This window comes from Streptomyces sp. 796.1, assembly GCF_047525675.1.
Taxonomy (GTDB): domain Bacteria; phylum Actinomycetota; class Actinomycetes; order Streptomycetales; family Streptomycetaceae; genus Streptomyces.
Map to the genome: position 1 here is coordinate 16,614 of NZ_JBLIWA010000049.1, position 50,184 is coordinate 66,797.

Here is a 50,184-nt window from a genome sequence, read left to right on the forward strand (position 1 = left end):
CCCCCCCCCCCCCCCCCCCCCCCCCCCCCCCCCCCCCCCCCCGCGGCCGTGTTGCGGGCGGTGCCCCGGTGCGGGGTGTGGGGGCTGAGTGGGGCGTGGGGTCGGCCGCCCGTTCGCCGGGCGGGGGCGTCGGGTGTTGCCTGACCGGGGCGGTGCGTCACGGCGGGCCCGGGTGGCCGGGGGTGGGGCCGAGGTCGATGGCGGCGCAGCGCCAGCGGTGGTCCTCGCCGCGTTCGAGCCGGAAGGCCAGGGCGCGCAGCCGGTCGCCGGCGGCGATGCGGGCGAACGCCTCGATGATCCACGGCTCGGGCCGGAACTCGTCGCAGTGCCGTACGACCGGGGCCAGGGCCCGCGCGCCCGGCCGTGGCCCGGCGGCCGGCGGGCCCGCGAGGCGAGCGGCGCCGCGTGCGGCGCGTACGTCTGTGGGGTGGGTCGCCCGCAGGTCCGCCGGGTGAGCCTCCCCTACGCCGCCCGCCGCGTGCGGCAGACGCGCCCCGGTCATCGGTGAGGGTGCCGTGCGGGCGGTCGGATCGTGGGGTGGCAGGGCGTCCGTCCGGTCGGGGTGGGGTTGGGGCAGGCCCGGTACGCGGCCGGGGGCGTACGCCCGGTGGGCCCGGGGTGGCGCGGGGGCCGTCGCGGTGGCCCCCGCGACGGGGCACCAGGCCGGGTGCGGGGCTAACGCGGCCAACTGGTCGTAGGCGATGCCCTGGGTGTGGCCGAGCATCCAGTGCACCGGTCGCTGGCCGCTGAGGGTGAGCAGCAGCCGGTGGGCGAACCAGTAGCGCGGTAGCCGCTCGCGCGCCCGCTGTCGCGCTGCGGGGTCCGGGCCGCCGGGCCGCCGCTGGTCGTGCCGCCGTGGCGGACCGCTGGCCTGGCGCGGCACGCGGCGCGTGGCCGGCCCCGAGCCGGTTCCGCCCCGGCTGCGCGGGGGCGACTCGTTGCCGTTGCTGCTGGGGCTTGGGCCGGCACTGGTGGCTGCGTCCGCACGCGTGCCCGTACCCGCGCCGCTGGTCGTACCCGTGCTGCTGGTCGTGCCCGTACCCGCGCTGGTGGGTGGAGCCGTACGCGTGCCCGCGCCGGCGGCTGTGCCCGTGCCCGCACTCGTTCCCGCCCCCGGACCCGCGGCTGCGCCCGTCCCCCCACCCGTACCCGTGCCGGCGTCGGTGCGCTGGCCGCTCGTGCGGGGGCGTGGGACGCGGAACTCGGCGGGTGGGGCGGCGTAAGTCGCCGGTGGGGTGGGCGGTGTGCTCGCCCCTGAGTCGGTGAGAGTTGGCGGGTGGGGGAGGGACCGGTGGCCGCGGGTCGCGAAGGGCCTGCCCCGTGGGGGCAGGGTGTCGGTGGTTGCTCTCTGGGTCAGGCCGTTCGTCCGTCGGTGCATCCGCGACTCGCCCCCTTCTCCGGGCCCGGCGTCCATACCGGGCGGTAGCTTCCGTCAGATGACTTCTACCGGCGGGTTCGTGGCGCGGGCAACGGCGAATCTCAGGTGTGGACGTCGCCGTGCGTGACCACCTATTCGGGTGACGGAGCCGGTCCCAGCAGGGTCGTCGCGGGGGCTGGGGCCGTGCGGTGGGCGGGGCCAGGGGCGGTGCCGAGCCCCTACCCCGAAGGGGGACCGGCGCGCTTATGCTTGCCGACAGCACGGCCTCACAAGTCTTGATGAAAGCGGCGAACATGCGCGTGTACGTCCCCCTCACCCTCCCCGGCCTTGCCGAGGCCCACCAGGCGGGCGAGCTGGGCCCGGCCCCGCTGGACGCGTACGCGGTGACGCCGGCGCTGCGCGAGTGGTACGTGTCGGACGACATCGAGGAACTGGAGTACGCGGCGCTCAACCGGGCCGCCGCGGCCTCGCTGCGCCGGATCGCCGGCGACCCGACCGCACCGCGCCGCCGGGTGGTCGTCGCCGTCGACGTACCGGACGGACAGGCGGTGGCCGATCCGGACCGCGGGCTCGACCAGTCGGCCCTCGGCGAGGTGCGGATCTCCGCGACGGTGCCGCTGAGCAAGGCCGCCGCGGTGCACGTGGACTCGGCGGAGGCGGAGCCGGACGTGACCGCCGCCGCTGCCGCCCTCGGCGCCGCCGACCAGGGCGACGACGACGCCCGCTTCACGGTGGACGGGGCCGAGGACCACGAGCTGCTGTGGTACGCGACGCAGGAGATTCCCAACCTGATCGGCTGACGCTGGCCCGCTGGCCCGCTGGCCCGCTGGCCCGCTGGCCCGCTGGCCCGCTGGCCCGCTGACGCAGACGCCGGCGCGCTCGCCTGCCGCCCCGCCGAGCGACTGCTGTGAAGCCTGCCGGCCGCCCGGTCTGCCGTGGGTGGGTCCGGCCGCCGCGCCGCGCGACCTTGCGGCCCACCGTCGGGCGCGCAGCCCCCTCGCGGTGGGCGCCGGGCCGGGGGGAGTGTCAGAGGGGCCGGGTACCGTCGTGGGCATGGGGAAGCACGAGACGCACATCATCTGGGACTGGAACGGCACCCTCTACCACGACATCGACGCCGTGATCGCGGCCACCAACGCCGCGTTCGCCGAGATCGGCCTCGAACCCATCACCCTCGACCGGTATCGCGAGCTGTACTGCGTGCCGGTCCCGCGCTTCTACGAACGCCTGATGGGCCGGCTGCCGACGCAGGACGAGTGGCTCCAGATGGACGTGGTCTTCCGGCGGCGGTACGAGGAGCAGCAGGCCGGCTGCGAGCTCGCGGACGGCGCCGCGGCGCTGCTCGAAGGCTGGCAGACGGCGGGCCGCACCCAGTCGCTGCTCTCGCTCTACGGGCACGAGGAGCTGTTGCCGCTGGTCAGCCGCTTCGGCATAGCCTCGCGGTTCGTCCGGGTCCAGGGGCGCGTCGGCCCGTCGGGCGGCGGCAAGGCGGAGCACATGGTGCGCCATCTCGCGGAGCTGCACGAGGTGGACGCGGCCCGCACCGTGGTGATAGGCGACGCCGTGGACGACGCGTTGGCCGCCCAGCACGTGGGGGCCAGGGCCGTGCTCTACTCCGGTGGTTCCCACAGTCGCGCCAGCCTCGCGGAGGCGGGCGTGCCCATAGCCGACACGCTGGCCGAAGCGGTCGAGCTGGCCGAGGCGCTGACGGCCTGACCCGACGGGCGGCAGCCTGCCGCCCGGCCCCCACCCGCGCGGGCCCGAGCCCCCACCGCGCGGGCCCGAGCCCCCACCGCGCGGGCCCGAGCCCTCACCCCAGAGGCGCCTTGGCCCGGAGGACGGTGAGGAACTCCCGCATCCAGGCCGAGTGGTCCGGCCAGGCGCGGGCGGAGACCAGCGGGCCGTCCACGACGACCTCGGCGTCCTGGAAGGTGGCGCCGGCCGACTGCATGTCGAGTTCGAGCGCGGGATAGGAGGTGACGCGGCGACCACTGAGACTGTCGGTGGCGGCGGTCAGCAGCGGGCCGTGGCAGATCTGGGCCACCGGCTTGTCGGCGTCGAAGAACGCCTTGACCACCTTGCGCAGCTCGCCGTCGTTGCGCAGGTACTCCGGGGCCCGCCCGCCGGGCACCACCAGGGCCGCGTACTCTCCTGGGTCGACCTCGGCGAAGGCCAGGTCGGCCGGCCAGGTGTAGCCGGGCTTCTCGGTGTACGTGTCGTAGCCGTCCTCGAAGTCGTGGACGACGAAGCGGAGCTTCTTGCGGCTCGGCGCCGCGATGTGGACCTCGTACCCCTCCTCGCGCAGCCGCTGGTAGGGGTAGAGCACCTCCAGGGACTCGGCCGCGTCGCCCGTCACGATGAGGATCTTCGCCGTCATCCGCCTACCTCCGTGGTGTGCCGGCGGGCCGGGTGGGGCTGGCCCGTACGGCGCTGACTCCTCCGGCGCTGGCTCCGAACTGTCCGGGTTTGTTCACCGTGCACCGCCGGGCCGGGTTTGCCAAGCCCTTCGACCCCGTTCGGCGACTTCCTGCCGTGTGCGTTGCGCTTTGGTCCGTTTCGCTCAAAGTTCCGGACCCAGATTTGTATATATCGGGCCGCTGACGTCGGCCCAGGGGGGAGCGATAGCCTTACGGCGTGATCAGCGCGATATCCCACGAGGGCAGAGTGGCCCTCGCCGCCGGCTGTTGCCGGGCGGGAGTACAGCGCCCGGCGCACCATAGTGCCCGGGGCGTCGCGAGATCTCTTTCACAGGGTTGTTGGCCACATTTGGTCAGGAGTGGCCCAGCCCGAGCTCATTCCCGCATAACGTCGACAGCGACCGGCGATCCCGCGTCACGACGTCATGCCACCGCACATCGATGTCACGCAACGGCGCGCGACAGGAGCAGAGGAAATGCAGACCAAGCTGGACGAAGCCAAGGCCGAGCTGCTCGAACGAGCGGCCCGGGTCGCTGAGCAGAACCCCGCCCACAACCAGCAGCCGGAGCGGGGGCTCGATTCCGAGACCCTTCGCGCCTACCTCCAGCGCTACTACCTGCACACCGCCTTCGAGGACCTGAGCGGGCGGGACCCGGTCGACCTCTTCGGCGCCGCGCTCTCGCACTACCGGCTGGCGCAGGTCAGGCCGCAGGGCACCGCGAACCTGCGCGTCCACACGCCCACGGTCGAGGAGAACGGCTGGACCTGCACCCACTCGGTGGTGGAGGTCGTCACCGACGACATGCCCTTCCTGGTGGACTCGGTCACCAACGAGCTCTCCCGGCAGGGCCGCGGCATCCACGTCGTGATCCACCCGCAGGTCGTGGTGCGCCGCGACGTGACCGGCAAGCTGCTCGAAGTCCTCGGCTCGCAGCGGGACCCGGAGGGCATCACCCTCGCCACCGGCCCCGACGTGGTCGGCGGGACCGCCGCCGGGGTGGCCGCGGCCACCGCCGTACTGCCGGCGGGCGACCTGCCGCACGACGCCGTGACGGAGTCCTGGATCCACGTCGAGTTCGACCGCGAGACCGACCGCGGCGACCTCAAGCAGATCACCGCCGACCTGCGACGGGTCCTGTCCGACGTGCGCGAGGCCGTCGAGGACTGGACCAAGATGCGCGAGTCCGCGCTGCGCATCGCCGATGAGCTGCCCACCGAGCCGACCGCCAGTGACCTGCGGGAACAGGAGGTCGAGGAGGCCCAGGAGCTGCTGCGCTGGCTGGCCGCCGACCACTTCACCTTCCTCGGTTACCGCGAGTACGAGCTGACCGCGGCGCCCGGCGAGGGCGGCGTGGAAGAGGACGTCCTGACCGCCGTGCCCGGCACCGGCCTCGGCATCCTGCGCTCCGACCCGGCGCACGCCGCCGACGGCAACCACGCGGCGCCCGGCGACGGCCGCCCCGGCTCGCCCTCCTTCAACCGACTGCCGGCCGACGCCCGCGCCAAGGCCCGCGAGCACAAGCTGCTCATCCTGACCAAGGCCAACAGCCGGGCGACCGTGCACCGGCCGTCCTACCTCGACTACGTCGGCGTCAAGAAGTTCGACGCGGACGGCAACGTGGTGGGCGAGCGCCGGTTCCTCGGCCTGTTCTCGTCGGCCGCGTACACCGAGTCGGTGCGCCGGGTGCCCGTCATCCGCCGCAAGGTCGCCGAGGTGCTGTCCACCGCGGGCTTCACGCCGCAGAGCCACGACGGCCGCGACCTGCTCCAGATCCTGGAGACCTACCCGCGCGACGAGCTCTTCCAGACCCCGGTCGACCAGCTCCGTTCCATCACCACCTCGGTCCTCTACCTCCAGGAGCGGCGCCGGCTGCGGCTGTTCCTGCGGCAGGACGAGTACGGCCGCTACTACTCGGCCCTCGTCTACCTGCCCCGCGACCGCTACACCACCGGCGTCCGGCTGCGGCTGATCGACATCCTCAAGGAGGAGTTGAACGGCACCAGCGTCGACTTCACCGCCTGGAACACCGAATCGGTGCTCTCCCGGCTGCACTTCGTGATCCGCGTCGCGCCCGGGGCGACCCTGGCCGACCTGACCGACGCCGACGCCGACCGCATCGAGGCCCGCCTGGTGGAGGCCGCCCGCTCGTGGGCCGACGGCTTCGCCGAGGCGCTGAGCGCCGAGGTCGGCGAGGAGCACGCCGCCGAGCTGCTGCGCCGGTACGGGAACGCCTTCCCCGAGGGGTACAAGGCCGACCACACGCCGCGCTCCGCCGTCTCCGACCTCCAGCACCTGGAGCGGCTGACCGCCGCCGGCGGCCAGCGCGAGTTCGCGCTCAGCCTGTACGAGCCGGTCGGTGCGGGCCCCGGCGAGCGCCGCTTCAAGATCTACCGCAGCGGCGGCCAGGTCTCCCTGTCGGCCGTCCTCCCCGTGCTCCAGCGGCTCGGCGTGGAGGTCGTGGACGAGCGCCCGTACGAGCTGCGCTGCTCGGACCGGTCCACCGCCTGGATCTACGACTTCGGCCTGCGGCTCCCCGACCGGGTGGAGAGCGACGACGCGCGCGAGCGCTTCCAGAACGCGTTCGCCGCGGTGTGGACCGGCCGGGCCGAGAACGACAACTTCAACGAGCTGGTGCTCAGCGCCGGGCTCGACTGGCGGCAGGCGATGGTGCTCCGCGCGTACGCCAAGTACCTGCGACAGGCCGGCTCCACCTTCAGCCAGACGTACATGGAGGACACCCTCCGCAACAACGTGCACACCACCCGGCTGCTGGTGAACCTCTTCGAGGCGCGGATGGCGCCCGAGCGGCAGCGGGCCGGCAACGAGCTCACCGATGCGCTGCTCGAAGAGCTGGACGCCGCCCTCGACCAGGTCGCGAGCCTGGACGAGGACCGCATCCTGCGCTCCTTCCTCACCGTCATCAAGGCCACGCTGCGCACCAACCACTTCCAGCGCACCGGCGGCACCACCGGCCCCGACGGCCAGCACGACGGCGCGGGCCAGCCGCACGACTACCTGTCCATCAAGCTCGACCCGCAGGCCATCCCCGACCTGCCGGCGCCCCGCCCGGCGTACGAGATCTGGGTGTACTCGCCGCGCGTGGAGGGCGTCCACCTGCGGTTCGGCAAGGTCGCCCGCGGTGGGCTGCGCTGGTCCGACCGGCGCGAGGACTTCCGTACGGAGATCCTCGGCCTGGTCAAGGCGCAGATGGTGAAGAACACCGTCATCGTGCCGGTGGGCGCCAAGGGCGGCTTCGTCGGCAAGCGGCTGCCCGACCCGTCGGTCGACCGGGACGCCTGGCTGGCCGAGGGCATCGCCTGCTACAAGATCTTCATCTCCGGGCTGCTGGACATCACCGACAACCTGGTCGGCGGGCAGGTCGTGCACCCCGAGGGCGTCGTCCGGCACGACGAGGACGACACGTACCTGGTGGTCGCGGCCGACAAGGGCACCGCCACCTTCTCCGACATCGCCAACGAGGTCGCCGTCGACTACGGCTTCTGGCTCGGCGACGCCTTCGCCTCCGGCGGCTCGGCCGGCTACGACCACAAGGGCATGGGCATCACCGCCCGCGGCGCCTGGGAGTCGGTCAAGCGGCACTTCCGCGAGCTCGGCCACGACACCCAGACCGAGGACTTCACGGTCGTGGGCGTCGGCGACATGAGCGGCGACGTGTTCGGCAACGGCATGCTGCTCAGCGAGCACATCCGGCTGGTGGCCGCCTTCGACCACCGGCACATCTTCCTCGACCCGAACCCGGACGCGGCCGTCTCCTACGCCGAGCGCCGCCGGCTGTTCGAGCTGCCGCGCTCCTCGTGGGGCGACTACGACACCAAGCTGCTGTCCACCGGCGGCGGCGTGCACCCGCGCAGCGCCAAGTCCATTCCGGTCAACGCGCAGGTCAGGGCGGCCCTCGGGATTCCCGCCGGAGTCACCAAGCTGACCCCGGCCGAGCTGATGAAGGCCATCCTCCAGGCCCCGGTCGACCTGCTGTGGAACGGCGGCATCGGCACGTACGTCAAGTCCTCGCTCGAATCGCACGCGGACGTCGGCGACAAGGCCAACGACGCGATCCGGGTGGACGGCCAGGAGCTGCGGGTCAAGGTCGTCGGCGAGGGCGGCAACCTGGGCCTGACCCAGCTCGGCCGGATCGAGTTCGCCAGCGTCGGCGGGCCGCGGGACGCCGAGGGCCGGGCCACCGGCGGCCGGATCAACACCGACGCGATCGACAACAGCGCCGGCGTGGACACCTCGGACCACGAGGTCAACATCAAGATCCTGCTCAACTCGGTGGTCGCCGACGGCGACATGACCGTCAAGCAGCGCAACAAGCTGCTCGCCGAGATGACCGACGAGGTCGGCGCGCTGGTGCTGCGGAACAACTACGCGCAGAACACCGCGCTGGCCAACGCCGTCGCCCAGGCGCCCAGCCTGCTCCACGCCCACCAGCGCTTCATGCGCCGCCTCGGCCGCGAGGGCCGGCTCGACCGGCAGTTGGAGTTCCTGCCCAGCGACCGGCAGATCCGCGAGCGGCTGGCCGCCTCGCGCGGCCTGACCCAGCCCGAGCTGGCCGTGATCCTCGCGTACATCAAGATCACGGTGGCCGAGGAGTTGGTGGCCACCAAGCTGCCGGACGACCCGTACCTCCAGCGGCTGCTGCACGCCTACTTCCCGCAGGCGCTGCGGGAGCAGTTCGGCGAGCAGATCGACGCGCACGCGCTGCGCCGCGAGATCATCACGACCGTGCTGGTCAACGACACCGTCAACACCGGCGGTTCGACCTTCCTGCACCGGATGCGGGAGGAGACCGGCGCCTCCACCGAGGAGATCGTGCGCGCGCAGACCGCGGGCCGGGAGATCTTCGGCCTGGCCGGGGTGTGGGACGAGGTCGAGTCGCTGGACAACGTGGTCGCCGCCGACGTGCAGACCCGCATCCGGCTGCACTCGCGGCGCCTGGTCGAGCGCGGTACGCGCTGGCTGCTCAACAACCGCCCGCAGCCGCTTGAGCTCGCCGAGACGATCGACTTCTTCAGCGAGCGGGTGGCGACCGTGTGGGCCGCCCTGCCGAAGCTGCTGCGCGGCGCCGACCTGGACTGGTACCAGGGCATCAACGAGGGGCTGAGCCAGGCGGGCGTGCCGGAGGAGTTGGCCTCGCGGGTGGCGAGCTTCTCGTCCGCCTTCCCGACGCTGGACATCGTCGCCGTCGCGGACCGCACCGGCAAGGACCCGCTGGCCGTTGCCGAGGTCTACTACGACATCGCCGACCGGCTGCGGATCACCCAGCTCATGGACCGCATCATCGAGCTGCCGCGCGCCGACCGCTGGCAGTCCATGGCCCGCGCCTCCATCCGCGAGGACCTGTACGCGGCGCACGCCGCGCTCACCTCCGACATCCTCTCGGTGGGCAACGGCGACGCCACGCCCGAGCAGCGGTTCAAGGCGTGGGAGGAGAAGAACGCGGCCCTGCTCGCCCGGGCCCGCGGCACGCTGGAGGAGATCCAGGGCTCGGACGACTTCGACCTGGCGAACCTGTCGGTGGCCATGCGCACGATGCGGACGCTGCTGCGCTCGCACGGCTGAGCAGACTGGCCGCGGCCCGTCCGGGGCTGGCGGGCTGGCCCGTACGACGGCTGGCGCGCTGGCCCGTACGACGGGGCTGGTGCGCCGGCCAGGTCGCGGCGGATGCCGGTGGCCGGCCGGGAAGTGGTACGACGCCGAGGGGCGGTACGGAGCGATCCGTACCGCCCCTCGGGGCGTTGCGGGCCGGGCGCGCGCCGGCGGGACGGCGCGCGCCGTCTCCGGGGTCGGCCTACGAATCGGTCCAGTCGGCCGTCAGCGACAGCAGGTCGAGCCGTTCGATGCGGGCCGGGTCGGCGAGGATGTCGATGCGGTGCACCTTGCCGTCGCGGACGGTGAAGCTCAGCAGCGACTGCGGGGCGTCGTCGACGATCGAGATGACTCCCGCCGCGCCGTTGACCAGGACCGGCACCGGGGTCGACGCCGCGTACCTGGCGAAGGCCAGGGCCTGCTGGCTGACGGCGTCGGCGCCGTGCAGTTCGAGGATGCCGCCGGCCGCTGCCGCCGCGCCGCCCGCCGCCCCGGTGATGCCGCTGACGCCGGCGCCGAGGTCCACGTGCAGCACGATGTCCGGGGCCAGCACCGACACCAGCGCGTCGAAGTCGCCGCTGCGCGAGGCCGCGAGGAACGCGTCCACGACGGCACGCTGCCGCGGCAGGTCGGGATCGGGGTCGGGCTCGGTGCCGCGCACCCGGCGGCGGGCCCGGCTCGCGAGTTGGCGGGCCGCCGCCGGGGTGCGCTCCACCAGCGGCGCGATCTCGTCGAAGGGCACCCCGAACATGTCGTGCAGGACGAACGCGAGCCGTTCGGCCGGGGTCAGCGTGTCCAGCACGACCAGCAGCGCCAGCCCCACCGCATCGGCGAGCAGCGCCTCGTGCTCGGGGTCGACGCCGTCGGCGACGTCCACCACCGGGTCCGGGATGCGCCCCTCCAGCGGCTGTTCGCGGCGGGAGCTGCGGGCCCGCAAGAGATCGAGGCAGACCCGGGCCACCACCGTGGTCAGCCAGCCCCCGAGGTTGACGACCCCGTCCGCGCCGTTGCGCTGGAGCCGCAGCCAGGTCTCCTGCACGGCGTCGTCGGCCTCGCTGAGCGAGCCCAGCATCCGGTAGGCGACGGCCCGCAGCCGCGGCCGGTCCGCCTCGAAGCGCTGCGCCAGCCGTTCACGTTCGTCCATCGATCCACTTCTCCCGTCCACGTCCTCACCACCATGACGAGGCGGGACACGGAAGTGTGACAGCGGGGGTGGATGTGGCGCGGGGCGCCGGTGCCGTACGCGGCTGCGTGTGGCGGTGGGGCCCGTACGGCTCCACCCGCCGACGGGCTCGTACGCCGCTACGCCTGCCGGTGGACCTGGGTGAGGAACGCCTCGACGTGGCCGACCAGCCGGTCGATCTGTTCGTCCAGGGTGAGCGTCTCCTCGAAGCGCTGGGCGAGTTCCAGCTTCTTCTTGCCCCGTACGTACAGCGAACAGGCCAGGTCGGCGCAGATGTACGCGCCCACCGTGTTCCCCTGGCGACCGGCCGCGCCGGCCTTGCGGGCGGCCAGCAAGGTGACCCCGGAACCGGGGTGCGAGGTCAGGCACAGGGAGCAAATGTTGGTCTTGGTCAGGCTCTTGCGCGGCCCCTGCGGGACCCGCAGGGTGACGCCGGTGAGCCGGCCCTCGTACGGCATGACGAGATAGCTCCGGTCGGGCGCGCCCGGGTCGCGCCAGCCGAGGAAGTCCAGGTCCTCCCAGGGCCGCTCGGCCAGGTCCCGGGGCAGGTTGAGCCGGCTGGCCTCGCCCTTGGAACAGTTGACGAAGGACGCGCGAATCTCTTTTTCACCGACCGCAAGCATGGTCCGAAGCTAACAATCGGGGGGTGGTGCTGTCGCACGAATTTCGGCGGGACGCAGGCGGGGTGCGGGCGGGATGCGGGCGGGTGGCGCCCCGCCCGCACCCGCTGCTCCTCCTACTTCAGGGCTCCTGCCATCACGCCCGAGACGAACTGGCGCTGGAAGGCGAAGAAGACCGCCAGCGGGACGATCATCGAGAGGAAGGCGCCGGGGCCCAGGACGTCGATGTTGTTGCTGAACTGGCGGGCCTGCTGTTGCAGGGCCACCGTGATCGGCGGGTTGCCGCTGTCCGCGAAGATCAGCGAGACCAGCATGTCGTTCCACACCCACAGGAACTGGAAGACGGCGAGCGAGGCGACGGCCGGGCCGGCCAGCGGCAGCACCACGCGGAAGAAGAGCCGCAGCTCGCCGGCGCCGTCCAGGCGGGCCGCCTCCAGGAGTTCGCGCGGGATCTCCGCGAAGAAGTTGTGCAGCAGGAAGACCGCGAACGGCAGCCCGAAGGCGGTGTGGAAGAGGACCACGCCGGTGGTGGTCTGGAAGATGCCGAGTTCGCCGAAGAGCTTGGAGACCGGGATCAGCGCCACCTGCACCGGCACCACCAGCAGTCCCACCACCACCAGGAACCACCAGTCGCGCCCGGGGAACTCCATGCACGCGAACGCATAGCCGGCCAGCGCGCCCACCAGCACCACGAGCAGCGTCGAGGGCACCGTGATCAGGGCCGTGGTGTACAGCGAGTCGGTGACCACCTCGTTGTGCAGCAGCCGGTCGTAGCCGTCCAGGGTGAGCTGCGAGGGGTGCACGAAGACCTGCCACCAGCCGGTGAGGTCCGCCTCGGCCGGGTCGCGCAGCGAGGACAGCAGCAGTCCCGCGGTCGGCGTCAGCCAGAACAGCGCGACCAGCACCAGGAAGATCCGCATCCCGGTGCCCCCGGCCCGGGCCGCGATCCGGGTGGCGAGCGACTGTTTGGCCCGTACGACGGTTCCCGTACTGGTCATCGACGGCGCTCCCTTCGAATGCGGCGGACATTGGCGTACATCAGCGGCAGCACCAGGGCGAGCAGGAAGATGGCGATGGCGCTGCCGACGCCCTGGTTGACGTCGGTGCCGAAGGAGGACTTGTAGAGCTGGAGCGCCAGCACGTTCGCCTCGTCCTGGCTGGCGCCGGGGGCGATGATGTAGACGAGGTCGAAGATCTTCAGCACGTTGATCATCAGCGTGACCAGGACGACCCCGAGCACCGGCGCCAGCATCGGGACCGTCACGCGGCGGAAGACCTGCCATTCGTTGGCGCCGTCCACCCGCGCCGCCTCCAGCAACTCGCGCGGCAGTCCCGCGAGCCCGGCCGCGATGAGCACCATCGCGAACCCGGCCCACATCCACACGTACGAGCCGATGATGGCCGGCGTGACCAGCGTCGGGCCGAGCCAGTCCACGCCGTTGTACGGGGCCTGGAAGTTGCTGCCGGGCAGCCGCAGGGTGGCGCCGTCGGCCCGGTCGGACAGGGTGAACGTGCCGTCGCCGCGGGTGGTGGCGGTGGCGACCACCGCGCCGTCCTTGACCGCCTCCACCTCGATCCCGGCGAGCCCTTCCTCGCCGCGGTCGATGGCGTTCGCCGTGCCCTTGCCGCCGCGGGTGAAGTCGCGCCACACGACGCCGGTGACCTGGCCGTTCGCCGGCTTGGGCGCCTTGGCGTGCTGCGCCCCGTCGAGCTGGTCGCGCGGGATGCCGACCAGCGGGACCAGCACCGGGCTGCCGGCGCGCAGCGTCCGCGGGTCGGTGATGGTGCCGTCCGCGGCCTCGGTCAGCGGCGACTGCCGGCCGGGGTTGGCCCGCTCGAACGGCGCCGGGTCGGTGAACGTGTCGTGCACGCTCACCCACACCGCGTTGGCCACGCCACGGTCCGGGTCCTGCTCGTACACCAGCCGGAAGATGATGCCGGCCGCCAGCATCGAGATCGCCATCGGCATGAAGACCAGCAGCTTGAAGGCGGTGCCCCAGCGGATGCGCTCGGTCAGTACGGCGAAGATCAGCCCGAGCGCGGTGGCCACCAGCGGCGCCACCACGATCCAGATGACGTTGTTGGTGACCGCGCGCTGTATGGCGTCGTCGGTGAACATCTCCCGGAAGTTGTCCAGGCCGACGAAGTCGCTGTCCGTGGCGTCGTAGAGGCTGCGGCGCAGCGAGTACGCGATGGGGTAGACCAGCAGCGCGCCGAGCAGCACGAGGGCGGGCAGCAGGAAGAGCGCCGCCAGCCACGGGTTGCTGCCGCGCACGCTGCGCCGTTTCGAGCGCCGGGCGGCGGGCGGGGTGGCGCCGGCCGCGGGCGTACGGGGCGCGGGCGCGGGGGCGCCGGGCTTGGGCTCCCCCGGCGCGGGCTCCGCGGGCGTGGCCGCGTCGGGTGCGGGGTCGTCCGTCGGTCGCGCGGTGTGCGCGGGGGAGGACGGGGTGGGGCGGCGTGGGCCCGGCTGGGCCGCGCCGCCCGCTGGCGGGGTCGACATGGTGTGGGTCCCTCGGCCGGATCAGTCCGAGAACGCCTTGGCGGCGTCCTTCTCCAACTGGCGTTGCGTGCCCGAGACGTTCCTCGGGTTCTTGAGGAAGTCCTGGAGCGCCTTCCACTCGCCCTGCGCGGGCTTGCCGCCGAACGAGGCGGGCGCCTGGTCGGACATGTCGAAGCGGAAGTCGTTCCCCGCGTCGACCAGCGCCTTGGCGATGCCGCGCAGTTCGGGGTTGGGGTAGCTGGCCAGGTCGAGCCTGGTGTTCGCGGAGATCAGCCCGCCCTCGCGGGCCCAGACGGCGGCGGCGTCCGGGGAGGCCAGGAAGGTGAGCAGGGCCTGGGACGCCTTGGTGTCCTTGAGCGCCACGGCCACGTCGCCACCGGTCACCACCGGCGCCTTGGGGCCGACCGCGGGGAACGGGAAGACCTTGGCGTCCTTCCCCAACTCCGCACCGGCGTCGGCGACGTTCGCGGCGACGAAGTCCGCCTCGAAGACCATTGCGGCCCGCGGGTCACCTGCGCTGAACGTCTTGCTGACCGACTGCGGGAACTCCGTCCGCAGCGCGCCCTCCCTGCCGTCCGTCAACAGGTCTTCGTCCCCGAAGAGTTCGGCCAGTGTGGTCAGCGCCCGGGTCACCGAGGGGTCGGTCCACTTGATGGCGTGCGTGGAGAGCTTGTCGTACATCTCGGGACCGGCCTGCGAGAGGTAGACGTTCTCGAACCAGTCGGTGAGCGTCCAGCCGTCCGCGCCGCCGATCGACACCGGCTGCACGCCCGAGTCCGACACCAGCCTGGCCTGCTCGATCAGCTCCCGCCAGGTCTTCGGCTCGGTGGCCCCCGCGTAGTCGAAGGCCCGGGTGTTGTACCAGATCAGCGACTTGTTGCTGACCTTGTAGTAGACCCCGTACGGCGTTCCCTCGTACGAGCCGAGCTGCTGCCAGCCGGGCGAGAAGTTCTTGGCCAGCTCGGCCCGCGCGGTCTCGCCCAGCGGCTTGATCCACTTCTTGGCCGCGAACTCCCTGAGCACGCCGACCTGTTGCAGCATGGCGATGTCCGGTGGCTGTTTGCCGGCGACCTTCGAGCCGACGAAGGCGGACATGTCGTCGCCGCTGGGCACGAAGGCGACCTCGGCGCCGGTACGTCGCTCGAACTCGGCCAGCACCTTGCTGAAGTTCTCCTGCTCCGTACCCGTCCACACGGCTGTGACCTGAAGCTTCTGCCCGTCGAGACGGGGCAGTTGAACGGTCTGCGGCACGGGCGCGACGCTCGCGCCGCCCTCGTCCTCGCTCCCGCAGCCAGCGGCCGTCAGCACCAGGGCCGCGGCACTGGCGAGGGCCAGCGCGGCGCGGTGGCGGGGGCGGCGGGGGCCGGTGGGGCGGGGGGTGGGCTTGCCGGGTGTGGTGGTTTCGTTGGTTGCGGTTGCGGTTGCGGTTGCGGTTGCGGGCGTGGACGGGGCCGTGGTTGCCGCTACGGTGCCCGTCTGGGCCGCGGCCGTGGCCGTCGCTCCGGCCGCGGGGCCGGTTGCGCCCTCCGCTCGGGCCCTCGTGGTCCCTGCCGTCCCGCGGGTGCTCGCCCCGTCAACCGGTCGCGTGCCGACTGCCCGACGCCGGCGGCGCCCTAACGCCTGGCGTGGTCCCTGCATCTCGCCGCCTCTCCCCGTGTCGGGACGCCGCGCCCCTGCGGACGGCCGCGCCGTACGCGGGCGCTCCCGGTCGTACGCCCGTGCCCCGTGACGACAGTCCTACGCCCGGTCACGGTGGGCCGCAATACGTGCATCGCCGTCGAACGGCCGATCGTGATGGGCCCGTGATCTTCGACGCCCGGCCTGCCCGTTAAGCCCAGATCCCCTGCTGACCAGCGGAGTTGACGTGCCTCACGGCGCTTGAGGGGCGCTGGTGACTCACTGGTACGCAGGCTACGGAGGGGCTTGCCGGGGTGCCCGGGGGCGGTCACGGGCCTGTGTCGCCGGGCGGCCGTGAGCACCGTGCGCGTGCCGCCCCCCCCGCTCCGGTTGACCGGCACGGCTCGTTGCACCGGGCACCGGGCACCGGGGTCGGACGGGGGCTTCCGTACGAGGCGTGCGGCTGGGTACTCCGCAGCGCGGCGCACGTCCTGCGGGGTGGCTCGCCCCGCGTTTCTTCCCACGGGGCGGCCGGTCTCGCGCGGTGCGGCGCGCTCCCTGCCGCACGGCTCGCCCCCTACGTGGCGCGGCGCGCTCCCCGCCGCCCAACCCGCCCCCGCCGTGCGCCAACCCACCATCGCGCGATGGTCGGAGACCGGCGGCCGAGGCGGGGCGTACGGCGCGTGGGTCGGGGCCAGGCACGGGGGCCGGGGCCCGGGCGCGGGCCGTGCGGCGGGTTATATGAGCGGTGGTGCGGGGGCCGCGCCCGTGGACTGGGCCGCGCGCTGGAGCGCGCTGGCCAGCAGGGCCAGGTCGGTCGGGCCGTTGCCGAGCTCGCGCAGCGGCCTGCGGGTGGGCGGGTCGCCCATCCGCTCCCAGTCCAGTGGGACCACCGTGGGCCTGGCCGTCGCCGTACGCGGGATGCGGCCGGTGATCCGGCCCGCCTGGAACGGCGTCACCCCGCCGTCGTCGGGCCGCTTCAACCGGCCCCGGCCGGGCGTCGGCAGCCCCTCCACGGCGCTGCGCACGCTGCCCGACGGCTGTTCGAGCAGGACCCGCAGGCCGGCCCGCTCGACGGCGACCGTGTCCGCCGTACGGTCCGGGCGGCCCGACGCCGCGATCAGATGCACGCCCAGGCGCGCGCCGTCGCGGGCCACCGACTCCAGCGCGCGCACCACCGAACCGGCCGACGGCCGGGCCGTACTGCCGAGCGCCGGGGCCACCAGTGCGTCGAAGTCGTCGACGAGCACCACGAGCCGGGGCATCGCGCCCGCCTCGTACGCGTCCGGGGTCTCCCGCGCCGGCAGCGCGCCACCGGCCGCGCCGGCCTCGCCGCGGGGGGCGCTCAGCGGGCCTGCGCCCGGGGCGCGGAGCTTGAGCGTGCCGCTGGTCGGGCTCTCCAGGGTGCCGTCGGGGGCCACGCCGCCCGACCAGCGCCCTGCGCCGCCCTGGCCGGAGCGGTCCGCGCCGTCGAAGCCGCCCCGCGCCGGGTCCGCGGCGTCGGCGGGCCTGCGCGGCGAGACGACCTGGGGCGCGCCGGCTCGGCCGGCGTGCCAGGAGACGAAGTCGCCGCGGCCCAGCACCTCGGCCCGCCGCTTGAGCTCGGAGCTGAGCGCCTGCGCGAACTCCCGCATCCGCACCGGGTCGGACGCCGCCAGGTACGTCGAGACGTGCGGCAACTCCGTACACGGCCGCAGTCCCTCGCCGCGCTCCGTGCCGCCGCCGTCCACCAGCACCAGCGACATCCGGTCCGGGCGCTCGGCGGCGGCGAGCGAGGCGGCGATGGACCGCAACAGCTCGGTCTTGCCGGTGCCCTGGGCGCCGTCGATCAGCAGGTGCGGGCCGTCGGACGCGAGGTCGATGGCGAGCGGGCCGCGCGGGCCGGCACCGAGGACCGCGAGCGCCCGGCCGCCGAGCGCCCCCTCGTCCGCCGCGGCGGCCCACCGGGCCATCAGCGAAGCGGGGGTCGCCCGGGCCAGGCCCAGTTCGTCCAACAGGCGGGTGCTCTCCGGCAGCGGGGCGGTGGTCCTGGCCGGGCCCGCGCCGTCGGTCGCGGAGTCCACCGGCCGCAGCGGCGCCAGCGCCCGGGCGAACCGCTCGGCCCAGGCCAGCGACACCGCGTCCACCGTGGCCGTACTGACCACGCCGGTGCTGCCGCTGCCGCTGCCGCTGCCGGAGCCCGAGCCGGTTGCCGAGCCGTCGGCCGTGCGGCCCTGGCCCGACGCGCTGCCCGCGGGCGCGGCGGGCGCACCTGGCGCCGTCTGCGCGGCGCCGTGACCGGGCGGCATCCCGCCGTGCAGCGGTGGCTGGGGCGCACCACCTGCGGTCGGGCGGCCCGGTGCATCGGCGGCGCCGGCCTGCACACCGCCCTGACCTGCGGCGCCCTGCGCGGGTAGGCCGTGTGCCGCGAACCACTCGCCGCCCGGGACGCCGGGCTGGGGCGGCAGCGGCGGCGCCGGTTGGGCGTGCGTGCGCCCGGGGTCGCCGTCCCAGCCGCGGTGCAACACCTTGAGTTCGGTGGCGACGTCACCGCTGAGCAGGGCGACCACCCCGCACTCGGCGATCAGCGAGGAGGCCGAGCGAGCCGCCTCGTAACTCGCCGACAGCGGGGCGTCCGCCACCGCGGGCGGGGCCTCCGCGAGGCACACCAGATGGACGCCGGCGGCCGGCCCGCAGGCCGCCAGCCTGGCCATCCGCTCGCGCACTGAGCGCTGGCCTGGCTCGCCGTCCACGATCACCACCGTGTACGGCCCGGTGTGCTGCTTGGCGGCGGCGGCCACGGCCGCCGGCGTGGCGGTGATCCAACCGGGGCCGAGCGGCCCGTCGTCCAGCCGACGCATCAACTCGCCCACCCGGGCCGTGGCCTGGTCCCGGTCGAAGGCCAACAGCAGCCGGCAGTCCTGCCCGTGCGCCGGGCGCACCTGGGGCAGCCAGCCGAGCCAGGACCACTCGGCGGCCCGCTCGGCTGCCGGCCGCTGCCGGTCGGCGCTGATCAGCACGATCTCCAGGGCCGCCGGCGGGTGCGCGGCGGCCAGTTGCGCGATCACCGACCTGGCGAGCCCGGCGAGCCGGCCGCGCGGTCCGGCCAGCCCGAGCGCCCCTGCCTCCCGCAGGCCCACGGCGACCGGTGCGAAGACGGTGGGGGTGCCGGCGGCCGGCCGTGTCGGATGCCCCGGGCCGGGCGCCGCGCCCCCGGCCGGCTGGCCGGGCGGTGGTCCGTCGGGCGCGCCCGCGGCGGCGAGCGCGGTCACCGGCTGGTCGGCCGTGCCGAGCCGGACGACGAGCGCGTCGGGGTGGCACGGCGTGCGGTCCCACAGCCGGACGTCCGGGCCGAGCGCGCTCAGCAGCACGGCGGCCGGGTCGGGCCAACGCCGGTCCAGCGCGTCGGCCGCCCGCACCGCGTCCCGGGCCAGTTCGACCAGGTCGACCGGGTCGGTGCCCCACTCCTCGGCGTCTTCCGGGCGCGCGGGGACCCGGCTGCCGCCCGCGAGGCGGCGCGCCCAGGCGCCCAGGCCCGTACGCCGCCGCTCGGTGCGCGGGGCGTGCAGGTCGCCCGGGTGGGTCGGTACGTCATGTGCGGCAGGTGGCTCCTGCGGGCCGCCGGACCAGCGGCCGAACTCCGGGTCGCCGATGCGGCGGTTGCCGAGCCGGGTGAGGTCGCCGGCGCCGCCCGCGCCGCCCAGATGGCCCGCGCCGCCGGAGCTGCCCAGGCTGCCGGGCCTGCCCGTGGGCGCCGGGCCGGGCTGGCCGGCGGCGCCCGTCGCGTACCCGGTCGGGCCGGTGGCGTCGCGGTGACCGCCGTAGATCGGGTCCGGCCCGCCGTGGTCGGCCGCGCCACCGGCGGCCGTGTCGGGGCCCGTCCCGCGCGGGGCTGCCGGATGCCCGCCCGCGCGCGGTGCCCCGCCCTGCCCGGGGGCCGGGTGCTGTCCCGGTGCCGCTTCGGCGTCCCATCTCGGCGGGTGCCCGGGCGCCGGCACGCCGCGCCGTCTGCCCTGCGTGGTGGGGGCGCCGTCGGCCGACCAGGCGTCGGCCGCCCCGTCGCCGTGGCCGCCGCCCGCCGGGTGCTGCGGATGCGATGAGTGCGGGTGCGGTGCGGGCTGCGGGTGCTGCGCACCGCCGTCCGCTGTCCGCTGCCCGGCGCGGGCCAACGGGCCGGCGGCTCCGGCGGGACCACCGGCCGCCCCGGCCGGTCCCCGCCCGCCCGGCGCCACCCGCAGGTGGCCCTCGCCGTCCGGGTGGGTGGCCAGCGGCGCCGGGCCTGGCGCCCCGCCGCCGAGGTCGCCACCGGTGGGCGGCACCACGGACGCGCCGAGCACGCGCCCGCTCGGCGCACCCGAAGCGTCAGAAGCCTCAGCCGCGCCGTACGCACCGGGCCCGCCCGAACCACCAGGACCGTCCCCCGCGGGCCCGCCCGGCGCGAGCCCGCGCACCGGGGCGTGCAGGCGCAACGCGGATTCCCCGATGCGCAGCAGCGCGCCGGGCAGAAGTGGCACGGGGACCGCGGTGACCGGAGCGCCGTCGAGCTCCGTGCCGTTCGTCGAGCCCAGGTCGACCACGCTCACCTGGCCGTCGTCGGAGACCGTGACCGCGCAGTGCGCCCGCGAGACGTCCGGGTCGTCCAGCGGCACGTCGGCGTTGCCCGAGCGGCCGATCCTGGCCTGCCCACCGTGCAGCAGGTGCACGCCGCCGGCGTCCGGCCCGGCGACCACGTGCAGCCGCGCGGGTGCGTCCGAGCACAGGGCGGGATAGGGGTGCGGCTGCTCATCGGGGGCCGCCGGCGCCTGGAGGGCCACCACCGCGCCGTCCACCAGCGGCGGTTCGCCGAGCGCACAGCGCCGCGCGTCCAGCCGCTCGGCGCCCGCGTACACCACCACCGGGCCGTTGCCGAGGTCGGCCCCGACCGCCGCGACCGCGGTGGCCAGGCCGCTGGTCACCGCCGCCAGGGCGGTGCCGACGGGCGCCGTCACGAGGACGTCGCAGGCGGGTGCCTGATGGCCGGGAGGGCCGCTGCGCGGCCCGAGGACGGTCAGCCGGATCTGCATCGCCGCCAGCGGTCCCTTCTGCCCCGGATGCCCGGTGGAAGGGCTGTTCCCCCCACCGCCCCCAGGCGCGTCGGCACGTACAGGACACACATCACGGGCCCCCTCCACCCGTACCCCATGTGCTGCGTGCATCCTCGCATCCGGGACTGACAACGTGCCTGGCGAGTGCCATTACGTGATCTTGAACGGCCGCCGAGTTGGCTCAAACTGCCTGCGTACGAGCGCCCCGGCGGCCCGCGACCGCCACGCCGTCCGGGCTCCGGCGACGGCCCGGACCACCTGCCGCGGCCCGCGGGGCCAGCCGGGCCGCCGCCCTGCGGCCTGCACGTGCGGCTGGCCGGAACACATCGGTCGCGGCCCGTCGCCGCCCCGTCCGAAGCGCCACGGACGCCCCGTTCCCTCCCGATCCCTCCCCTCGCAGCCGTCCGCCCCGAACCCGTCCTCATCGCGCCCCGGCCCGGCGTCGCCCCGCCCTTCGAGCGGCCAGAGCCCGGCCCCGTACCGGCTCCGGACGGTTCCGAACCGACCTCGTACGACCCCGGACCGGTGCCCCCGGCGGCACGGAGGCGCCCCGGAGCCGTCCCGCGCCCCGGAGCCCCATCGCCGCCCGCCGTCCCCCACCCCGTCCCGCCATGGCAACCATCCGGCCACTTCACACGTCTTTCCCTGGGCCCCGTGCCTCTTCCTGCCGCCCGCGGCTCGGCCGTGGCGGGGGCGGCGGCATTAGAGTGGGCCAGCGGTTCGCGCGCCCGGGGCCAGTGGCCTGGGTGCAGGCCGTGGAACGGGCCTCGTGCGGGCCGGAGCTTGGACGAGATCACGATCAGGTTTGACCACGATCAGGGAGCGCATGACGTGCGGCCGGTAGGCAGTAAGTACCTGCTAGAGGAGCCGCTCGGGCGCGGAGCCACGGGCACCGTCTGGCGGGCCCGCCAGCGCGAGGCGGCGGGCGCCGAGGCCGCTGTGGCCGGGCAGCCGGGGGAGACCGTTGCGATCAAGGTCCTCAAGGAGGAGCTGGCGCACGACCCCGAGATCGTCATGCGCTTCCTGCGCGAGCGCTCGGTCCTGCTGCGGCTCACCCACCCCAACATCGTCCGCACCCGCGACCTGGTCGTCGAAGGCGATCTGCTGGCGCTGGTGATGGACCTGGTCGACGGGCCCGACCTGCACGGCTACCTGCGCAGCAACGGCCCCTTCACGCCGGTGGCCGCCGCCCTGCTCACCGCGCAGATCGCCGACGCGCTCGCGGCCAGCCACGCCGACGGCGTCGTCCACCGCGACCTCAAGCCCGCCAACGTCCTGGTCGCCACCGCCCAGGACGGCGAGATGCACCCGATGCTCACCGACTTCGGCATCGCGCGCCTGGCCGACTCGCCGGGCCTCACCCGCACCCACGAGTTCGTCGGCACCCCCGCCTACGTCGCCCCCGAATCCGCCGAGGGCCGGCCGCAGACCTCCGCCGTGGACATCTACGGCGCGGGCATCCTGCTGTACGAACTGGTCACCGGGCGCCCCCCGTTCGCCGGCAACACCGCCCTTGAGGTGCTGCACCGGCACCTGAGCGAGGAGCCGCGCCGGCCCACCACGGTGCCCGAGCCGCTGTGGATCTGCATAGAGCGCTGCCTGCGCAAGCGGCCCGAGGAGCGGCCGAGCGCGGAGAACCTGGCCCGGGCGCTGCGTACGGTCGCCGCCGGCGTCGGCGTGCACGCCACCGTCGAGCAGACCGAGGCGGCGCTCGGCGTCGCCGCCCTGCTCGCCCCCGACCCGAGCCCGGCGCCGGTGCCCGGCGGCGAGGCGGACCCCACCCAGGTGCTGCCCGCGGGCTCGGCCGGCTTCGACCCGGCCGCGGCCACCAGCGTGCTCCCCGCGACCGGCGCCCCCGGCGCCGACCCGACCCAGGTGCTGCCCGCGGGCTCGGGCCCGGCGGGCGCCGACGGGGCCACCCGCGCGATGCCGCCCGTCCCCCCGGGCCAGCAGCAGGGCCAGCAGCCGGACGGGGACCACCCGTGGCAGAACCAGATGCGCGCGGCCCGCGACCGCAACGACCAGACCCAGGTGCAGTACCTGGACCCGAGCCAGGACCCGCTGCGCCGCCGCCCGCAGCGCCGCCCCGGCCCTCAGCAGCCGCCGCACCAGCAGCAGCAACAGCAGTACGGGCAGCAGCCCTATCCGCCCCAGCAACAGCAGCGCGGCCCGGCCCCCGCCCCGTACCCGCCGCAACAGCCGCAGCAGCCCCGGCAGCAACGCCGCCGCCAGCCGCCGCCCCAGCAGCAACAGCAGCCGCACCCGCCGCAGCCCCAGCCGCAGCGGTACGCACCCCCGCCGCCCGCGCCCGAGCCGGCGGCGCCGCGCCGCGAGCCGCGGCAGCGCAGCGCCAACCCGACCCGGATCCCGGGCCTTGGCTGCCTCAAGGGCTGCCTGCTCGTGATCATCATCCTGGTGGTCGGCGCCTGGCTGGTCTGGGAGTTGACGCCGCTTCAGGACTGGGTCGCCGACGGCAAGAGCTTCTGGACGGCGACCAAGGACTGGGTGGTCGAGGTCAAGGACTGGATCTCCGACCTGGGCGGACCGAGCTGATCGACGGCGCGTTCCCGGGGCGGTCGGGGCCGGCCCCCCCCCCCCCCCCCCCCCCCCGGGAGGGCCGGGCGCCGAACCCGTACGGTTCGGGCACAGACGGGCACATACACCATGCCCGGCCATGACCGTGGCGATTTGTCGACACGGCTGTGGTGTAAATCGCCACCTAGTGGTCAGATTGCCCACTCGGGGCCCCAGAACAGGCCAGGGGCCGCGTAGCTTGGTCGCTGACCCCGGGCGATGGGTGCCGGGGCGCGCGGGCGACCCCGCGTACGGCGTTGACCTCGTGGACCGGGTGCGAGCCGGTCAGCAGGTTCGACCGGATCGACCCGAACCGGTCGGCCCGCACCCTCGTTGAACCGCCGAACCGTTGAACACCCTCAGACGACGAGTCGGAGCAGTCTTGGCACGGAAGATCGGTAGCCGGTACACCGCAGGCCAGGTCCTGGGGCGTGGCAGCGTCGGCACGGTGTGGCTGGGCGAGGGGCCCGAGGGGCCGGTCGCCATCAAGCTGCTGCGCGAGGAACTCGCCGCCGACCAGGAACTCGTCGCCCGCTTCGTGCACGAGCGCGCCGCCCTGCTGAGCCTGGACCACCCGAACGTCGTCGGCGTGCACGACCTCGTCGTCGACGGCAACGACCTCGCCCTGGTCATGGACCTGATCCGGGGCACCGACCTGCGCACCCGGCTCGCCCACGAGCGCCGCCTCGCCCCCGCCGCCGCCGTCGCGATCACCGCCGACGTCGCCGACGGACTCGCCGCCGCGCACGCCGCCCAGATCGTGCACCGCGACGTCAAGCCCGAGAACGTGCTGCTCGACATGCAGGGCCCGCTCGGCCCGGGCGGCGCCCACCCCGCGCTGCTCACCGACTTCGGGGTGGCCCGCCTGGTCGACTCGCCGGGCCGGCACCGCGCGAAGGACGGTGCCCGCACGCCGTCGAGCCACAGCGTCATCGGCACCCCCGACTACCTCGCCCCGGAGATCATCGAGGGCCTGCCGCCGCGCGCCAGCGTGGACGTGTACGCGCTGACCACCGTGTTGTACGAACTGCTGGCCGGCTTCACCCCGTTCGGCGGCGGCCACCCCGGCGCGGTGCTGCGGCGCCACGTCACCGAGACCGTCGCCCCGCTGCCCGGCATCCCCGACGAGCTCTGGCAGCTCATGGTGCAGTGCCTGGCCAAGGCCCCGGCCTCCCGGCTGCGCGCCGCCGAACTCGCCGCCCGGCTGCGCGAACTGCTGCCGGGGCTGGTCGGCATGCCGCCGCTGGACATCGACGAGCCGGGCGACGAGCCCGACGGGTACGAGAGCGGCTACGGCGGGTACGAGGACGGCGCCGAGCCCACGCCCGGCGCGCCGGGCCACGACCAGGCGGGCAAGCCGCGCCGGCGCGGGGCGGTCCCGCTGGTGCCCGGCCGCGTCACCGACTCCAGCCGCGACACCCACACCAGCATGCGCGCCCCGACCTCGGACGAGTTGGCGGGCGGCGCCCACGGCACCGCCCGCGCCCCGCGCGCCAGCGGCCAGCGCCGCGCCGGCTCGGCCCGTAACCGCTCGGACCTGGAGGCGGTGCGCCGCCGCCGGATCAAGCTCGGCGCCGCGGCGGCCGTCGCACTCCTCGCGGCCGGCGTCGGCGGCTACCTCGCGGTCGGCGGCGGCGACGAGAAGGACGCCGACTCCCCCGGCGTCCACCAGTCCGAACGCACGCCCTGACGCCCCCTGAAGGCCCGGGCCCGCCCCCGCCGGCTCCAGCAGCCAGTCCCCGCACCCCGCCCCCGGCCCCGTTTCCCGCCGCATCGTCCCAGCTCAGCGGCGTACGGGCCGGGGGCGTACGGGTGGCGGCGCCGCGGCCGGACCGGGTCGGGCCGGGCAACCGTTAGGCTGGGGGTGTGGCAGTCGTCGACGTATCCGAAGAGCTGAAGTCCCTCTCCTCCACCATGGGGTCGATCGAGGCGGTCCTCGATCTGGACAAGATGAGGGCCGACATCGCCGTGCTTGAGGAGCAGGCGGCGGCGCCGTCCCTCTGGGACGACCCGGAGAACGCGCAGAAGGTGACCAGCCAGCTCTCCTACTTGCAGGGGCAGCTCCGCAGGACCGAAGAGCTGCGCGGCCGGATCGACGACCTTGAGGTGCTCTTCGAGCTCGCCGACGCCGAGGACGACGCGGACGCCCGCGCCGAGGCGGAGTCCGAGCTGGCCTCGGTCCGCAAGGCGCTGGACGAGATGGAGGTCCGCACGCTGCTCTCCGGCGAGTACGACAGCCGTGAGGCGCTCGTCAACATCCGGGCCGAGGCCGGCGGCGTGGACGCCGCCGACTTCGCCGAGCAGCTCCAGCGGATGTACCTGCGCTGGGCCGAGCGGCACGGCTACAAGACGGAGGTCTACGACACCTCGTACGCGGAAGAGGCGGGCATCAAGTCCTCCACCTTCGCCGTCCAGGTCCCGTACGCCTACGGCACGCTCTCCGTCGAGCAGGGCACGCACCGGCTGGTGCGCATCTCGCCCTTCGACAACCAGGGGCGCCGCCAGACCTCCTTCGCCGGCGTCGAGGTGCTCCCCGTCGTGGAGCAGACCGACCACGTCGAGATCGACGAGTCGGAGCTGCGGGTGGACGTGTACCGCTCGTCGGGCCCCGGCGGCCAGGGCGTCAACACCACCGACTCCGCCGTGCGGTTGACCCACATCCCCACCGGCATCGTCGTCTCCTGTCAGAACGAGCGCTCGCAGATCCAGAACAAGGCGACCGCGATGAACGTCCTCCAGGCCAAGCTCCTTGAGCGCCGCCGCCAGGAGGAGCAGGCCAAGATGGACGCGCTCAAGGGCGACGGCGGCAACTCCTGGGGCAACCAGATGCGTTCGTACGTGCTGCACCCCTACCAGATGGTCAAGGACCTGCGCACCGGCCACGAGGTCGGCAACCCGCAGGGTGTGCTCGACGGCGAGATCGACGGCTTCCTCGAAGCCGGCATCCGCTGGCGCAAGCAGCAGGAGAAGTAGCCCCGGCAGTCAGCCGGGCGCGGCCGGACGCGCTCCCGTGGCCGGCGGCGGTCCAAGGCGCGACGGCGTCTCCGCGCCAGGCGGGGGCGCCCGCAGTGCGACGGTGGTTCCGGCCGTGCGACACGGCCGCTCCCGTACGTGGCCCCGTTGCCCCGTCGCACCAAGCGAACGGCCCCCGCTGACGACCCCTCACCCCCCACCCACCCCCTTTTAGGTCACGGTTACATCGCGTGGTGGCCGTCAACTCCCTGCAAGGCGGACATCCTGTACGGATCGGCCTTGACGCCCCCGGGGAAAGTGGGAAGGCTGGCGCGCGGCATGCGTATGAACTGGGGCACGTGTGACGAGGGGCCCGCGGCTAGCCGGTAGTGAGGCTCGTGCCGCGAGACGTAGCCCCCAGCCGTGGCCCCGTGTGCATAGCTGCTCCACTGACGAGAACAGCTACTGGGGGTAGCAGGCAGATGACCAAGAAGACGCGGTTGCGCGTTGCGCGGATCGTCGCGGGGACGGTGATCGCCGCTGGCGCGTCACTGACCGCGGCGGGTGCCGCTTCGGCCGTCGGCATCGACGTCAATGTGGGTGGGGTCGGGGTCAAGGCCGATGTCGACAAGCAGGGCGTGGAAGCGCGGGTCGCCGTAGACCCGACCGAGCCCACCACCATCCCGACCGAGCCGACGGACCCGCCGACCGAACCGACCGACCAGCCGACCCAGCCGACGGGCCAGCCCACCGAGCCCACCGACCCGCCGACCGAGCCGACGGGCCAGCCCACCGAGCCGACGGGTCAGCCGACCGAGCCGACCGGCCAGCCCACGCAGCCCACCGGCCAGCCGACCGAGCCGACGGGTCAGCCGACCCAGCCGACCGGCCAGCCCACCCAGCCGACGACGCCGCCCGGCACGGGTCAGCCGACCGGTCAGCCGACCGGCCAACCGACGGCCCCGCCCGGCACGGGCCAGCCGACGACGCCGCCGAGCGGCCAGCCGACGGACGGTTCCTCCGCGCACCCGACCAACCCGGGCAGCGGCACCGGCGGCAGCGGCAACGACGGCTCGGGCACCTGCCCGGTCGACACCGACGGCAGCGGCTGCGCGGACAACACCGACACCGACAGTGCGGGTGCGCAGCCCGTGCAGCAGAGCAAGCCCAAGGAGGAGCTGGCCGAGACCGGCGCCTCCGAGACGACCTTCCTGGTCGTCGGCGCGGCGACCATGATCGCGGGCGGTGTCGGCTTCCGGCTGCTGCCGCGCATGATCAACCGCCCCGCCGCGGCGGCCTGATCCACCCGATCCACCGGACTGCGGGGCCACGCCGGAGCGAGTGAACCGGCGGCCCCGACGGCGCACACCGCGCCCGCCCCGACCGGCGGTCCACGAAGGGCCCACGACGCATCGCGCGCCGTGGGCCCTTCGGCGTGCCGCGCACACCCTCGTACGCCCGGTATCGATGGGGTGATGTGCGTACCGGAAGTGCGTCCGCAGGCGCGCGGACACCGAGCGGGTACGTCGGGGGGCGCGTCACCGACCGCACGCCCCGAACGCGCCACCACGAGCGGTTTCCCCGGCGCTCGACTCCCCGCGCCGCGGCCCGCCGCCGGCGTCCCGCATTCACCGTCGACACCAGACGTGTTCGAGGGGAAGCTCAGCGTTACTGCGCGTACGGGCCTACGGGGCGCGGCCCTTGGCGTACGGGCCCGGGAGCTGGCGCTGGCGGGGCGGACGCGGGGAGCGTATGCAGCGGTGCGGGCCCGTGCGTGGGCCCGCGTTGGCGTGCTGCTGTGGGGTTAGGCCGTCACCTGGTGGGCCACGGCCGCCACCGCGACCAGGGCGATGAGCAGCGCTATCAGCGCTGCCGGGGTCAGCCCGGCGAGCGGGCCTTCGGGCTGGGTGCGCCGCCTGGCCCGGCAGACCGGGCACCGGCCCTCGCTGACGGGACTGGCGCAGTTGGCGCAGACAAGCCTGTCGTACGTCATGCGCTCTCCTCCTCCCGTATGCGGCGCAGCCGCTGCCTATACAAGGGGCAAACGCTTCGGGGCGAGCGCTTGTTCCTCTACCACTGTGCCAGCTTCCGTCCGCATCGGCGCGCTCCGTGCGAATCGCCCCGTGTGCCGGCCCCGCGCCGTCCGGATTGCCGTTGTTTGTTCCCGATGTGGCCGGTAGGAAACGCACCAACCCCGGACGCCGACTGCGCGTCGCTGTGCGCTTCGCGTAGGGTCACGCTCACCGACGGGAGCCGCACCAGCGGCAGCAGCCCGTACCCCCTACACAGGTCGACCGTGGTGCTTTCGTGATCCGATTCGACAACGTCTCCAAGACCTATCCCAAGCAGACCCGCCCCGCGTTGCGGGACGTCTCGCTGGAGATCGCCAAGGGCGAGTTCGTCTTCCTGGTCGGTTCCTCGGGATCGGGCAAGTCCACCTTCCTGCGACTGCTGTTGCGCGAGGAGCGGGCCAGTCACGGCGCCGTCCACGTACTGGGCAAGGACCTCGCGCGGCTGTCCAACTGGAAGGTGCCGCAGATGCGCCGCCAGCTCGGCACCGTCTTCCAGGACTTCCGGCTGCTGCCCAACAAGACGGTGGGGGAGAACGTCGCCTTCGCCCTCGAAGTGATCGGCAAGCCGCGCGGCGCCATCCGCAAGACCGTGCCCGAGGTGCTCGACCTGGTCGGCCTCGGCGGCAAGCAGGACCGGATGCCGGGCGAGCTCTCCGGCGGTGAGCAGCAGCGGGTCGCCATCGCCCGCGCGTTCGTCAACCGCCCCATGCTGCTCATCGCGGACGAGCCCACCGGCAACCTCGACCCGCAGACCTCGGTCGGCATCATGAAGCTGCTGGACCGGATCAACCGGACCGGGACCACGGTGGTCATGGCCACCCACGACCAGCAGATCGTCGACCAGATGCGCAAGCGCGTCATCGAACTTGAAAAGGGCCGTCTCGTGCGTGACCAGTCGCGCGGCGTCTACGGCTACCAGCACTGAAAGGACGCCATGCGCGCCCAGTTCGTCCTGTCGGAGATCGGCGTCGGTCTCCGCCGCAATCTGACGATGACCTTCGCCGTGATCGTCTCCGTGGCCCTCTCCCTCGCCCTGTTCGGGGCGTCCCTGCTGATGAGCGAGCAGGTCGACTCGATGAAGGGCTACTGGTACGACAAGGTCAACGTCTCGATCTTCCTGTGCAACAAGAACGACAAGGAGACCTCGCCCAACTGTGAGAAGGGCGCCGTCACCGACGACCAGAAGAAGGAGATCCGCGCCGAGCTTGAGCGGATGAACCTGGTCGAGTCGGTGCAGTTCGAAACCAGCGAGGAGGCGTTCAAGCACTACCAGGAGGAGTTCGGCGACTCCCCGCTGGCCAGCTCGCTGACGGCCGACCAGATGCAGGAGTCGTTCCGGGTCAAGCTCAAGGACCCGGAGCAGTACAAGGTCATCTCCAGTGCCTTCGCCGCCCGGCCGGGCGTGCAGGAGGTGCAGGACCAGAAGGCCGTCCTCGAACCCCTCTTCAACCTGCTCAGCGGCATGAACTTCGCGGCGCTCGGCGTGATGGCGCTGATGCTGGTGGTGGCCCTGCTGCTGATCGTCAACACGGTGCGGGTCTCGGCGTTCAGCCGCCGCAGGGAGACCGGCATCATGCGGCTGGTGGGCGCCTCCAGCTTCTACATCCAGATGCCGTTCATCATGGAGGCCGCCATCGCCGGCCTGATCGGCGCGGTCCTCGCCTGCGTCCTGCTGGTCACCGGCCAGCAGGTGCTGGTCAACGGCTGGCTCGCGGACCACATCAGCGTCATCGACTTCATCGGCTGGGACGCGGTCATCTCCAAGCTCCCGCTGGTGCTCGCGATCGGTCTGCTGATGCCGGCGCTTGCCGCGTTCTTCGCGCTGCGCAAGTACCTCAAGGTGTGACGTACGCCTAGGGCGCCGTACGGTCAACACCCCGTGCGGCGCCCGGCCGTCGCCTAGACTCGCCGGTATGTCGGGCCCGTGGATGATCCGTCCGCTCCGCTCCGCGCCGGTTGGCACGCAGCCCGCGGAGGCCGAGCAGCGGCTCCGCCGTACCCGCCGCGGGGCCGCCCTCACCCTCGTCTTCGCCAGCGTCCTGGCGACCGGCGCCGCCACCGGATCCTGGGGCGGCGAACCCGCCGACGAGCGTCCGCAGCGGGCCGCCCGCGCCCCGTCCCCCGACTCGCTCCACCCGGCCGGCGACCCCCGCCCCGCCGCCGACCCCCCGCCGCACGCCGCCCCGGCCGCGCCCGGCTACGACGACCACTCCCGCGAGGTGAGCCGCAGCGGCGACCGGTGGAGTTCGGTCTACACCCGCCGTGAGTACGAGGGGTTCAAGCGCGGTCTCGAAGGTCAGTACGTGGGCGTCGGGCTGTGGGCCCGGCGGTTGCCGAGCGGCGTCATCTGCGTCGACCGCGTCCAGCCGGGCAGCCCGGCGGCCCGGGCCGGCCTGCGCGCCGGCGACCGGCTCAGATCCATCGACGGCGTGCCCGTGACGGGCCGCCCGGTCACCGAGGTGGTGGCCCGGCTGCGCGGCGACGTCCCGGAGGGCGACACGACCGCCGCCTCCCGCCCCACCGGCGCCACCGCGCCCCCGCCGGCGCAGGGCCCGGAGCGCGGCGGCGCGCCGGCCGCGTCCCCCACCGACCCCGCCAGGCAGCCGGCCGGTCCGTACGAATCGGGCGGATCACGGCGGGCGGGCGGATCGCACGACGCACCGGACGCGGCCGAGGCGGCGGGGCCCGCCCACGCCGAGGACGCGGCGGCGCCCGACCCGGCGGAGCCAGGGGCGCACGGCGCGGTACGGAACCCGGCAGCCCCGGACGCCCCGCGTACCGACGACGGGTCGGACCGCGCCGGCACCGCGGGGACCACGGACAGTACGGAAAGTACGGACAGCACGGGGACCACTGACACCCGTGGCACCCCCGGCACCGCGGATGCCACCGGCGGCACCGGCCGCGCGGGCGCGAGCGGCGACGGCTCCGGTGACGCGGCCGGCCGGCGCGGGGACGCGGCCGACGAGGCCGCCGGCACCGAGGTGGTGCTCGGTCTTGAGCGGGCCGGCCGACAGTGGAGCCAGACCCTGCGCCGCTCCCGGCTCGCGGCCCGCAACGTCACGGTGCACCGGCTCACCGACGGCGAACCCGACGCGACCCGGATCAAGGTCGAGGCGTTCACCAAGAACACCGGCGACCAGGTCCGCCGCGCGGTGCGGGCGGCGCCCAAGGGCGATGCGCTCGTACTCGACCTGCGCGGCAATTCCGGCGGCCTGGTCACCGAGGCCACCACCGCGGCCTCCGCGTTCCTCGACGGCGGGCTGGTCGGCACCTATGACGTCCGCGGTGACCAGCGGGTCCTCAACGCGGATCGGGGCGGCGACACCCAGACCCCGCTGGTGGTGCTGGTGGACGGCGGCACGATGAGCGCCGGTGAACTGCTGACCGGGGCGCTCCAGGACCGGGGCCGTGCGGTCGTGATCGGCTCGCAGACCTTCGGCAAGGGCTCGGTCCAACTGCCGACCGAGCGCCCGGACGGCTCCGTCGCCGAGGAGACCGTGGGCCAGTACCGCACCCCCGCGGGCCGCGGCGTCGAGGGCGTGGGCATCACCCCCGACCTCTCCGCGGACGACGACGCCGAACAGCGGGCGCAGTCAGTATTGAGTGGCCTCGGGGGCGGGGCCTAGTGCGACAATGGCCGCGCTATGGCTAAAGAGACGGGACGCAAACTCATCGCGCAGCACAAGAAGGCGCGCCACGATTACCACATCCTGGATACGTACGAGTGCGGTCTGGTGCTGACCGGCACCGAGGTCAAGTCGCTCAGGCAGGGCCGGGCCTCGCTGGTCGACGGCTTCGTCCAGATCGACGGGCACGAGGCATGGCTGCACAACGTGCACGTGCCCGAGTACGCGCAGGGCACCTGGACCAACCACTCCGCGCGTCGCAAGCGCAAGCTGCTGCTGCACCGCGCGGAGATCGACAAGCTGGAGTCGAAGGCCCAGGAGAGCGGCCACACCATCGTGCCGCTGGCCATGTACTTCAAGGACGGCCGGGCCAAGGTCGAGATCGCCCTGGCCAAGGGCAAGAAGGAGTACGACAAGCGGCAGACGCTGCGCGAGCAGCAGGACCGTCGCGAGGCCGACCGTGCGATGTCGGCGGCCCGCCGCCGGCAGCGGGCCTGACCGGGCCGCGATCCGAGTGACCTGCCGGGTGCGCGGCGCCGCCATCGGGCGGTCAGCGGAATAGGCTGGCACGTACGGATGCTGTTCACGTACGATGGCATCTGCTCCGCATAGCCGGGGCGGCCCCTTATGGGGTGCGCATTGAAAACACCACATGGGGATGATCGGTTTCGACAGCGGATGTCGAAGCAGGGGAAGCGTGTCGAGAAAGCGGCAATGATCTCGTAAACCATATGCCGAAACCAATAATCGCCAATTCCAAGCGCGATTCCTTCGCCCTCGCTGCCTAAGTAGCGACTCGCGAAGTGTCAGCCCGGGGGTGTTCCCGACCCGGATCCTGGCATCAGCTAGGGAACTCAACCGCCAGGCCCGGCCACGGGGTCTGGCGGGAAAACCAACAGTGGCTGGGCCTGTCGGAGACTTGTTCGCGTGATCTCCGGGGCCGAGAAAAGCGCAGCGAACTGCACACGGAGAAGCCCTGATTCCGCACCGTTGGACGCGGGTTCGATTCCCGCCATCTCCACGAATGCGAGAGGCGAGGTGTGCCCACGGAAAGCGTGGGCCGCCTCGCCTTCGTCGTTTCTGCGCGGACTTCGTCCGCGCGTGCGGGGGCTTCGCCACCCGCGGCCCCCTTGGGGTGGGTGGGGGGTGGGGTGGGTGTGTGGGGGTGCGGCTGTGTGGGGGGTTTGGGGGTTGGGAGTCCACGGGCTGCGTGGGTCGCCTCGGCTTTGTTGTTTGTGTGTGGGCTTCGTTCGCGTGCGGGGACTTTGCGATCCGCGGCTCCCATGGGCATGGGTGGGGGCTTGTCGCCTGCGGCCTCCTTGGGGGTGGGGGGCTTCGTTGGGTGGGCTTTGTTGGGGGTAGGGCCTTGGTGCCCGCGGCTGCGTGGGGGTGGGGCGTGCTGCCTGGGCCCTGTGTGTGGGGTGCGGGGCGGTGTGTCCCGTTGTGGTGGGGCGAGGGAACGTGCGAGGTGGGGCCGCGAAGGGGCGGGCCGCCTCGCTTTTGTGTTGATGGTCGGACGGCATCGGGAGCTGGCGTGACGGAGCAGGATCGAAGACCGGGGCGGGAGCCGCGCGCTGCGCATGTGGCGGGCGGGCGGGGCGGCACGCCGTTGGCCGGGTTCGTGGTCGGAGTGACGGCGGCCCGGCGCGCGGAGGAGCTGATCGGACTGTTGGAGCGGCGCGGTGCGCGCGTGCTCCACGCGCCGGCGATGCGTACCGTGCCCCTCGCCGACGACGGTGAACTCAAGGCCGCCACACGGGAGTTGATCGATCGGGCGCCCGATGTGGTGGTGGCCACCACGGCCGTCGGCTTCCGGGGCTGGGTCGAAGCCGCCGATGGCTGGGGGTGGGGCGGGGCGTTCGCCGACCGGTTGCGGGCCGCCGAGGTGGTGGCCCGCGGGCCCAAGGTGTGTGGTGCGATCCGCGCCGCCGGGTTCAGCGAAGCCTGGTCGCCGCAGTCCGAATCGATGGCGGAGGTGCTCGACCGGCTGCTGGCCGACGGGGTCGCCGGCCGCCGGGTGGCGGTCCAACTGCACGGCGAACCGCTCACCGAGTTCATGGCGAAGCTCCGGGCCGCGGGCGCGGACGTCATCGGCGTACCCGTCTACCGCTGGCTGCCGCCGGCCGACCTCGGACCGCTCGACGGGCTGCTGGACGCGGTCGCCGCCCGTACGGTCGACGCGCTCACCTTCACCAGCGCGCCCGCGGTGACCAGCCTCCTGGACCGGGCGGCGGCCCGCGGCCTACGGGACGAAGTGCTGGCCGCACTGCGCGGCGAGGTGCTGGTGTGCTGCGTGGGGCCGGTCACCGCGGCGCCGCTGACCAGGTGCGACGTCCCCGTCAGCCAGCCGGAGCGGTTCCGGCTCGCCCCGCTGGTGCAGTTGCTGTGCGCGGAGTTGCCCGGGTGGGCGGTGACGGTGCGGGTCGCCGGCCGGACGCTGGGGCTGCGCGGGCGGGCGGTGTCCGTGGACGGCGTGGTGCGGCCGGTGCCGCCGGCCGGCGTCGAACTGCTGCGCGCGCTCGCCCGCCGGCCGGGCGAATTCGTCCCGACCGCCGAGCTGGCCCGCGCGCTGCGGGCGGCGGGGGCCGGTGCGGGCGGTGGGACCGCGACCGGCCCCGGCGCCGGTCTCGCCGAGGACGTCGGTGCGGTCGCCGCGGCCGTGGCCGATGCGGGCGCCGCGCTGGCGGTGCCCGGGCTGGTGGGGGAGGCCGCGGGGCGCGGCTACCGGTTGGCGGTCGAGCCGCGGGGCTAGCGGTCGCCGGGCCGTGCGCCGATGGCCCATGCCGGTCATGACGTATGGCCCGTGGCCCGGGTCGCGGTCGCTTCCCGGAGCGGGACTGTCCGTGCGTTCGGTGTTCTCTCGGTCCGGGTGCGTCAGGAGGGTTACGGGGAAGGCCCGGGGCGGGCACTCTGGAAGCGGAGGTTCCTCGCGGGCGTCCGGGCGTTCGGCGCCCCGCGCACTCAGGGAGTGATGGGCGGATGGCGGCGGTCTCGGCTTCGTACGAGCTGCGTTTCGACGCCGGTCGGGTCTGTCTCGACCTGGTGGCCACCGTCAACGGCAGATTCGGCGACGAGCCCGTCGAACGGCTCGACACCCCGCACCGGCTCGGCCAGTGGCTCGTCGGCGCCCGGCTGTTGCTGCCCGACGTGCCGCTCGACGCCGTGGACGGCCAGTGGCTCGACCACTTCCACACCCTGCGGGACCTGCTCTTCCGCGTGGTCTACGGGGAGTTCGACGGGCGGGCGGCCGACACCGACGTGGAGCGGGTCAACGCGCTGGCCGCCGCCGCGCCGCCGGCGCTGCGCGCGGTGCGGGACGCGGACGGTTCGCTGGTCCGTGCGCACGCCGCGGCCCCGACCTGCGAAGCGCTGCTGGCGCAGGTGGCCAGGGACGCCGTCGACCTGCTCACGGACGCGACCGCGCGGGACCAACTGCGGCGCTGCGAGGGCGAGTCGTGTGCGCTGATCTACCTGGACACCTCGCGCGGCCGGCGCCGCCGCTGGTGCTCAAGCGAGGTGTGCGGCAACCGGGAACGGGTGGCGCGACACCGCCGGCGCGCCGTCGCGGCCCGGGCCTGAGCCGCACCGCGCGCCCGTCCCGTGGGGCCGTCCTGAGCGCGGGCGGGCGGTGGCGCGGACGGTGCGAAAGAGGGCGTGTTCGCTCAGCGGGTCGGAATATTTCATTCCTGATATGGCGTCAATTAATGGACGCAGAAGCGTAGTTGGTGTGAGAACGTGGACAGGGCACAGGCCCCGGTCGGGGGTCCGGGGCCTGTGCGCACGGCGCTGCGCCGCGTTCAGTTCCTGGCTGTCGCGGGCGGCGCGTCGGCCGCGCCGCCTCGGAAGGTGAACGTGGGCGGGCCCCCGTCTCGCCCGTCACCGGCCCGGCCCGTGCGCATCGCCGGCCGCTCATGCGGCAGCGGCTTCCTCCCGTACGAAAGCACTCTCCCCGCGGGTCGCCGGCCGCTCCTCGTGCGGCAGCAGCTCCCCTCGTACGAGAGCGCTCTCCCGCCGCCCCTCGCCCGGACGCCGCTCGTACGACACCGGCCTCCCCCCCCGTACGAAGGCACCCTCCCCGCCGGCCACCCGCCGCCCCTCCGTGGCGGGGCAGCCCCCCGGCGCGGCGAGCGCCCGTGCCGCGGGGGCGTCCGTGACCGCTGGATGGACCGAGTGGTGTCGCACACGTGCGCAGCATGCCCCGGTTCGCGTACGGTTGACGGCTGCCCTACGCACACAGAAGGGGGCCTGGGTGGCCGCGCACAACGCCACGCACAATGCCACGAACGCGGCATCCGCACCGTCCCACGACGCCGGGACCGGTGCCGAGGGTGCCCGCGAGCGGGAGATCCGGATCGAGCAGCGACATCTCAACCGGGTCTACCGCAGGCTTGAGGAGAAGATCCACGAGGCCGAGTACCTGATGGACGACGCGGTCAAGGGGGGCCAGGTCGGCACGCCCGGCGCGCTCGCCGAGCGCGACGCGCAGGTGTTCCGGGCCGGGGTCCACCTGAACCGGTTGAACAACGAGTTCGAGGACTTCCTCTTCGGCCGCATCGACCTGCTGCTCGGCAAGGACGGGAAGCGTGGCCCGGACGGGGCGTACACCTCCGTCGACCCCGCGGACGACGCGGTGCACACCGACGCGGCCGGGCAGCCGCGGGCGGACATCGCCGAGACGCTGCACATCGGGCGGCTCGGGGTGCTCGACGCGGAGTACTCGCCGCTGGTCATCGACTGGCGGGCGCCGGCCGCAGCCCCCTTCTACCGAGCCACGCCGGTCGCCCCGGGCCGAGTGGTGCGCCGGCGCGTCATCCGCAGCAAGGGCCGGCGGGTGCTCGGCGTGGAGGACGACCTGCTCCGCCCCGAGCTGACGGCGACGTTGGACGGCGAGCCGCTGTCGGTCATCGGCGACGGCGCCCTGATGGCCGCGCTGGGCCGGGCCCGCGGGCACACCATGCGCGACATCGTCTCCTCCATCCAGGCCGAACAGGACCTGGTGATCCGCGCCCCCGCGAACTCCGTCACCGAGGTGGAAGGCGGTCCCGGCACCGGCAAGACGGCCGTCGCCCTGCACCGCGCGGCCTACCTCCTCTACCAGGACCGGCGGCGGTACGCGGGCGGCATCCTGATCGTCAGCCCCACCCCGCTGCTCGTCGCCTACACCGAGGGCGTGCTGCCCTCGCTCGGCGAGGAGGGGCAGGTCGCCATCCGGGCGCTCGGCTCGTTGGCCGAGGGCGCCGAGTCGACCGAGCGCGGCGGCGCCAACGGCACCGGCACGGCGTACGACGAGCCGGCCGTGGCCCGGATCAAGGGCTCGCTGCGGATGGCGAAGGTGCTGCGCAAGGCGGTCAGGGGCGCCCTGACGCTGCCCGGGCCCGCGCCCGTGACCAGCGAGGGGACGGAAGCGGAGGAGGACGGTCAGCTCTCCTTCGGTGGCCTGGGGGACCTCGGTGGCGATGCGGGTAGCGGCGGCTCGGGGGGCGCGCACCGGCCGGCCGGGGTGCCGGAACGGCTGCGGGTGGTGGCCTTCGGCGCCCGGGTCGAGCTGGACGCGCAGCGGCTGCGGCAGATCAGACAGACGGTGCTGAGCGGCACCGCGCCGATCAACCTGATGCGCCCGCGGGCCCGCCGGTTGCTGCTCGACGCGCTGTGGTCGGCCGCCGGCGGGCCGCGCCGCTACCCCGACCCGGAGTTCGCGGCCGACGCGCGCGAGGCGTTCGACGAGGACGTGTCGACCGAGCCGGACTTCCTCGACTTCCTCACCGCCTGGTGGCCCGAGTTGACGCCGCGCCGGGTGCTGGCCGCGATGGCCGACGAGCGGCGGCTCGCCCGCTGGGCCGGCGCCGGCGGTCGCGGGCGGGTGCTCAACCAGCGCGAGGTGCGGCTGGTGGCCCGCTCGCTACGGCGCCTGGACGAACGGGGCAACGGCCCGCTGTCCGTGCACGACGTGGCCCTCATCGACGAACTGCACACCCTGCTCGGCACCCCGGCCAGGCCCCGCAAGCGCGCGGCCGACCCGCTCGACCAGCTCACCGGCCTCGACGAGCTCACCACGTACGCCGACCGGTTCGGCGGCCGGCCCAGCAAGGCCGAGCGGCTGGAGCGGCTGCGGGACGAGTCGCGTACGGACTACGCGCACGTCATCGTGGACGAGGCGCAGGACCTGACGCCCATGCAGTGGCGGATGGTGGGCCGGCGGGGCCGCCAGGCGACGTGGACGGTGGTCGGCGATCCGGCGCAGAGTTCCTGGTCGGACCCGGACGAGGCGGCGATCGCGCGGGACGAGGCGCTGGGCACCCGGCCGCGCCGCCGCTTCCAGCTCACCGTCAACTACCGCAACCCGGCCGAGGTCGCCGAACTCGCCGCCAAGGTGCTCGCCCTGGCCATGCCCGGCACCCAGCCCCCGACCGCCGTCCGCTCCACCGGCCTGAAGCCGCGCTTCGTGGCGCTCGGCACCGACCCGCGCGCGGTGCTGCGCGATGAGGTGCGGCGGCTGTTGGCCGAGGTGGACGGCACGGTGGGCGTGGTGGTCGCGATGGGCCAGCGGGAGCGGGCCCGGGCCTGGCTGGCGGGGCTGGAAGCGCCCGCGGACGCGGCAGGCCCCGACGGGGGCGCCGGTCCTGCCGGGCCTGGTGCGCCGGCCGACGCGGCGCCCGCCACCGAACAGACCGAACCCCGCGGCCGGGTCGTGGTGCTCGGCAGCCTGGAGGCCAAGGGGTTGGAGTACGACGCCACGGTGGTCGTCTCGCCCGCGGAGATCGCCGACGAGTCGCCGGCCGGGCTGCGGGTGCTGTACGTGGCGCTGACCCGGGCCACCCAGCGGCTGACCGTGCTCGCCGGCACCCGCGACGAGCCCGACGCCGCGGGCGTGCCCGACCTGTTGCGGGACTAGCGGGACGGGCAGGACTAGCCGGACCGGCCGCACTGGCAGGGCTGGCACTGGCCGGGCCGGCGGCACTGGCGGGGCCGGCAGGGCCGCAGCTCCGGCTGGCTCGCGAGCCGGGGCCGTCGCAGCTCCGGTGGGCGTGCGAACCGGGGCCGCGCGGGTTGGCGCCCGTGCGGCTTCACGGCCTGACGGGCCCGGGACCGTACGGGCCATGCGCGGGCCGGACCGCGTACGGGCCCGACCGCCTGCGCACGGCCCCGCTACGACGACGGGCGCCCCACCTGGAGTGGGGCGCCCGTCGGACGTTAGCGACACCGACCCGCCATGCTCGCCTCGCGGCAAGTGGTCGCTCGTAGCGACGAAGGTTGGGCCCGGGGGCTTGGATCGGGCCGGCGTCACCACCCAGGCTAACAAACTCAGGCGAGATGCCAATCCCGCCCCGACGGGCGCGTTCACCAGGTTGCGGCGAGGTGCTTCCGCGCAGGTGGCCGACGTGTCGCGGGCCGTACACCTCGGGGTGCGGGCGGCCGGTCGCAGGGGCGGGGTGGTTACCGGGTACCGGCTGGTAGGTGGGAGCATCGGGGGGCGGGACACGCCCGGGCGTGGGCCGCGCTCCAAAGGAACAAGGGAAAGCAGAGGAAGTCGGCCATGGCAACGGCGCCTAGCGTCTCGTACTCGATGACGGTCCGGCTGGAGGTCCCCGCGAGCGGGACCGCGGTCAGTCAGCTCACCACCGCCGTGGAATCCTCCGGCGGGTCGGTCACCGGCCTGGACGTCACCGCCTCGGGCCACGAGAAGCTGCGGATCGACGTCACCATCGCCGCCACTTCCACGGCGCACGCCGACGAGATCGTCGAGAAGCTGCGCGGCATCGAGGGCGTGGCGCTGGGCAAGGTCTCCGACCGTACGTTCCTCATGCACCTCGGCGGCAAGATCGAGATGTCGGCCAAGCACCCGATCCGCAACCGTGACGACCTGTCGATGATCTACACGCCCGGCGTCGCCCGGGTGTGCCAGGCGATCGCCGAAAACCCCGAGGACGCACGGCGGTTGACCATCAAGCGCAACAGCGTCGCCGTGGTCACCGACGGCTCCGCCGTGCTCGGGCTCGGCAACATCGGGCCCAAGGCCGCGCTGCCGGTGATGGAGGGCAAGGCCGCGCTGTTCAAGCGGTTCGCCGGGATCGACGCGTGGCCGCTGTGCCTGGACACCCAGGACACCGACGCCATCGTGGAGATCGTCAAGGCCATCGCGCCGGGCTTCGCCGGCATCAACCTGGAGGACATCTCCGCGCCCCGCTGCTTCGAGATCGAGGCCCGGCTGCGGGAGGCCCTGGACATCCCGGTCTTCCACGACGACCAGCACGGCACCGCCATCGTGGTGCTCGCCGCGCTGACCAACGCGCTGCGCGTGGTGGGCAAGAAGACCGAGGAGGTGCGGGTCGTGATGTCCGGCGCGGGCGCGGCCGGCACGGCGATCCTCAAGCTGCTGATCGCCGCCGGCGTGCAGCACGCGGTGGTCGCCGACATCCACGGCGTGGTCCACTCCGGCCGGCAGGACCTGGTGGACGCCGACCCGGACTCGCCGCTGCGCTGGATCGCTGACAACACCAACCCGGAGAACGTCACCGGCACCCTCAAGGAGGCCGTGGTCGGGGCCGACGTGTTCATCGGGGTCAGCGCGCCCAACGTGCTCGACGGCGCGGACGTGGCCGCGATGGCCACCGGTGCGATCGTCTTCGCGCTGGCCAACCCGGACCCCGAGGTGGACCCGGCGGTGGCCAGGCAGACCGCGGCGGTCGTCGCGACCGGCCGCAGCGACTTCCCGAACCAGATCAACAACGTGCTGGTCTTCCCCGGCGTCTTCCGTGGTCTGCTCGACGCGCAGTCACGCACCGTGAACACCCGGATGATGCTGGCGGCGGCGCGGGCGCTGGCCGACGTGGTCCTGGACGACGAGCTGAACGCGAACTACATCATCCCGTCCGTCTTCAACGACAAGGTCGCCGGCGCCGTGGCCGGTGCCGTACGGGACGCCGCCAAGGCTGTGACCGGCACCACGGCGGTCTAGGCACGGCGCGTCGCGGTGCCGGGGGTCGCCCGGCCGGCCGTAGGGTGGCGGGCAGCAAAACGGCCGCAGCCCCTGAGCAAGACGCGAAGCGAACCCTGCGGTGTGCTGCCAGGAGCGGACGGAGCGTCATCACAATGAGGCAGTGGCGCTTTTCGTGTGACTCCTCAGGGTGCCGGATTGGCTTTCGCGCCATAGGTGCGGGCAGGATGCTCCCCCGAGGACTCCGTCCAGGGGGAACCCCCACGGGCGCGGAAAGATCGAAAGATCGGACCCGGGTCCGGGGACTGTCCGAGGGCCCTGGCAGCATCGGCTTCGATCTCACGCCTCATTGGCAAGAAGAACACGGGAGTACAACATGAACCGCAGTGAGCTGGTGGCCGCGCTGGCCGACCGCGCCGAGGTGACGCGTAAGGACGCCGACGCCGTGCTGGCCGCCCTCGCCGAGACCGTCGGAGAGGTCGTTGCCAAGGGCGATGAGAAGGTCACCATCCCCGGCTTTCTGACCTTCGAGCGGACCCACCGTGCCGCTCGGACCGCGCGTAACCCGCAGACCGGCGACCCCATCCAGATCCCCGCCGGCTACAGCGTGAAGGTTTCCGCGGGCTCCAAGCTGAAGGAAGCCGCCAAGGGCTGAGTCCCACACACGACAGGGGCGGCCACCCACACCGGGTGGCCGCCCCTTCGTGCTGCTTGGCCCCGCTTCGTGGCGCCGGTTCCGCTTCGTGGTGGCTGGCCCCGCTTCGTACGCCCGTACGTCCCGGTTCTGGGTATTCCTCGGCGCCCCGGGCTGTCCGGCCCGTCCCGCCGCCCGGTCCGCAGTGACCTGGGCCACTTCCCGCGCCGCATCCGCCCCGTCGGCCCACCCGCTGCCCACCCCCGTACGGGCGAATGATGGCGGAAGGTGTGCTTCCAGCGGCCTGCGGGCGACCGTGGGGCGGAGCAGAAGCGGCTGTACGGGGTGCTGGGCGGGCTGCGGGGCCCGCGCGCGGCTACCAGGGCCGGCCCGGGTCCGGGCGGGGCTGACAGGGCCGTGCGGCCGGCCCAGCGAAGGGCGGCGTTCCGCGCCGCACGGCTGGGCCAGTGCGGATCGGTCGTGCGGCGCCCGGGCGGGGGCGGTGGTGGGAGTGGTGGGGGAGCGGCGGTGCGGGCCGGCTCCGCCGGGGTGGGCCGCCTGCGGGTTTCGATGCGGGGGCTGGCTGTCTGGTTGGCTGGCCCTCTGCCTGTCGGGCGGGCCGGCGCGGGGCCCGGTGGCGTCCCGTCGGGCCCTGGGCTCGGGGCCGGCCCCGGCTGACCGGGAGGCTGGCTGGAATCATTCGCTGGCGGCCGTCATCAGCGGCGGTTTACGGCCATGATCACTTCGTGCGGGTGATCTGCGCCCGGCGCCCGGGTGGCGGTCACGTGACGGCCGGGAGCGGCGCGGCGGCGCGGCGGGGGCCGGGGGGCGTGCTTGGTGGGTGGCCCCGCGGCGCGTGGCCCCGGCGGCGCCTCGGCCCTGATGCGCGCGGGGGTCTGATGCGCACGGGCTGCGGGTGCGCGCGCCGTCCCTGGCCCGTAGCGCCGCCCCGACACGCGCATCGGCCCCCGCAGCCGTGTTGGCTGTGGGGGCCGTCGCTGGGTGCGCGGGTGGGCGCGGGCCGCGCCGGGGCGTACGGAGGCCGTACGGGCGCCCGCGCGGCGGGGCGTCAGTGGGCGGTGGCGCCCGGGCGCTCCACCTTGGCGCCGAGGTCGCCGAGCTTGCTCATGAAGTTCTCGTAGCCGCGGTTGATCAGGTCGATGCCGTGCACGCGCGAGGTGCCCTGGGCCGCGAGGGCGGCGATCAGGTACGAGAAGCCGCCGCGCAGGTCCGGGATGACCAGGTCGGCGCCCTGGAGCTTGGTGGGCCCGGAGACGACCGCGGAGTGCAGGAAGTTGCGCTGGCCGAAGCGGCAGGCGGAGCCGCCCAGGCACTCGCGGTAGAGCTGGATGTGGGCGCCCATCTGGTTCAGCGCCGAGGTGAAGCCGAGCCGCGACTCGTACACCGTCTCGTGCACGATCGACAGGCCCGATGCCTGGGTCAGCGCGACGACCAGCGGCTGCTGCCAGTCGGTCTGGAACCCGGGGTGGACGTCGGTCTCCAGCGCGATGGCGTTGAGCGGGCCGCCGGGGTGCCAGAAGCGGATGCCCTCGTCGTCGATCTCGAAGGCGCCGCCGACCTTACGGTAGGTGTTGAGGAAGGTCATCATGGAGCGCTGCTGCGCGCCCCGTACGTAGATGTTGCCCTCGGTGGCGAGCGCGGCGCTGGCCCAGGACGCGGCCTCAAGGCGGTCCGGCAGGGCGCGGTGGTTGTAGCCGCCGAGCTTGTCCACGCCGGTGATGCGGATGGTGCGGTCGGTGTCCATGGAGATGATCGCGCCCATCTTCTGCAAGACGCAGATGAGGTCCTCGATCTCCGGCTCGACGGCCGCGTTGGACAGTTCGGTGACGCCCTCCGCCAGCACGGCGGTCAGCAGCACCTGCTCGGTCGAGCCCACCGAGGGGTAGGGCAGCCGGATCTTGCAGCCGCGCAGCCGCTGCGGCGCCTCCAGGTACTGGCCGTCGGCCCGCTTCTCGATCGTCGCGCCGAACTGGCGCAGCACCTCGAAGTGGAAGTCGATCGGCCGGCCGCCGATGTCACAGCCGCCCAGGCCGGGGATGAACGCGTGGCCGAGCCGGTGCAGCAGCGGGCCGCAGAACAGGATCGGGATGCGCGAGGAACCGGCGTGCGCGTCGATGTCCGCGACGTTGGCGCTCTCCACGTGTGACGGGTCCAACACCAGCTCGCCCGCCTCTTCCCCGGGGCGGACCGTCACCCCGTGGAGCTGGAGCAGCCCGCGTACGACCCGCACGTCCCGGATGTCGGGGACGTTGCGCAGCCGGCTGGGACCGCTGCCGAGCAGTGCGGCGACCATGGCCTTGGGCACGAGGTTCTTCGCGCCCCGGGCCCGGATCTCGCCCTCCAGCGGGGTGCCGCCGTGGACAAGGAGTACATCGTCGGTGCCGGTCATAAGTCTCGCGTTCCTGGGATGGGCCGTGATGGGCAAGGGGGGCAAAAGGAAAGAGTAATGGCCAACGCGAGCCGTTCCGTAAGGCCGATCGGCTCTCGGCCACCGGCCGGGCGCCGCGCCACCACGGCCCGTATTCCCTTCCTTACGTGGTGTGATGTGCGCCGTCGCTGCTGTCGTACGCCCCGCCTGCTCTGCGCCGGGACTTGCTTTCCACCCCCCGTCCCGGCCCGATGTGCGGGATCATGTGCGCATGACGGAGGTGTCCTCGCTCACAGGACGGCTGCTCGTCGCCACACCGGCGCTGGCGGACCCGAACTTCGACCGTGCGGTGGTGCTCCTGCTCGACCACGACGAGGAGGGGTCGCTCGGTGTCGTCCTGAACCGGCCCACCCCGGTCGGCGTCGGCGACATCCTCGAAGCGTGGGCCGCGCTGGCCGGCGAGCCGGGGGTGATCTTCCAGGGCGGGCCGGTCTCGCTCGATTCGGCGCTCGGCGTGGCGGTGGTGCCGGGCGAGCCGGGGGCCGGCGGCCGGCGGGTGACCGGCACCGCCCCGCCGCCCACCGGCGGCGGGACCGCCGCGCCCTCGCGCGCGCGGGTGAGCACCGGCGACCCGATCGGCTGGCGCCGGGTGCACGGCGCGATCGGCCTGGTCGACCTGGAGGCGCCACCCGAACTGCTGGCGCCGGCCGTCGGCTCGCTGCGGATCTTCGCCGGGTACGCGGGCTGGGGCCCGGGCCAACTGGAAGAGGAGCTGGCCGAGGGCGCCTGGTACGTGGTGGAGTCCGAGCCCGGCGACGTCTCCTCGCCCGACCCCGAGCAGTTGTGGCGCTCGGTGCTGCGGCGCCAACGCAGCGAACTGGCGATGGTCGCCACGTACCCGGACGACCCTTCGCTCAACTAGGCGACGCTTCGCCCTGCTAGCGGTCGGTGGCGCAGTGGCCAGCGGCGGCGGGCCAGTTGGCGCTGGTCAGCGCGTAGTACTGGGCCGCTAGGGGGTGGGCGCCGCGGGCCGGGACGGCCAGGCGTACGGCCACCGGCGGTGCGTTCTTCAGCCGTACGAAGCGGATGCCGGGGTGGGTGTGGCGCTGGGCCACCGACTCCGGGGCCACCCCGATGCCGTGGCCCGCGGCCACCGCCTCCAGCCATTCGTCGAAGTTGCCGCTGGTGCAGGCCAGTACGGGGCGGTGGGCCGCGGGCCACAGCTCGGGGCGGGTGGTGCCGGTGACGGTGTTGACCACCAGCGGCAGGCCGGCCAGTTCGTGCCAGTCCAGGACCCGGCGGCGCGCGAGGGCACCGGCCGCCCCCGCGGCGCTGCGCGCCACCGCCGCCACGCGCGCCTCGTGCGCGACCACCCGGCTGCGGATCGTGTCCGGCGGGGCGTCGCCGCGCAGCACCGCCACGTCGCAGTCGCCGGTGTCCAGGCCGGCCAGCGGCGCGTCCCTGCGGACCAGCCGGATGCGGGCGCCGGTCGCGGACTCGAAGGCGGTGTGCAACGCGGCGCAGGCCACCGGCAGGAGCGAGGTGAAGCCGAGGCGCAGCGTGGCGTGCCGGCACGGGGCGCGCAGCGCGTCGCCGAGTCGGGGGAGCAGCACGGCGAGTTCGGCGTAGAGCCGGCGGCCGGCGTCGGTGAGCGCGACCCGGCGCGTGCTGCGCTCCAGGAGCGTGGCGCCCACGGCTTCCTCCAGGCCCCGCACGGTGCGGGTGAGCGCGGGCTGGCCCACGCCGAGCCGGTGTGCGGCGTGCGTGAAGTTCCGTTCCTCGGCCACGGCCACGAACCCCCGCAGGTGCCGCAACTCCACGGCGGGCAGCCCGAGCGCGCCGAGCGGATCGAGGGGGCCGAGCGAGTCGAGCGAGCTGGGCGCGTTGAGCGCGTTGAGCGAGTTGAGGCTGCCGCGTGGGGCCGGCCCTTCGGGCGGGCTGGGCGAGTCGAGCGAGGCGAGTCCGGAAAGTGGGCCCGGCGGGTCGAGCCGGCCGGGCTCGTCGGCGGTCCCGGGCGCCTGCGGGCCGCCGACGAGGGCCTGGCCCGGCGCCGGGGCAGGGGTGTCGTCGCTGGTCAGGTCGGTGGGACCGGCCTCGGCGCGGGGCGCGGGCCCCGGTCGTCGCACTGCTTCGGCACTCATGCTTCCGCAGCATAAATCCTCGGCCGCGGGCATTTCCCGGGCTATTCGGAGAGTGCCTACGCTTCGGCGCCTCACCCACCGATCAACCCGAACGAGGAGAGACACCGTGCGCAAGGTCCTGCTGCTGGCGCTGGGGGCGTTTGCCCTCGGGCTTGACGCCTATGTGATGGCGGGGCTGTTGCCCGTCGTCGCCGACGACCTCGATACGTCCGTGTCGCTGGCCGGCCAGTTGGTCACGGTCTTCACGCTCTCCTACGCGCTGTCCGCGCCGCTGGTGGCCGGCGTGCTGACGGGGGTGCGGCCCCGGCTGGTGATCCTGGTGGCGCTCGGCGTTTTCACGCTGGGCAACGGGCTCACCGCGCTCGCGCCCTCGCTCGGCCTGCTGCTCGCCTCCCGGGTGGTCGCCGGGGCCGGTGCCGGCGTCTACTCCGCGCTGTCCACCGCAGCCGCCTCCGCGCTGGTCCCGCCCGAGCGGCGCGGCCGGGCGCTCGCCCTGGTCATGGGCGGCATGAGCACCGGCACCGTACTCGGCGTGCCGCTCGGCGTACTCCTCGCCGAACAGGCCGGTTGGCGGGCCACGATGGCCCTGCTCACCGGGCTCGGACTGGTCGCCATCGCGGGGCTCGCCGCGCTGTTGCCGGCGGTGCCCGCCGAGCCGCCGGTGCCGGCCCGGGTGCGGCTCGGGGCGCTGGCCGACCCGGCGGTGGCGCCGGTGGTGGCCGTCTCCTTCCTGGCCGCGGTCGCCAGCCTCGGCCTGTACACCTACCTGGCCCCCGTCCTCGCATCGGCCGGCGGCGTCTCGCAGGTCACGCCGTATCTGTGGGCCTGGGGCATCGGTGGCGTGCTGGGCAGCGTGGCGGTCGGGCCGCTGGTGGACCGCACGGGGCGGGTGCGGGCCCTGGTGGTGGCGGTGCTGCTGGCGATCGGCGGCGCGCAGGCGCTGCTGCCGCCGCTGGCCACGGTGCCGCTGCTGCTGGGCCTCGCGCTGGTGGTGTGGGGCGCGGGCGGCTGGGCCCTCCAGGTGCCGCAGCAGCACCAACTGCTCGCCGTACGGGCCGAGCGCGGCACGGTGGCGCTCGCGCTCAACAACTCGGCGCTCTACCTCGGCAGCGCCGTCGGCTCCGCACTCGGCGGCCTCGCGCTCGCCGCGGGCGCACCGGCCTCCGCACTGCCGTGGGGCGCGGCCGGGGTGGTGGGGCTCGGCCTGCTGCTCCAGTTGGCGGTGGCGCGTACGGGGCGTACGGGGCGGCCGGCCGATGGGCCTGCGGCCGGTGGGACCGTCGGGATCGGTGGGACCAGTGCGCTTGACCGGTCTGGCGCGGCGGACGCCTCTGGTACGGCGGGTGGGTCCGGTGCGGCGGATAGGACTGGTACGGCGTGTGCGTCGGGTGTGCAGGCCGGTGGCCCCGGTGCGGTGGACGGCGGCGCGTCGGGCACACCCCAGGCGTGAGTACCCTTGGGCTGCATGAGCACTCCTCTTCAGCCCGAGCCCGAGCGCGGGGCAGGTACCGGCACCCTCGTTGAGCCGACGCCGCAGGTGTCGAACGGCGACGGCGACCACGAGCGCTTCGCCCACTACGTGCAGAAGGACAAGATCATGGAGAGCGCGCTCTCCGGAGCGCCCGTCGTCGCGCTCTGCGGCAAGGTCTGGGTCCCCGGCCGGGACCCGAAGAAGTACCCGGTCTGTCCCATGTGCAAGGAGATCTTCGAGGGCATGGACGCCGGCGGCGACAAGGGCAAGGACGGCAAGGGCGGCAACGGCGGCAAGAAGTAGCGCCCGCCGCCGCCCCACTTCCGCCGGCACGCCGTACGCGCGCCCGGCCCGCACCCCCCACGGGTACGGGCCGGGCGCGCGGTGTTGTGCGGGGCGGCAGCCGCAGTAAGGTCGCTGCCATGAGCGGGCGCGTGGAGCGGGCGGCGTACTTGGTGTTCGGGGCCCGGGAAGTCGATGAGTCCGACGAGGGCACCCCGGCCTTCAGCCAGTTCGACAAGGACTGGGACGCACAGTTGGAACGGTGCGGCAGGCTCGCCGCCGAGCGGGGCTACCAGCCCGTGGGCAGCAGCGTCTTCTCCGTGCTCCAGGCGTCCACGGACCGGCTCCTGGAGTGGGCCGATGATCCCGGCTGCGACGTCGTCCTGGTGGCCAGCCCCCGACTGCTGCGCCGGATGCACGCCGCCTGGCCGGACTGGGACCGGGTGGTGGCCAGACTGGGTGAGGCCGGCGCCCGCCTGGAGGCCGTCCCCTTCCCCGAACCCGCCTACCCGGGCGAACGCTTCCCCGAATAGCCGACGCCGCGGCGCGTCAACCCCGCGCCGGGTAGTCCCGCACCCGGCGCCCCGAACCCCGCGCCCTGCGCCCCGCGTCAAGCACCACGTACGGGTCCATGCCCGACATCGTCCCGGCCTCCGAACGGGTCGCGCGCCGGGCCGTCGCCCGCGTCGGTCTCCTGCCCGAACCCCGCCCGCGACTGACCGCGGTTGACCGCCGGCGCCCGCACCGCGCGGGCCCGCCCGCCCCGCGTCGCGCCGTGCCGGGCGGCTGCCTCGTCCGCACGCGTACCCGGTCCTGACCGGCCGCCGCTGCGGCACCGCCTGCCCCGGAACGAGGTCCGCCGCCGCCCCGCCCGGTGCGCCCGCGCGCCCCGCGGTGCCGCGGCTTCGGCGGCTCAACTGGCCCTTTCCGCGCGCGTGTTGACGTTTGCGGCAGTGCGACCGATGTGGCCGAAGCGTGGCCGGACCGCACCGCCGGCGGTGGCCCGGCGCGGGGTGTCGGGGCCCGCCGTGGGGTCACTGCCCGCGGTCGGCGGCTGGCTGTCCGTTCGCGCTGTTCGCCGCCGCCCTCGGACGGCGGTGCCCGGGCGGGGCGCCGCCGTGCCGCCCGGTGCCCGGGTCCGGGCGGACTCCTTTCCTCCCCGCCGGTCACGAACTGGTCGGGACCTCTTGTACGGCCAGACAACGGCCCTTAACCTCCTGCGTATTGTGCAAAGCGAAACGGGCGTTGCGTATAGCGCAACGCCACTCCGTGGGGGTTTCCGTATGAATGCCTTTGCTCGCATAGCCGCGCCGGTGGCGGCGCTCGTCGCGGCCGGCCTCACCGCCACCGCCTGTGCGCCGTCCACCTCCGACAACGATGCGAAGAAGGACGACAAGAGCGGCACGCTGCGCGTCTGGCTCTTCCAGGAGGTCAACAACGCGCCCAAGCAGAAGGTCGTCGACCAGGCCATCGCCGACTTCCGCAGCAAGAACAAGGACGCTGACGTCGAGGTCACCTACATCCCGGTCGACACCCGGGCGCAGAAGATCAAGGCCGCCTTCAACGACCCGAAGAGCGCCCCCGACCTCATCGAGTACGGCAACACCGACACCGCCGGCTACGTGCGCGACGGTGGACTCGCGGACGTCACCAAGGAGTTCGCCGGCTGGCCGCAGAGCAAGGACACCGACCCGACGGCCAAGGAGTCGGTGACGGTGGGCGGCAAGACCTACGGTTCGCCGTTCTTCGTCGGCGTCCGGGCGCTCTACTACCGCACCGACGTCTTCAAGGACCTCGGCCTCAAGCCGCCGACCACCCAGCAGGAACTGATCAACACCGCCAAGAAGATCCGCTCCGAGCGCTCGGACCTGTACGGGCTCGCGGTCGGCGGCGCGTACACCTACGGCGCGATGCCCTTCATCTGGTCCAACGGCGGCGAACTGGCCACCGAGGAGGGCGGCTCGTACCGCTCGGCCATCGACAGCCCGCAGGCCAAGGCCGGCATCAAGACGTACACCTCGCTCTTCGGCGACGACAACTGCCCGGCCCGCAAGTGCGCCGAGATGGGCGGCAACGACACCGTCCAGACGTTCGCTTCCGGGAAGTCGGCCATGGCCATCGGTGGTGACTTCAACTACCAGGCCATCAAGGAGAGCGACGTCAAGGACAAGTTCGCGGTGGTGCCGCTGCCCGGCAAGAAGGCCGGCGAGATCGCCCCGGCGTTCGCGGGCGGGAACAACATCGGGTTGCTCAAGAGCAGTTCGCACCGCACCCTCGGGCTCTCCCTGATGGAGTCGCTGACCAGCAAGAAGACCCAGAACGCGCTGTTCGACGCGATGGGCTTCCTGCCCACCTACACCGACGTCCGCAAGGAGGTCGCCCAGCGCCAGCCCACCGTCGAGCCGTTCGTGAAGACCCTGGAGGTGGCGAAGTTCGTACCCGCGTCGCCCGGCTGGGCCGCCATCGACGCCGGACTCGTCCTGCCCACGATGTTCCAGCAGGTCGCCAGCGGCCGTAAGGACGTCGACGGGGCCGCGGGCGAGGCGCGCAAGAAGATGGACGACGCCTTCGCCGAAGCGAGCTGAGTGAGGCCCTGATGTCCGCTGACGCCCCCTCCCCGGCCCCCGGTTCCCCGGGCGCCCCCGCCCCGCTCGCCCCGGCCGTCGCCGCCGCCCCCGTGCCCGCCGTGGCCAAGGCGGCGCGGCGCGGCGGGCCGGC

32 protein-coding genes, 1 other RNA gene and 1 pseudogene are annotated in these 50,184 nt (G+C 74.0%); 23 read left to right on the forward strand and 11 right to left on the reverse strand.

Annotated features, from left to right (window positions below; translation table 11 throughout):
- Positions 1-157: 157 nt before the first annotated feature.
- Positions 158-883, reverse strand: coding sequence for an Rv3235 family protein (locus ACMA1D_RS27905; protein ID WP_414726764.1), 726 nt, complete (start codon positions 881-883; stop codon positions 158-160).
- Positions 884-1,671: 788 nt separating this feature from the next.
- On the opposite strand from ACMA1D_RS27905, the gene ACMA1D_RS27910 reads away from it, so the two are divergent.
- Together ACMA1D_RS27910 and ACMA1D_RS27915 are read left to right on the forward strand one after the other, a co-directional pair.
- Positions 1,672-2,178, forward strand: a complete 507-nt coding sequence (locus ACMA1D_RS27910) for a DUF6912 family protein (RefSeq protein ID WP_414726765.1) — start codon at positions 1,672-1,674, stop codon at positions 2,176-2,178.
- 253 nt (positions 2,179-2,431) lie between these two features.
- Positions 2,432-3,094, forward strand: a complete 663-nt coding sequence (locus ACMA1D_RS27915) for an HAD family hydrolase (RefSeq protein ID WP_414726766.1) — start codon at positions 2,432-2,434, stop codon at positions 3,092-3,094.
- A 94-nt stretch (positions 3,095-3,188) separates the two neighbouring features.
- Here ACMA1D_RS27915 and ACMA1D_RS27920 read toward each other — a convergent pair whose 3' ends face one another.
- Positions 3,189-3,755, reverse strand: a complete 567-nt coding sequence (locus ACMA1D_RS27920) for a DJ-1/PfpI family protein (protein WP_414726767.1) — start codon at positions 3,753-3,755, stop codon at positions 3,189-3,191.
- Positions 3,756-4,271: 516 nt separating this feature from the next.
- Here ACMA1D_RS27920 and ACMA1D_RS27925 point away from each other — a divergent pair.
- Positions 4,272-9,377, forward strand: a complete 5,106-nt coding sequence (locus ACMA1D_RS27925; protein WP_414726768.1) for an NAD-glutamate dehydrogenase — start codon at positions 4,272-4,274, stop codon at positions 9,375-9,377.
- 229 nt (positions 9,378-9,606) lie between these two features.
- Here ACMA1D_RS27925 and ACMA1D_RS27930 read toward each other — a convergent pair whose 3' ends face one another.
- The 6 genes from ACMA1D_RS27930 to ACMA1D_RS27955 form a co-directional block, all read right to left on the reverse strand.
- Positions 9,607-10,548, reverse strand: coding sequence for a sigma-70 family RNA polymerase sigma factor (locus tag ACMA1D_RS27930; RefSeq protein ID WP_414726769.1), 942 nt, complete (start codon positions 10,546-10,548; stop codon positions 9,607-9,609).
- Between the two features lie 158 nt (positions 10,549-10,706).
- Positions 10,707-11,210 (reverse strand): FBP domain-containing protein, encoded by a 504-nt coding sequence (locus ACMA1D_RS27935; protein ID WP_414726770.1) that lies wholly within the window; start codon positions 11,208-11,210, stop codon positions 10,707-10,709.
- Positions 11,211-11,323: 113 nt separating this feature from the next.
- Entirely contained in the window at positions 11,324-12,205 is an 882-nt protein-coding gene (locus ACMA1D_RS27940) for a carbohydrate ABC transporter permease (protein ID WP_414726771.1), read from the reverse strand.
- Positions 12,202-13,707: a carbohydrate ABC transporter permease gene (locus ACMA1D_RS27945; protein WP_414726772.1), complete on the reverse strand. Its 1,506-nt coding sequence runs from the start codon at positions 13,705-13,707 to the stop codon at positions 12,202-12,204. The genes ACMA1D_RS27940 and ACMA1D_RS27945 overlap by 4 nt, the downstream gene beginning before the upstream one ends.
- A 21-nt stretch (positions 13,708-13,728) precedes the next feature.
- Positions 13,729-15,042: an ABC transporter substrate-binding protein gene (locus tag ACMA1D_RS27950; protein ID WP_414726791.1), complete on the reverse strand. Its 1,314-nt coding sequence runs from the start codon at positions 15,040-15,042 to the stop codon at positions 13,729-13,731.
- A 1,019-nt stretch (positions 15,043-16,061) separates the two neighbouring features.
- Complete coding sequence (locus tag ACMA1D_RS27955) at positions 16,062-20,366, reverse strand: FtsK/SpoIIIE domain-containing protein (RefSeq protein ID WP_414726773.1); 4,305 nt, start codon at positions 20,364-20,366, stop codon at positions 16,062-16,064.
- A gap of 852 nt (positions 20,367-21,218) precedes the next feature.
- On the opposite strand from ACMA1D_RS27955, the gene ACMA1D_RS27960 reads away from it, so the two are divergent.
- From ACMA1D_RS27960 to ACMA1D_RS27975, 4 genes are all read left to right on the forward strand, one after another.
- Complete coding sequence (locus ACMA1D_RS27960) at positions 21,219-22,940, forward strand: serine/threonine-protein kinase (RefSeq protein WP_414726774.1); 1,722 nt, start codon at positions 21,219-21,221, stop codon at positions 22,938-22,940.
- Between the two features lie 403 nt (positions 22,941-23,343).
- Entirely contained in the window at positions 23,344-24,651 is a 1,308-nt protein-coding gene (locus ACMA1D_RS27965; protein ID WP_414726775.1) for a serine/threonine-protein kinase, read from the forward strand.
- Between the two features lie 176 nt (positions 24,652-24,827).
- Positions 24,828-25,934 carry a peptide chain release factor 2 gene (prfB, locus tag ACMA1D_RS27970; protein WP_414726776.1) on the forward strand — a complete coding sequence of 369 codons (1,107 nt, stop codon included), beginning with the start codon at positions 24,828-24,830 and terminating at the stop codon, positions 25,932-25,934.
- Positions 25,935-26,395: 461 nt separating this feature from the next.
- Positions 26,396-27,214 (forward strand): hypothetical protein, encoded by an 819-nt coding sequence (locus ACMA1D_RS27975; RefSeq protein WP_414726777.1) that lies wholly within the window; start codon positions 26,396-26,398, stop codon positions 27,212-27,214.
- A gap of 503 nt (positions 27,215-27,717) precedes the next feature.
- Here ACMA1D_RS27975 and ACMA1D_RS27980 read toward each other — a convergent pair.
- Complete coding sequence (locus ACMA1D_RS27980) at positions 27,718-27,906, reverse strand: hypothetical protein (protein WP_414726778.1); 189 nt, start codon at positions 27,904-27,906, stop codon at positions 27,718-27,720.
- Between the two features lie 314 nt (positions 27,907-28,220).
- Between ACMA1D_RS27980 and ftsE the strand changes: the two genes are divergently transcribed.
- From ftsE to ACMA1D_RS28035, 11 genes and pseudogenes are all read left to right on the forward strand, one after another.
- Positions 28,221-28,910 carry a cell division ATP-binding protein FtsE gene (gene ftsE / locus ACMA1D_RS27985; RefSeq protein ID WP_176161906.1) on the forward strand — a complete coding sequence of 230 codons (690 nt, stop codon included), beginning with the start codon at positions 28,221-28,223 and terminating at the stop codon, positions 28,908-28,910.
- Positions 28,911-28,919: 9 nt separating this feature from the next.
- The gene (ftsX, locus tag ACMA1D_RS27990; protein ID WP_349994602.1) at positions 28,920-29,831 is read left to right on the forward strand and encodes a permease-like cell division protein FtsX; all 912 of its coding nucleotides are present in this window, start codon (positions 28,920-28,922) and stop codon (positions 29,829-29,831) included.
- Between the two features lie 82 nt (positions 29,832-29,913).
- Positions 29,914-30,462 (forward strand): annotated as a pseudogene (locus ACMA1D_RS27995) (S41 family peptidase); the annotation flags it as partial.
- Positions 30,448-31,614: a S41 family peptidase gene (locus ACMA1D_RS28000; RefSeq protein WP_414726792.1), complete on the forward strand. Its 1,167-nt coding sequence runs from the start codon at positions 30,448-30,450 to the stop codon at positions 31,612-31,614. The pseudogene ACMA1D_RS27995 and the gene ACMA1D_RS28000, both read left to right, overlap by 15 nt.
- An 18-nt stretch (positions 31,615-31,632) precedes the next feature.
- Complete coding sequence (gene smpB / locus ACMA1D_RS28005; RefSeq protein ID WP_414726779.1) at positions 31,633-32,112, forward strand: SsrA-binding protein SmpB; 480 nt, start codon at positions 31,633-31,635, stop codon at positions 32,110-32,112.
- A gap of 156 nt (positions 32,113-32,268) precedes the next feature.
- Positions 32,269-32,638, forward strand: a transfer-messenger RNA (tmRNA) gene (ssrA, locus tag ACMA1D_RS28010).
- Positions 32,639-33,148: 510 nt separating this feature from the next.
- Positions 33,149-34,366: a uroporphyrinogen-III synthase gene (locus ACMA1D_RS28015; protein WP_414726780.1), complete on the forward strand. Its 1,218-nt coding sequence runs from the start codon at positions 33,149-33,151 to the stop codon at positions 34,364-34,366.
- 227 nt (positions 34,367-34,593) lie between these two features.
- Complete coding sequence (locus tag ACMA1D_RS28020) at positions 34,594-35,193, forward strand: CGNR zinc finger domain-containing protein (RefSeq protein WP_414726781.1); 600 nt, start codon at positions 34,594-34,596, stop codon at positions 35,191-35,193.
- A 670-nt stretch (positions 35,194-35,863) separates the two neighbouring features.
- The gene (locus tag ACMA1D_RS28025; RefSeq protein WP_414726782.1) at positions 35,864-38,506 is read left to right on the forward strand and encodes a HelD family protein; all 2,643 of its coding nucleotides are present in this window, start codon (positions 35,864-35,866) and stop codon (positions 38,504-38,506) included.
- 642 nt (positions 38,507-39,148) lie between these two features.
- Positions 39,149-40,570 carry an NAD-dependent malic enzyme gene (locus tag ACMA1D_RS28030; protein WP_414726783.1) on the forward strand — a complete coding sequence of 474 codons (1,422 nt, stop codon included), beginning with the start codon at positions 39,149-39,151 and terminating at the stop codon, positions 40,568-40,570.
- Positions 40,571-40,925: 355 nt separating this feature from the next.
- On the forward strand, positions 40,926-41,204 hold the full coding sequence (locus tag ACMA1D_RS28035) for an HU family DNA-binding protein (RefSeq protein ID WP_176161898.1): 279 nt from the start codon (positions 40,926-40,928) through the stop codon (positions 41,202-41,204).
- A 1,048-nt stretch (positions 41,205-42,252) separates the two neighbouring features.
- On the opposite strand, the gene murA is transcribed toward ACMA1D_RS28035, so the two are convergent.
- Entirely contained in the window at positions 42,253-43,593 is a 1,341-nt protein-coding gene (gene murA, locus ACMA1D_RS28040; RefSeq protein ID WP_414726784.1) for a UDP-N-acetylglucosamine 1-carboxyvinyltransferase, read from the reverse strand.
- A gap of 250 nt (positions 43,594-43,843) precedes the next feature.
- Here murA and ACMA1D_RS28045 point away from each other — a divergent pair, with 250 nt between their 5' ends.
- Positions 43,844-44,494, forward strand: coding sequence for a YqgE/AlgH family protein (locus ACMA1D_RS28045; RefSeq protein WP_414726785.1), 651 nt, complete (start codon positions 43,844-43,846; stop codon positions 44,492-44,494).
- Positions 44,495-44,510: 16 nt separating this feature from the next.
- Here the strand turns inward: ACMA1D_RS28045 and ACMA1D_RS28050 are convergent, their stop codons facing one another.
- Positions 44,511-45,713 carry a LysR family transcriptional regulator gene (locus tag ACMA1D_RS28050; RefSeq protein WP_414726786.1) on the reverse strand — a complete coding sequence of 401 codons (1,203 nt, stop codon included), beginning with the start codon at positions 45,711-45,713 and terminating at the stop codon, positions 44,511-44,513.
- Between the two features lie 106 nt (positions 45,714-45,819).
- Here ACMA1D_RS28050 and ACMA1D_RS28055 point away from each other — a divergent pair, with 106 nt between their 5' ends.
- The 4 genes from ACMA1D_RS28055 (at position 45,820) to ACMA1D_RS28070 (ending at position 50,051) form a co-directional block, all read left to right on the forward strand.
- Positions 45,820-47,163 carry an MFS transporter gene (locus ACMA1D_RS28055; protein WP_414726787.1) on the forward strand — a complete coding sequence of 448 codons (1,344 nt, stop codon included), beginning with the start codon at positions 45,820-45,822 and terminating at the stop codon, positions 47,161-47,163.
- Positions 47,164-47,178: 15 nt separating this feature from the next.
- Positions 47,179-47,487, forward strand: a complete 309-nt coding sequence (locus ACMA1D_RS28060; RefSeq protein WP_414726788.1) for a DUF3039 domain-containing protein — start codon at positions 47,179-47,181, stop codon at positions 47,485-47,487.
- A 119-nt stretch (positions 47,488-47,606) separates the two neighbouring features.
- A complete protein-coding gene (locus ACMA1D_RS28065; protein ID WP_414726789.1) occupies positions 47,607-47,999 on the forward strand; it encodes a hypothetical protein in 393 nt (130 codons plus the stop codon).
- 750 nt (positions 48,000-48,749) lie between these two features.
- Positions 48,750-50,051 (forward strand): extracellular solute-binding protein, encoded by a 1,302-nt coding sequence (locus ACMA1D_RS28070; protein WP_414726790.1) that lies wholly within the window; start codon positions 48,750-48,752, stop codon positions 50,049-50,051.
- Positions 50,052-50,184: the final 133 nt, after the last annotated feature.

What these genes read in the sequence shown, in the direction of transcription:
- ACMA1D_RS27910 (WP_414726765.1), top strand. Translation starts at nt 1,672, where the DNA reads ATGCGCGTGTACGTCCCCCTCACCCTCCCCGGCCTTGCCGAGGCCCAC.
- ACMA1D_RS27915 (WP_414726766.1), top strand. Translation starts at nt 2,432, where the DNA reads ATGGGGAAGCACGAGACGCACATCATCTGGGACTGGAACGGCACCCTC.
- ACMA1D_RS27920 (WP_414726767.1), bottom strand. Translation starts at nt 3,755, where the DNA reads ATGACGGCGAAGATCCTCATCGTGACGGGCGACGCGGCCGAGTCCCTG.
- ACMA1D_RS27925 (WP_414726768.1), top strand. Translation starts at nt 4,272, where the DNA reads ATGCAGACCAAGCTGGACGAAGCCAAGGCCGAGCTGCTCGAACGAGCG.
- ACMA1D_RS27930 (WP_414726769.1), bottom strand. Translation starts at nt 10,548, where the DNA reads ATGGACGAACGTGAACGGCTGGCGCAGCGCTTCGAGGCGGACCGGCCG.
- ACMA1D_RS27935 (WP_414726770.1), bottom strand. Translation starts at nt 11,210, where the DNA reads ATGCTTGCGGTCGGTGAAAAAGAGATTCGCGCGTCCTTCGTCAACTGT.
- ACMA1D_RS27940 (WP_414726771.1), bottom strand. Translation starts at nt 12,205, where the DNA reads ATGACCAGTACGGGAACCGTCGTACGGGCCAAACAGTCGCTCGCCACC.
- ACMA1D_RS27945 (WP_414726772.1), bottom strand. Translation starts at nt 13,707, where the DNA reads ATGTCGACCCCGCCAGCGGGCGGCGCGGCCCAGCCGGGCCCACGCCGC.
- ACMA1D_RS27955 (WP_414726773.1), bottom strand. Translation starts at nt 20,366, where the DNA reads ATGCAGATCCGGCTGACCGTCCTCGGGCCGCGCAGCGGCCCTCCCGGC.
- ACMA1D_RS27975 (WP_414726777.1), top strand. Translation starts at nt 26,396, where the DNA reads ATGACCAAGAAGACGCGGTTGCGCGTTGCGCGGATCGTCGCGGGGACG.
- ACMA1D_RS27980 (WP_414726778.1), bottom strand. Translation starts at nt 27,906, where the DNA reads ATGACGTACGACAGGCTTGTCTGCGCCAACTGCGCCAGTCCCGTCAGC.
- ftsX (WP_349994602.1), top strand. Translation starts at nt 28,920, where the DNA reads ATGCGCGCCCAGTTCGTCCTGTCGGAGATCGGCGTCGGTCTCCGCCGC.
- smpB (WP_414726779.1), top strand. Translation starts at nt 31,633, where the DNA reads ATGGCTAAAGAGACGGGACGCAAACTCATCGCGCAGCACAAGAAGGCG.
- ACMA1D_RS28020 (WP_414726781.1), top strand. Translation starts at nt 34,594, where the DNA reads ATGGCGGCGGTCTCGGCTTCGTACGAGCTGCGTTTCGACGCCGGTCGG.
- ACMA1D_RS28030 (WP_414726783.1), top strand. Translation starts at nt 39,149, where the DNA reads ATGGCAACGGCGCCTAGCGTCTCGTACTCGATGACGGTCCGGCTGGAG.
- ACMA1D_RS28035 (WP_176161898.1), top strand. Translation starts at nt 40,926, where the DNA reads ATGAACCGCAGTGAGCTGGTGGCCGCGCTGGCCGACCGCGCCGAGGTG.
- murA (WP_414726784.1), bottom strand. Translation starts at nt 43,593, where the DNA reads ATGACCGGCACCGACGATGTACTCCTTGTCCACGGCGGCACCCCGCTG.
- ACMA1D_RS28045 (WP_414726785.1), top strand. Translation starts at nt 43,844, where the DNA reads ATGACGGAGGTGTCCTCGCTCACAGGACGGCTGCTCGTCGCCACACCG.
- ACMA1D_RS28050 (WP_414726786.1), bottom strand. Translation starts at nt 45,713, where the DNA reads ATGAGTGCCGAAGCAGTGCGACGACCGGGGCCCGCGCCCCGCGCCGAG.
- ACMA1D_RS28060 (WP_414726788.1), top strand. Translation starts at nt 47,179, where the DNA reads ATGAGCACTCCTCTTCAGCCCGAGCCCGAGCGCGGGGCAGGTACCGGC.
- ACMA1D_RS28065 (WP_414726789.1), top strand. Translation starts at nt 47,607, where the DNA reads ATGAGCGGGCGCGTGGAGCGGGCGGCGTACTTGGTGTTCGGGGCCCGG.
- ACMA1D_RS28070 (WP_414726790.1), top strand. Translation starts at nt 48,750, where the DNA reads ATGAATGCCTTTGCTCGCATAGCCGCGCCGGTGGCGGCGCTCGTCGCG.